The 55,797-nt window shown below is 67.7% G+C and carries 55 protein-coding genes, 3 tRNA genes and 1 pseudogene (1 of these 59 only partly in view); 24 read left to right on the top strand and 35 right to left on the bottom strand.

What is annotated here, in order from left to right; translation table 11 throughout:
• A pseudogene (locus tag QZ814_RS16390) lies at nt 1-416 on the top strand (leucyl aminopeptidase family protein); the annotation flags it as partial.
• Here the strand turns inward: QZ814_RS16390 and QZ814_RS16395 are convergent.
• Both QZ814_RS16395 and tpiA read right to left on the bottom strand, forming a co-directional pair.
• Nucleotides 394-2,361 carry an EAL domain-containing protein gene (locus tag QZ814_RS16395; RefSeq protein WP_294334333.1) on the bottom strand — a complete coding sequence of 656 codons (1,968 nt, stop codon included), beginning with the start codon at nt 2,359-2,361 and terminating at the stop codon, nt 394-396. The pseudogene QZ814_RS16390 and the gene QZ814_RS16395 overlap by 23 nt on opposite strands.
• Before the next feature lie 38 nt (nt 2,362-2,399).
• A complete protein-coding gene (gene tpiA / locus QZ814_RS16400) occupies nt 2,400-3,155 on the bottom strand; it encodes a triose-phosphate isomerase (protein WP_294334334.1) in 756 nt (251 codons plus the stop codon).
• Between the two features lie 114 nt (nt 3,156-3,269).
• On the opposite strand from tpiA, the gene QZ814_RS16405 reads away from it, so the two are divergent.
• A complete protein-coding gene (locus tag QZ814_RS16405; RefSeq protein WP_294334335.1) occupies nt 3,270-5,213 on the top strand; it encodes a peptidylprolyl isomerase in 1,944 nt (647 codons plus the stop codon).
• Nucleotides 5,210-6,697: a chorismate-binding protein gene (locus QZ814_RS16410; protein WP_294334336.1), complete on the top strand. Its 1,488-nt coding sequence runs from the start codon at nt 5,210-5,212 to the stop codon at nt 6,695-6,697. Before QZ814_RS16405 ends, QZ814_RS16410 begins: the two co-directional genes overlap by 4 nt.
• A 19-nt stretch (nt 6,698-6,716) precedes the next feature.
• On the opposite strand, the gene QZ814_RS16415 is transcribed toward QZ814_RS16410, so the two are convergent.
• On the bottom strand, nt 6,717-7,127 hold the full coding sequence (locus QZ814_RS16415; RefSeq protein WP_294334337.1) for a hypothetical protein: 411 nt from the start codon (nt 7,125-7,127) through the stop codon (nt 6,717-6,719).
• A 109-nt stretch (nt 7,128-7,236) separates the two neighbouring features.
• On the opposite strand from QZ814_RS16415, the gene QZ814_RS16420 reads away from it, so the two are divergent.
• The 10 genes from QZ814_RS16420 to QZ814_RS16465 all read left to right on the top strand — a co-directional run bounded on the left by QZ814_RS16420 (nt 7,237) and on the right by QZ814_RS16465 (nt 14,855).
• Nucleotides 7,237-7,821 carry an aminodeoxychorismate/anthranilate synthase component II gene (locus QZ814_RS16420; protein ID WP_294334338.1) on the top strand — a complete coding sequence of 195 codons (585 nt, stop codon included), beginning with the start codon at nt 7,237-7,239 and terminating at the stop codon, nt 7,819-7,821.
• A 45-nt stretch (nt 7,822-7,866) separates the two neighbouring features.
• Nucleotides 7,867-8,274, top strand: a complete 408-nt coding sequence (locus tag QZ814_RS16425) for a hypothetical protein (RefSeq protein WP_294334339.1) — start codon at nt 7,867-7,869, stop codon at nt 8,272-8,274.
• A 56-nt stretch (nt 8,275-8,330) separates the two neighbouring features.
• Complete coding sequence (gene trpD / locus QZ814_RS16430; RefSeq protein ID WP_294334340.1) at nt 8,331-9,326, top strand: anthranilate phosphoribosyltransferase; 996 nt, start codon at nt 8,331-8,333, stop codon at nt 9,324-9,326.
• Entirely contained in the window at nt 9,323-10,093 is a 771-nt protein-coding gene (gene trpC / locus QZ814_RS16435) for an indole-3-glycerol phosphate synthase TrpC (protein ID WP_294334341.1), read from the top strand. The genes trpD and trpC overlap by 4 nt, the downstream gene beginning before the upstream one ends.
• Nucleotides 10,090-10,563, top strand: a complete 474-nt coding sequence (gene moaC / locus QZ814_RS16440) for a cyclic pyranopterin monophosphate synthase MoaC (protein WP_294334343.1) — start codon at nt 10,090-10,092, stop codon at nt 10,561-10,563. Before trpC ends, moaC begins: the two co-directional genes overlap by 4 nt.
• Nucleotides 10,564-10,765: 202 nt before the next feature.
• Nucleotides 10,766-11,563: a uroporphyrinogen-III C-methyltransferase gene (gene cobA / locus QZ814_RS16445; protein WP_294334345.1), complete on the top strand. Its 798-nt coding sequence runs from the start codon at nt 10,766-10,768 to the stop codon at nt 11,561-11,563.
• Nucleotides 11,560-11,856, top strand: a complete 297-nt coding sequence (locus QZ814_RS16450) for a DUF2849 domain-containing protein (protein ID WP_294334347.1) — start codon at nt 11,560-11,562, stop codon at nt 11,854-11,856. Before cobA ends, QZ814_RS16450 begins: the two co-directional genes overlap by 4 nt.
• A 189-nt stretch (nt 11,857-12,045) precedes the next feature.
• Complete coding sequence (locus tag QZ814_RS16455; protein WP_294334349.1) at nt 12,046-13,680, top strand: nitrite/sulfite reductase; 1,635 nt, start codon at nt 12,046-12,048, stop codon at nt 13,678-13,680.
• A complete protein-coding gene (locus QZ814_RS16460) occupies nt 13,673-14,098 on the top strand; it encodes a DUF934 domain-containing protein (RefSeq protein ID WP_294334350.1) in 426 nt (141 codons plus the stop codon). Before QZ814_RS16455 ends, QZ814_RS16460 begins: the two co-directional genes overlap by 8 nt.
• Nucleotides 14,091-14,855 carry a phosphoadenylyl-sulfate reductase gene (locus QZ814_RS16465; RefSeq protein WP_294334351.1) on the top strand — a complete coding sequence of 255 codons (765 nt, stop codon included), beginning with the start codon at nt 14,091-14,093 and terminating at the stop codon, nt 14,853-14,855. Before QZ814_RS16460 ends, QZ814_RS16465 begins: the two co-directional genes overlap by 8 nt.
• Nucleotides 14,856-14,862: 7 nt before the next feature.
• Here the strand turns inward: QZ814_RS16465 and QZ814_RS16470 are convergent, their stop codons facing one another.
• Nucleotides 14,863-16,188, bottom strand: a complete 1,326-nt coding sequence (locus QZ814_RS16470) for a carbohydrate porin (protein ID WP_294334352.1) — start codon at nt 16,186-16,188, stop codon at nt 14,863-14,865.
• Nucleotides 16,189-16,285: 97 nt separating this feature from the next.
• On the opposite strand from QZ814_RS16470, the gene QZ814_RS16475 reads away from it, so the two are divergent.
• Both QZ814_RS16475 and QZ814_RS16480 read left to right on the top strand, forming a co-directional pair.
• Nucleotides 16,286-16,564, top strand: a complete 279-nt coding sequence (locus QZ814_RS16475; protein WP_294334353.1) for a metal/formaldehyde-sensitive transcriptional repressor — start codon at nt 16,286-16,288, stop codon at nt 16,562-16,564.
• A 12-nt stretch (nt 16,565-16,576) separates the two neighbouring features.
• Complete coding sequence (locus QZ814_RS16480; protein WP_294334354.1) at nt 16,577-17,380, top strand: fructosamine kinase family protein; 804 nt, start codon at nt 16,577-16,579, stop codon at nt 17,378-17,380.
• 1 nt (nt 17,381) lies between these two features.
• Here QZ814_RS16480 and QZ814_RS16485 read toward each other — a convergent pair whose 3' ends face one another.
• The 11 genes from QZ814_RS16485 to QZ814_RS16535 form a co-directional block, all read right to left on the bottom strand.
• A complete protein-coding gene (locus QZ814_RS16485) occupies nt 17,382-19,274 on the bottom strand; it encodes an XrtA/PEP-CTERM system amidotransferase (RefSeq protein WP_294334355.1) in 1,893 nt (630 codons plus the stop codon).
• Between the two features lie 112 nt (nt 19,275-19,386).
• On the bottom strand, nt 19,387-20,571 hold the full coding sequence (locus tag QZ814_RS16490) for a TIGR03087 family PEP-CTERM/XrtA system glycosyltransferase (protein WP_294334357.1): 1,185 nt from the start codon (nt 20,569-20,571) through the stop codon (nt 19,387-19,389).
• Complete coding sequence (locus tag QZ814_RS16495; protein ID WP_294334358.1) at nt 20,571-21,623, bottom strand: FemAB family XrtA/PEP-CTERM system-associated protein; 1,053 nt, start codon at nt 21,621-21,623, stop codon at nt 20,571-20,573. The genes QZ814_RS16490 and QZ814_RS16495 overlap by 1 nt, the downstream gene beginning before the upstream one ends.
• Complete coding sequence (locus tag QZ814_RS16500; RefSeq protein WP_294334360.1) at nt 21,620-22,465, bottom strand: XrtA system polysaccharide deacetylase; 846 nt, start codon at nt 22,463-22,465, stop codon at nt 21,620-21,622. The genes QZ814_RS16495 and QZ814_RS16500 overlap by 4 nt, the downstream gene beginning before the upstream one ends.
• Before the next feature lie 3 nt (nt 22,466-22,468).
• Nucleotides 22,469-23,533 carry an AAA family ATPase gene (locus tag QZ814_RS16505; protein WP_294334361.1) on the bottom strand — a complete coding sequence of 355 codons (1,065 nt, stop codon included), beginning with the start codon at nt 23,531-23,533 and terminating at the stop codon, nt 22,469-22,471.
• A 36-nt stretch (nt 23,534-23,569) separates the two neighbouring features.
• On the bottom strand, nt 23,570-25,159 hold the full coding sequence (locus tag QZ814_RS16510; protein ID WP_294334362.1) for a hypothetical protein: 1,590 nt from the start codon (nt 25,157-25,159) through the stop codon (nt 23,570-23,572).
• The gene (locus QZ814_RS16515; protein WP_294334363.1) at nt 25,156-26,028 is read right to left on the bottom strand and encodes an AAA family ATPase; all 873 of its coding nucleotides are present in this window, start codon (nt 26,026-26,028) and stop codon (nt 25,156-25,158) included. Before QZ814_RS16515 ends, QZ814_RS16510 begins: the two co-directional genes overlap by 4 nt.
• 3 nt (nt 26,029-26,031) lie before the next feature.
• Complete coding sequence (locus QZ814_RS16520; RefSeq protein ID WP_294334364.1) at nt 26,032-27,552, bottom strand: XrtA system polysaccharide chain length determinant; 1,521 nt, start codon at nt 27,550-27,552, stop codon at nt 26,032-26,034.
• Nucleotides 27,552-28,193, bottom strand: a complete 642-nt coding sequence (locus QZ814_RS16525; protein ID WP_294334365.1) for an XrtA/PEP-CTERM system exopolysaccharide export protein — start codon at nt 28,191-28,193, stop codon at nt 27,552-27,554. Before QZ814_RS16525 ends, QZ814_RS16520 begins: the two co-directional genes overlap by 1 nt.
• A gap of 94 nt (nt 28,194-28,287) precedes the next feature.
• The gene (locus tag QZ814_RS16530; RefSeq protein WP_294334366.1) at nt 28,288-29,499 is read right to left on the bottom strand and encodes a pyridoxal-dependent decarboxylase, exosortase A system-associated; all 1,212 of its coding nucleotides are present in this window, start codon (nt 29,497-29,499) and stop codon (nt 28,288-28,290) included.
• Entirely contained in the window at nt 29,496-30,983 is a 1,488-nt protein-coding gene (locus QZ814_RS16535) for an acyl-CoA ligase (AMP-forming), exosortase A system-associated (RefSeq protein ID WP_294334367.1), read from the bottom strand. The genes QZ814_RS16530 and QZ814_RS16535 overlap by 4 nt, the downstream gene beginning before the upstream one ends.
• Before the next feature lie 88 nt (nt 30,984-31,071).
• Here QZ814_RS16535 and QZ814_RS16540 point away from each other — a divergent pair, with 88 nt between their 5' ends.
• From QZ814_RS16540 to QZ814_RS16550, 3 genes are all read left to right on the top strand, one after another.
• The gene (locus tag QZ814_RS16540) at nt 31,072-31,329 is read left to right on the top strand and encodes an acyl carrier protein (RefSeq protein WP_294334368.1); all 258 of its coding nucleotides are present in this window, start codon (nt 31,072-31,074) and stop codon (nt 31,327-31,329) included.
• Nucleotides 31,326-31,964, top strand: coding sequence for a hypothetical protein (locus QZ814_RS16545; protein WP_294334369.1), 639 nt, complete (start codon nt 31,326-31,328; stop codon nt 31,962-31,964). The genes QZ814_RS16540 and QZ814_RS16545 overlap by 4 nt, the downstream gene beginning before the upstream one ends.
• Before the next feature lie 68 nt (nt 31,965-32,032).
• Entirely contained in the window at nt 32,033-32,701 is a 669-nt protein-coding gene (locus QZ814_RS16550; RefSeq protein WP_294334370.1) for a thioesterase, read from the top strand.
• Between the two features lie 7 nt (nt 32,702-32,708).
• On the opposite strand, the gene trxB is transcribed toward QZ814_RS16550, so the two are convergent.
• The 3 genes from trxB to QZ814_RS16565 all read right to left on the bottom strand — a co-directional run bounded on the left by trxB (nt 32,709) and on the right by QZ814_RS16565 (nt 35,409).
• Nucleotides 32,709-33,680 carry a thioredoxin-disulfide reductase gene (gene trxB, locus QZ814_RS16555; protein WP_294334371.1) on the bottom strand — a complete coding sequence of 324 codons (972 nt, stop codon included), beginning with the start codon at nt 33,678-33,680 and terminating at the stop codon, nt 32,709-32,711.
• Between the two features lie 139 nt (nt 33,681-33,819).
• Nucleotides 33,820-33,957, bottom strand: coding sequence for a hypothetical protein (locus QZ814_RS16560; RefSeq protein WP_294334372.1), 138 nt, complete (start codon nt 33,955-33,957; stop codon nt 33,820-33,822).
• Between the two features lie 84 nt (nt 33,958-34,041).
• Entirely contained in the window at nt 34,042-35,409 is a 1,368-nt protein-coding gene (locus QZ814_RS16565; protein ID WP_365898870.1) for an HD-GYP domain-containing protein, read from the bottom strand.
• 380 nt (nt 35,410-35,789) lie between these two features.
• Here QZ814_RS16565 and QZ814_RS16570 point away from each other — a divergent pair, with 380 nt between their 5' ends.
• On the top strand, nt 35,790-36,758 hold the full coding sequence (locus QZ814_RS16570; RefSeq protein WP_294334374.1) for a PEPxxWA-CTERM sorting domain-containing protein: 969 nt from the start codon (nt 35,790-35,792) through the stop codon (nt 36,756-36,758).
• Nucleotides 36,759-37,200: 442 nt separating this feature from the next.
• Here QZ814_RS16570 and QZ814_RS16575 read toward each other — a convergent pair.
• Nucleotides 37,201-37,277: transfer RNA gene (locus tag QZ814_RS16575), tRNA-Met, on the bottom strand.
• Between the two features lie 229 nt (nt 37,278-37,506).
• Between QZ814_RS16575 and QZ814_RS16580 the strand changes: the two genes are divergently transcribed.
• The gene (locus tag QZ814_RS16580; protein WP_294334375.1) at nt 37,507-38,112 is read left to right on the top strand and encodes a PEP-CTERM sorting domain-containing protein; all 606 of its coding nucleotides are present in this window, start codon (nt 37,507-37,509) and stop codon (nt 38,110-38,112) included.
• Between the two features lie 249 nt (nt 38,113-38,361).
• Here the strand turns inward: QZ814_RS16580 and QZ814_RS16585 are convergent, their stop codons facing one another.
• Both QZ814_RS16585 and QZ814_RS16590 read right to left on the bottom strand, forming a co-directional pair.
• Entirely contained in the window at nt 38,362-40,293 is a 1,932-nt protein-coding gene (locus QZ814_RS16585; RefSeq protein WP_294334376.1) for a potassium transporter Kup, read from the bottom strand.
• Between the two features lie 165 nt (nt 40,294-40,458).
• Nucleotides 40,459-40,929 (bottom strand): Lrp/AsnC family transcriptional regulator, encoded by a 471-nt coding sequence (locus tag QZ814_RS16590; RefSeq protein ID WP_294334377.1) that lies wholly within the window; start codon nt 40,927-40,929, stop codon nt 40,459-40,461.
• 135 nt (nt 40,930-41,064) lie between these two features.
• On the opposite strand from QZ814_RS16590, the gene ald reads away from it, so the two are divergent.
• Entirely contained in the window at nt 41,065-42,171 is a 1,107-nt protein-coding gene (ald, locus tag QZ814_RS16595) for an alanine dehydrogenase (RefSeq protein WP_294334378.1), read from the top strand.
• Between the two features lie 4 nt (nt 42,172-42,175).
• On the opposite strand, the gene QZ814_RS16600 is transcribed toward ald, so the two are convergent.
• Genes QZ814_RS16600 through ccmC form a run of 7 tightly spaced genes read right to left on the bottom strand, consistent with a single transcriptional unit; the run spans nt 42,176 to nt 46,960 of the window.
• Nucleotides 42,176-42,829: a cytochrome c biogenesis factor-like protein gene (locus tag QZ814_RS16600; RefSeq protein ID WP_294334379.1), complete on the bottom strand. Its 654-nt coding sequence runs from the start codon at nt 42,827-42,829 to the stop codon at nt 42,176-42,178.
• Complete coding sequence (locus QZ814_RS16605) at nt 42,826-43,233, bottom strand: cytochrome c-type biogenesis protein (RefSeq protein WP_294334380.1); 408 nt, start codon at nt 43,231-43,233, stop codon at nt 42,826-42,828. The genes QZ814_RS16600 and QZ814_RS16605 overlap by 4 nt, the downstream gene beginning before the upstream one ends.
• Nucleotides 43,230-43,757: a redoxin family protein gene (locus QZ814_RS16610; protein WP_294334381.1), complete on the bottom strand. Its 528-nt coding sequence runs from the start codon at nt 43,755-43,757 to the stop codon at nt 43,230-43,232. Before QZ814_RS16610 ends, QZ814_RS16605 begins: the two co-directional genes overlap by 4 nt.
• Nucleotides 43,754-45,685 carry a heme lyase CcmF/NrfE family subunit gene (locus QZ814_RS16615; RefSeq protein WP_294334382.1) on the bottom strand — a complete coding sequence of 644 codons (1,932 nt, stop codon included), beginning with the start codon at nt 45,683-45,685 and terminating at the stop codon, nt 43,754-43,756. Before QZ814_RS16615 ends, QZ814_RS16610 begins: the two co-directional genes overlap by 4 nt.
• Nucleotides 45,682-46,116: a cytochrome c maturation protein CcmE gene (ccmE, locus tag QZ814_RS16620; RefSeq protein ID WP_294334383.1), complete on the bottom strand. Its 435-nt coding sequence runs from the start codon at nt 46,114-46,116 to the stop codon at nt 45,682-45,684. The genes QZ814_RS16615 and ccmE overlap by 4 nt, the downstream gene beginning before the upstream one ends.
• The gene (locus tag QZ814_RS16625; protein ID WP_294334384.1) at nt 46,113-46,244 is read right to left on the bottom strand and encodes a hypothetical protein; all 132 of its coding nucleotides are present in this window, start codon (nt 46,242-46,244) and stop codon (nt 46,113-46,115) included. The genes ccmE and QZ814_RS16625 overlap by 4 nt, the downstream gene beginning before the upstream one ends.
• Nucleotides 46,241-46,960, bottom strand: a complete 720-nt coding sequence (ccmC, locus tag QZ814_RS16630; protein WP_294334385.1) for a heme ABC transporter permease CcmC — start codon at nt 46,958-46,960, stop codon at nt 46,241-46,243. Before ccmC ends, QZ814_RS16625 begins: the two co-directional genes overlap by 4 nt.
• A gap of 305 nt (nt 46,961-47,265) precedes the next feature.
• Between ccmC and QZ814_RS16635 the strand changes: the two genes are divergently transcribed.
• On the top strand, nt 47,266-47,838 hold the full coding sequence (locus tag QZ814_RS16635) for a TMEM165/GDT1 family protein (RefSeq protein WP_294334386.1): 573 nt from the start codon (nt 47,266-47,268) through the stop codon (nt 47,836-47,838).
• A 39-nt stretch (nt 47,839-47,877) separates the two neighbouring features.
• Here QZ814_RS16635 and QZ814_RS16640 read toward each other — a convergent pair whose 3' ends face one another.
• From QZ814_RS16640 to QZ814_RS16650, 3 genes are all read right to left on the bottom strand, one after another.
• Nucleotides 47,878-48,927, bottom strand: coding sequence for a Glu/Leu/Phe/Val dehydrogenase dimerization domain-containing protein (locus QZ814_RS16640; protein WP_294334387.1), 1,050 nt, complete (start codon nt 48,925-48,927; stop codon nt 47,878-47,880).
• 32 nt (nt 48,928-48,959) lie between these two features.
• A tRNA-His gene (locus tag QZ814_RS16645) sits at nt 48,960-49,036 on the bottom strand.
• Nucleotides 49,037-49,091: 55 nt separating this feature from the next.
• Complete coding sequence (locus tag QZ814_RS16650) at nt 49,092-50,192, bottom strand: ATPase, T2SS/T4P/T4SS family (RefSeq protein WP_294334388.1); 1,101 nt, start codon at nt 50,190-50,192, stop codon at nt 49,092-49,094.
• A 221-nt stretch (nt 50,193-50,413) separates the two neighbouring features.
• Here QZ814_RS16650 and QZ814_RS16655 point away from each other — a divergent pair, with 221 nt between their 5' ends.
• Nucleotides 50,414-51,079, top strand: a complete 666-nt coding sequence (locus QZ814_RS16655) for a 2OG-Fe(II) oxygenase (protein WP_294334389.1) — start codon at nt 50,414-50,416, stop codon at nt 51,077-51,079.
• A 12-nt stretch (nt 51,080-51,091) separates the two neighbouring features.
• On the opposite strand, the gene QZ814_RS16660 is transcribed toward QZ814_RS16655, so the two are convergent.
• From QZ814_RS16660 to lon, 4 genes are all read right to left on the bottom strand, one after another.
• Entirely contained in the window at nt 51,092-51,982 is an 891-nt protein-coding gene (locus QZ814_RS16660) for a DMT family transporter (protein ID WP_294334390.1), read from the bottom strand.
• 136 nt (nt 51,983-52,118) lie between these two features.
• A tRNA-Val gene (locus QZ814_RS16665) sits at nt 52,119-52,193 on the bottom strand.
• Between the two features lie 111 nt (nt 52,194-52,304).
• The gene (locus tag QZ814_RS16670; RefSeq protein ID WP_294334391.1) at nt 52,305-52,577 is read right to left on the bottom strand and encodes an HU family DNA-binding protein; all 273 of its coding nucleotides are present in this window, start codon (nt 52,575-52,577) and stop codon (nt 52,305-52,307) included.
• Nucleotides 52,578-52,734: 157 nt separating this feature from the next.
• On the bottom strand, nt 52,735-55,191 hold the full coding sequence (gene lon, locus QZ814_RS16675; protein WP_294334392.1) for an endopeptidase La: 2,457 nt from the start codon (nt 55,189-55,191) through the stop codon (nt 52,735-52,737).
• 261 nt (nt 55,192-55,452) lie between these two features.
• Between lon and QZ814_RS16680 the strand changes: the two genes are divergently transcribed.
• A protein-coding gene (locus QZ814_RS16680; protein WP_294334400.1) for a M1 family metallopeptidase crosses the window boundary here: on the top strand, nt 55,453-55,797 show its 5' portion. 1,332 nt of this gene lie beyond the right edge of the window; only the first 345 of its 1,677 coding nucleotides appear in the window; the start codon lies at nt 55,453-55,455; its stop codon lies beyond the right edge, outside the window.

Here is a 55,797-nt window from a genome sequence, read left to right on the forward strand (position 1 = left end):
CGGAAGAGAAGAATCCGGAGCTGGTGTTCGACTTCGCAACGCTGACCGGCGCCGCCCGCGTGGCGCTCGGCGCGGACCTGCAGGCGCTGTTTGCCAATGACGACACGCTGGCAGCCGAGATCCTTGCGGCCGGCGAGGAAGAGGCCGACCCGATCTGGCGGATGCCGCTCTACGATCCCTACAAGGATCTGCTGAAGTCGGATGTGGCGGACATGGTCAACGCGGCCGAGGGTCCGTTCGGCGGCGCCATCACCGCCGCGCTGTTCCTCAAGGAATTCGTGCCGGCCAAGGCCCAGTGGGCCCATTTCGACATCTTCTGCTGGAACGGCAGCGCCAAGCCGGGCCGTCCCAAGGGCGCGGAGGCGGTAAGCCTCCGCGCCACCTGGAAGGTGCTCAAGGACCGCTACGGCGGATAAGCGCTTCGGCCGCCGGCGGCATCGTGCCGTCGGCGAGCCAGCGTTCGACCTCGTCCTTGGCCATCGGGCGGCCGAACAGATAGCCTTGTCCCTCCGCACAGCCGAGCGCGCGCAGCATCTCGGCCGTCTCCAGCGTCTCGATCCCCTCGGCCACCACCGGCATCTCCAGCGTCGCTGCCAGGCCCAGGATCGCGCGCACGATCCTCAGCGCTTCCTGGTCCTCCGCGAGCGTATCGACGAAGGACCGGTCGATCTTGATCTTGTCGAACGGCAGCATTCGCAAATGCTGGATCGAGGCATAGCCGGTGCCGAAATCGTCGAGTGCCAGCTGCACGCCCTGGTTCTTCAGCGATTCGATCGCATGATAGGCCTTGTCGGCATCGACGATCAGGGCATTCTCGGTGATCTCCACCGTCAGCCGCTGCGGCGGGAAGCCGGTGCGGGCGAGCACCGACAGAATCTTGTGGCTCAGCCAGTCGTCGCGGAGCTGGCCCGGCGAGATGTTGATCGCGATGCTCACCGGCACCGGCCAGTCGCGCGTCTCGATGCAGGCGCGGTCGAGCAGATCGAGCATCAGCGTGTTGAGCAGCCCGCATTCCTCGGCGATCGGGATGAACTGGTCCGGGCCGATCTCGATATCGTCGCGCCGCCAGCGAGCGAGCAGCTCAAACCCCGCCACGCGTCCGGTGCGGAGGTCGACGATCGGCTGGTACCGCGGGTAGAAGCGCCCCTCGTCGAGCGACACCCGCATTTCGGCCTCGATCGACGAGCGCCGGCGGATTTCGGCATCCATCCGCGCGGCGAAGGCACAATAGCAGCCGCGGCCTGCCTCCTTGGCCTGATAGAGCGCGACATCGGCGCGGCGCATCAGCGTATCCGCGTCGCCTGCGTCCTCGGGATAGAGGGCGATGCCGACGCTGGCGCCGATATGGTGCATACGATCGTCGATCAGGAAGGGCCGGGCCACCTCACGGACGATCGTATGGGCGATGGCGCGGACCCGATCGACGTCTCCTTCCCCGTAGGACAGCGTGATCGCGAACTCGTCGCCGCCCAGCCGGTAGCTGCGCCCCTCCTCGCCCACCACCCAGCGGAGCCGCCCTGCCACCGCGCGAAGCAGCTGGTCGCCGATCGGATGGCCGTGGACGTCGTTGACGGACTTGAAACGATCGAGATCGACCAGCATCAGCCCGAACTGCGCGGGCTCGGCGCGGTGCAGATATTCCGTGAGGGCACGCCGGTTCGGCAGCCCGGTCAGCGGATCGTGATAGGCAAGCTCATGCGCGCGCCGCTCGGCCAGGCGGGCGCGGCGTTGCCCTGCGGCCATTTCCGCGCGGGACGCCAGCACCTCGACAAAGACGGTATGACTGGCCCCGAACATCCGCAGCACCACCGCGGATACCAGTACGATGTTCACGCCCAGGCCGACGAGGAACAGGTCCCCGGAAGCGAGCAGGCACACCACGACCGGGTAGGCGCCGCACATCATCACCAGCCACGCCGCGATCGGGAACGTCTGGAGACAGTAGCAGCAGGTGATCGCGCCGATGAAGATGTAGAGCGCAATCGAAGTCCGCCGCGCCAGGTCCACTTCGAAGAACAACATCAATGCCCAGCCGCCAAAGGCCAGGCTGAGCACGGCCGCAGCGATGATCGTCCCGTTCAAATAGCGCCGAATCCGACGAAGATTGGGAACCGAATTGCGCTGCCGCCGAACCCACAACAGGCTGCGCACCAGCGCCGCGACCCCAAGCAGCGCCGGCGCTGCCACGCTGAGTCGCGTCGACACGGCACCATAGGAGGCAAAGCCCAGGAACACCGCGTCGAGGAAGACGAGCATGTACATCAGCGGGATCTGCTGACCCAGCACCCGATATTGTTCGGTCAGGATCGCCCGGTCGAGCTGTGTCCTTCCCGATCGGACGAGGTTGATCCGCTGCAACATGGAGGCCTTGTAGCGCGAGACCTCCGCCAAGTGGTTAATTACAGCGCTGCGATTTTTGCCGCGGCTTCGATGATCGGCACGAATTTCTCGGCGGTGAGGCTGGCGCCCCCGACGAGAGCCCCGTCGACATCGTCCACCGCCAGGATCGAGGCGGCGTTGGCACCGCTCACCGACCCGCCATAGAGAATCCGCATCTCGTTCGCCTGGAACCCGATCATGCCGCGCAGCTTGGCGCGGATGATCGCGTGCATCGTCGCGATCTCGTCCAGCGTCGGGGTCTTGCCCGTGCCGATCGCCCAGCGCGGCTCATAGGCGATCGTCAGCCAGTCGGGTGCCGCGCCGTCGGGCAGCGACTTCTCGATCTGGGACTGGACGATGCGCTCGGCGCGGCCGGCGTCATGTTCCGCCTCGGTCTCGCCGCAGCACAGGATGACGTCCAGCCCGTGTCGGCGCGCGGCCGCGGCCTTTGCCCAGGTATGATGGCTCGTCTCGGCGTGATCGGCGCGGCGTTCGGAATGGCCGACGATCACCACCTTGGCACCGGCCTCCACCAGCATCGGCGCGGAGACGTCGCCGGTATGGGCACCATGGTCATTCTCGTGCACGTCCTGCGCGCCGATCGTGAACCCTTGGGCGATTTCCACCGCCGCCGCGATCAGCGTGAACGGCACGCAGAGCAGGGCATCGACTTGCGGATGCGCCTTGGCGGCAGCGGCGATCGCATCGATCTCGTGCAGTTGCGCGCGCATGCCGTGCATCTTCCAGTTTCCGGCCACCAATTTCCGACGCATCACCACTCCCTTTCTGTTTCGGTACAGCCGATACCGATCGCGCCGCACGGCACAAGCTTGAAGGCGCGCGGCACCCGCCCTAAAGCGGGCCCAAATTCCTCGAACGAACGGCTTTCCATGCTCAACGCCTTCCGGAACTTCACCAAGTCGCGCTACGGCCTGATCATCGTCTTCATTTTCCTGGGCCTGCTCGCGATCGCCTTTGCGGCGAGTGACGTCACCGGCATGCGGGCGGGGATCAGCGGCGCCAACAGCACGACGCTGGCGACGGTGGCCGGAAAGGATGTGACCGAGCGCGACGTGCGTGACCGGATCGACCGGATCATCCGCAATGCCCAGGCGCAGCGCCAGAACGTCACCATGGCGCAGCTGCTGGCGGAGGGCGGGTTCGAGGCCGCGCTGAACGACGCCATTTCCTCGGCCGCGCTGGAGTCCTTCGCCAACCAGAACGGCATGGCGGTCGGCAAGAAGCTGATCGATTCCGAAATCGTCAACAATCCGCAGTTCGCCGGCATGGACGGCAAGTTCAGCCAGCAGACCTTCGAGCAGTTGCTCGCGCAGAACCGAATCAACCCTGCGCAGTTCCGCGAGGGCATGACCGTGCAGCGCTATGCGGTGTGGCTGGTCGGCCCCGTCGCGCTGCCGGCACCGGCGCCCACGGGCGTCGTGACGCCCTATGTCTCGACGCTGCTCGAGCGCCGGACGGGCATCGTCGGCTTCGTCCAGTCGCTGGCGATGGATCCCGGCCCCGCCCCCGACGCCAATACGCTGGCCGGCTATTACGCGCAGAACCGCAGCCGTTACCTGGTGCCGGAACGCCGCATCGTCCGCTATGCGCTTGCCCAGCCCGATGCGCTGAAGGCGCAGGCGACCCCGACCGACGCCGAGATCGCCGCCGCCTACAAGAAGGATGCCGCCAAATACGCCGCCAGCGAAAAGCGTGGGCTGCAGCTCGTCCAGGCGATCAGCCAGTCGATTGCCGCCAAGGTCGCCGACGCTGCCAAGGGCGGTGACCTCGCTGCCGCCGCCAAGGCCGCCGGCCTGGAGGCTCGCACGATCGACGCCGCCGACAAGGCCGGCATCGCCAAGCAGGTTTCGGCGCCGTTCTCAGATGCGGCCTTCGCGGCGCCCGCCACCGCCCTGCAGGGCCCGGTGCAGCTCGGCGGCGCCTGGTTCGTCTACAAGGTGAGCAAGGTCGAGAAGATCCCCGCCCGCACGCTGGAGCAGGTCCGCGGCGAGCTGGCCGACGCCGTCGCCAAGCGCAAGCTGGCGTCGCTGCTCGGCGATCTGCGCCAGTCGATCGAGGATTCGGTCGGCGACGGCGCGACGTTCGACGAAGCCGTCGCCAAGGCCAAGCTGACCGCGGTCCGCACCCCTGCGCTGATCGCCAACGGCACCGATCCGGACAAGGCCGATTCCCAGCCCGACGCCACCACCGTCGCGGTGATGAAGGCCGGCTTCGGCTTCGAACAGGCCGGCGACGAGCCGCAGGTCGTGCCGGTAGGCCAGGATGGCGGCTTCGCGGTCGTCTCGCTCGAGAAGACCGTGCCGGCAGCGCCCCGCCCGCTCGCCCAGATCACGGACAAGGTGAAGGCCGACTATCTGCTCGACCAGGCGCTTGCCAAGGCGCGCACCGCCGCCACCGCGATGCTGCCCAAGCTGCAGAAGGGCGTGCCGATGGCGCAGGCGCTGGCGGAAGCGGGCGCTACCAAGGGTGCTCCGCCCAAGCCGTTCGACTTCAAGCGCAGCGAACTGCGCGGCAAGGAGAACTTCATCCAGATGGCGTTCGACATGCCGGCCAAGACTGCGCGCCTCGTCGAGGCGCCGAACCGCGGCGGCTATTACGTCGTCTATGTCGACACGATCCAGCCGGGCAACGTCGCAAGCGATCCCCAGGGTCCGCAGATCCTGCAGTCGATCACCCAGGCGCTGGGCCAGCTGAGCGCCCAGGAATATCAGCGCCAGTTTGCCAACTCGGTGGTCAGCGCGCTGAAGGTTCGCCGCAACGAGGCTGCGATCGCCCGCCTGCGCGCCGATCTGCAGCGCAACGGCGGCCAGTGATCCAGGGTCTCGACACCGCCCGCGCCGCGCTTGCGGCCGGGCGCCCCGCCTTGGTCTGGCGTCGGCAGGTCGCGGATACCGAGACGCCGGTCGCTGCCGCGCTCAAGCTGATCGAGCCCGGCCGCGGCGACTTCCTGCTGGAGTCGGTCGAGGGCGGCTCGGTTCGCGGGCGGCACAGCCTGATCGGCCTCGCGCCCGATCTGGTCTTCCGCGCGACCGGCGCCGCTTGCGAGCTGAACCGCCACTGGCTCACCGATCGCGACGCGTTCGAATCGTTGGCCGCAGATCCGCTGACCGCGCTGCGTGGCCTGGTCGCCGATTGCCGGATGGACGTGCCGGCCGAGCTGCCCCGCGCGCTCGCGTGCTTGGTCGGCTATTTCAGCTACGAGACGGTGGGGCTGGTCGAGAAGCTGCCGCGCCCGCCGCAGAGCCCGGTCGGCGTGCCGGACATGATCTTCGTCCGACCGACCGTATTGCTGGTATTCGACCGGCTGGCGGACACGCTGTTCATCGTCGCGCCGGTATGGCCGGGCGCCGGCCCCGAAGCCGCAGCCGAGCGCATCGACGCGGTGGCCGCGCAACTCGCCAGCGCCGCCCTGCCCGCGCCGGTCCGCGCCGATCCGGTCGCAATCCAGCCGACGCCGGTGCTGCCCCAGGGCCGCTATGGCGAGATGGTCGCCGCGGCGAAGGATTATATCGCGGCGGGCGACATCTTTCAGGTGGTGCTCGCCCAGCGCTTCACCGCGCCCTTCCCGCTGCCGCCGTTCGAGCTTTATCGCGCGCTGCGGCGGATCAACCCCTCGCCCTTCCTCTACCATCTCGACCTGCCGGGCTTCGCGCTCACCGGATCGAGCCCGGAGATCCTGGTGCGCGCGCGCGACGGCGAGATCACCATCCGCCCGATCGCCGGCACGCGCCCGCGCGGCCGCACCGCCGCCGAGGACGAGGCCAACCGCACCTCGCTGCTTGCCGACCCGAAGGAGCGCGCCGAGCATCTGATGCTGCTCGATCTCGGCCGCAACGATGTCGGCCGCGCTGCGGCACCGGGCAGCGTCAAGGTGACCGACAGCTATACGGTCGAGTTCTACAGCCACGTCATGCACATCGTGTCGAACGTGGTCGGCACGCTGCGCAAGGACGCGGATGCGATCGACGCGCTGTTCGCCGGCTTCCCCGCCGGCACGGTCAGCGGCGCCCCCAAGGTGCGCGCGTGCGAAGTCATCGCGGAGTTGGAGGCGGAGACGCGCGGCCCCTATGCGGGCGGCGTCGGCTATTTCTCGCCGGACGGATCGATGGACTCGTGCATCGTGCTGCGGACCGCGCTGGTGAAGGACGGGGTGATGCACGTCCAGGCCGGTGCCGGGATTGTTGCCGATTCGGATCCGGCCTATGAGCAGCGCGAATGCGAGGCCAAGTCCGGCGCGCTGTTCGCCGCCGCGCGTGAGGCAATCGCGCGGGCAAGCGAGGCGGGCTTCGGCCAATAGGCCGGGCCCGCCCGTTGGATCAGGGAACCCGCGAAGCCTTGGCTTCCCTGTCGAGCTTGTCCTGATACCATTGCTGCAGCATTTGCCGGGTGCAGCCGGTCTGGCCGCCGGTACCCACCGGCGAGCAGCTGTTCGGCATGCCGCGGCTGTTCACTTCCTCCACCACTTCCATGCGGCGGGTCCAGCTGGTCGACGGCGCGTCCTGCTTGGGCTGGTCGCGGAAGCGCTTGGGGATGCGATAGGGCGATTCGCCCGCGTTCGAGCAGACCACGATCTCGTCCGCGTTCGCCGGCTTGGGACAGCTTTCCTCGCCGTAGAGCAAAATGCTGCGCACCCGCTTGGGCGGCCCCTCGGCGGCGCTCTGGTCCTGAGTCTGGGCGAACGCCGGTGCGGCGAGCAGGGCGGCGGCAATCATCAAGCGGGCAAGCATCGCATACTCCTTGGGGCAATAACGTCCCTGCATCACCAGCGTTGCCGCTGCACTGTGGCGTCCGCAAGGCCGGATTGTGCAAGGCCGCGCGAGCGCCTAGGTGGGCGGCATGATCCTCGTGCTCGACAATTACGACAGCTTCACCTGGAACCTCGTCCATTATCTGATGGAGTTGGGCGTCGAGGTGCAGGTGGTGCGCAATGACGCGCTGACCGCGAACGAAGCGATCGCCAGCAATGCGCAGGGCTTCCTGATCTCGCCCGGCCCCTGCACGCCGAACGAGGCCGGTATCAGCCTGGATCTGGTCGCGGCCTGCGCGGATCTCGGCAAGCCACTGCTTGGCGTGTGCCTCGGGCACCAGTCGATCGGCCAGCATTTCGGGGGCAAAGTCGTGCGCGGCGGGCTGATGCACGGCAAGACCTCGCCGGTTTCGCACGACGGCACCGGATTGTTCACCGATCTGCCCTCGCCCTTCACCGCGACTCGCTACCACTCGCTGATCGTCACCGACATTCCCGACAGCCTGGTGGTGAACGCCACCGCCGAGGACGGATCGGTGATGGGTTTCCGCCACCAGTCGCTGCCGATTCACAGCGTCCAGTTCCACCCGGAGAGCATTGCCACCGAGCACGGCCATGCCATGCTCGCCAACTTCCTGCGCCTGGCCGGCATCAAAGCAACGGCAACCGCCTGACCTGCTTCAGCGTCGGTTCATCGCAGCCGTGATAGGAGAGGTACCATGAAGACGATCCTCGCCACCCTGCTCGCCGGTGCCGCGCTGCTCGCCGCACCCGTTGCCAACGCCCAGCGCCATCGCCCGACCCCGGACGAGCGACTCGCCAAGCTGCTGGAAGGCCGCGTGGCCGGAAAGCCGGTCGACTGCATAAGCCTGACGATGACGGGCTCCAGCCAGGTCATCGACGGCAAGGCGATCGTCTACACCGTGGGCAATACCCTGTACGTGAACGAGCCGCGGAACGGCGCCGACCAGCTCGACGACAACTCGATCCTGGTGACCAACACCTTCGGCTCGCAGCTGTGCAGCATCGATACGGTGCGGCTGATCGACCGGACCTCTTATTTCCCGCGCGGCTTCGTCTCGCTCAACCAGTTCGTGCCCTACACCCGGCCGAAAAAGAGCAACTGAGGCGCCCCAAGCAGGATTTGCTCGACAGGCTGGCCGCACCCCGGAATAGAGGCGGCGTGACCAGTCTGCGCCTGCTACCCGATCCGTCCTCCCCGCTTGCCCGCGAAACCGCCGCGCAGGCCTTCGCCGACATTCTCGACGGCACTGCGCCCGAAGCGGAGATCGAGGCGTTCCTGATCGCGCTATCGGTGCGCGGGGAGACCAGCATCGAGATAGCCGAGGCCGCGCGGGCGCTGCGTGCCCGCCTGATCCCCGTTACCGCCCCTGAGGGCGCGATCGATGTATGCGGCACCGGCGGCGACGGGCATCATACGCTCAACGTCTCCACCGCCGTCAGCCTCGTCGTGGCGGCGGCTGGCGTGCCCGTGGCCAAGCACGGCAACCGCGCTGCCTCCTCCAAGGCTGGCGCGGCGGATACGCTGGAAGCGCTGGGGCTCAACCTCGACCGCGCCGCCGCGCGCGCCGAGGAAAGCCTGAACGAGATCGGCATCGCCTTCCTGTTCGCCCAGCACCACCACCCGTCCCTGGGCCGCATTGCGCCGATCCGTCGACGCATCGGACGGCGGACGATCTTCAACCTGATGGGCCCGCTCGCCAACCCGGCGCATGTCCGCCACCAGCTGATCGGCATCGCCCGGCCGGACTATGCGCCGGTCTATGCGGAGGCATTGGAACAGCTGGGCGTCGAGTCGGCTGCCATTGTCTCGGGCGAGGACTCGCTGGACGAGCTGTCGACCGAAGCGGCGAGCGTGGTCGTCAATGTCGGTCGCGCCAAGCTGCCGACCCGTATCACCCCCGAGGATGCGGGGCTGCCCCGCCACCCGCTCTCCGCCATCCGCGGCGGCGACCCCGCGTACAACGCCCTCGCGCTTCGCCGCCTGCTGCAAGGCGAGGAAGGCGCGTATCGCGACGCGGTGCTGCTCAACGCGGCCGCCGCGCTGATGGTCGCGGGCCGCGCCGATGACCTTCGGGACGGGGTGGAGGAAGCCATCGAGATGCTCGACAACGGGCTTGCCAACACCCTTCTCGATTGCTGGATCGCCTTCGCATGAGCACTATTCTTGACAAGATTCTCGACACCAAGCGCCGCGAAGTCGCCGCCCGCAAGGCAGCGCCCCGCACCTGGCCGGCGCCCAGCGCGCCGCGCGGGTTCAAGGCGGCACTCGATGCCCGCGCCGCGGCAGGCGGCTATGGCGTGATCGCCGAGATCAAGAAGGCCAGCCCTTCGAAGGGCCTGATCCGCGCGGATTTCGATCCGCCCGCCCATGCCAGCGCCTATGCCGCCGGCGGGGCAGCCTGCCTGTCGGTGCTGACCGATCGTGACTATTTCCAAGGCGACGAAGACTATCTGATCGCTGCCCGCGCCGCCTGCGACCTGCCGGTGATCCGCAAGGACTTCCTGATCGATCCCTGGCAGGTCGAGGAATCGCGCGCGATGGGCGCGGACGCGATCCTGATCATCGTCTCGGCGCTCGACGACGGCCAGATGGCCGAGATCGAGGCGGCGGCGTTCGAGCACGGCATGGACGCGCTGGTCGAGGTCCACGATGCCGACGAGCTGGAGCGCGCGCTCAAGCTCCGGTCCCGGCTGATCGGGGTGAACAACCGCAATCTCAAGACCTTCGAAGTCGATGTGCAGAAGACGTACGACCTTGTTGCCCATGCACCCAAGGACTGCACCTTCGTCGCGGAGTCCGGCTTGAACAGCCGCGCCGATCTCGATGCCATGGCCGCGCACGATATCCGCTGCTTCCTGATCGGGGAGTCGCTGATGCGGCAGGCCGATGTCGAGGCGGCGACCCGCGCGCTGGTCGGATGAGCGGCCTCACCCATCTCGACGCAACCGGCGCCGCGCACATGGTCGATGTCGGCGGCAAGGCGGTCACCGCGCGCGAGGCGGTGGCGCGGGGCCGCATCACCATGTCCCCGGAAGCCGCCACCGCGATCCGCGACGGCAGCGTGAAGAAGGGCGACGTGCTCGCGACCGCGCGCATCGCCGGGATCATGGCGGCGAAGAAGACGTCCGACCTGATCCCGCTCTGCCACCCCCTGCCCCTCACCCGCGTCGCAATCAGCCTGGATCTCGACGATACCGGCGTGACGGCCACCGCCACCGCCGCGACCGAAGGCAAGACCGGCGTCGAGATGGAAGCGCTCACCGCCGTGTCGGTAACGCTGCTGACGCTCTACGACATGGCCAAGGCGCTGGATAAGGGCATGGTGCTGAGCGACATCCGCCTGCTCACCAAAACCGGCGGAAAATCGGGCGACTGGCGCGCCAACGGCTAAGTCCTCCCCTCTACCGTCATGCCAGCGAACGTTGGCGTCTCCACTAGTCGCGTGCCAGCGTTGCCAGGCCACCGGAGACCCCAGCTTGCGCTGGGGTGACGGCCCTCGATATGCGCGAACCGGAACCCCGAAAAGAATCCCTTAGCCGCCCCAAACCGATCCTCCATTGCTCCGCCTGCGCCATCGGCCCATGTGCGGCACCATGGCAACGCTTCTCGATCCCCATTCGCGCGGCCGCGTGATCCTTGTCGGCGCGGGTCCCGGTGACCCTGGCCTGCTGACCGTTCGTGCCGTCGAGGCGCTCAAGGCGTGCGACGTGCTCGTCCATGACGGGCTGGTCGACGACCGCGTCCTCGATCTCGCCCCCCAGGCGCACCGCATCTCGGTTGCCAAGCGCCGCTCGAAGCACACGCTGCCGCAGGAATCTATCAACGCGCTGATCGTCGCGCATGTGAAGACCGGCGCGGTCGTCGTCCGCCTCAAGGGCGGCGACCCGTTCATCTTCGGCCGCGGCGGCGAGGAAGTGGAGGCCGTGCGCGAAGCCGGGCTGCCGGTGCAAGTGATCCCCGGCGTATCCGCCGCACTCGGCGCCGCGGCCGAGGCGATGCTGCCGCTCACCCATCGCGACTGGTCGAGCGCGGTCAGCTTTGTCGCCGGCCAGTGCAAGGGGCTGACCGATCAGAACTGGTCGGGCCTCGCCGGCAAGGGCCGCACACTGGTGATCTACATGGGCGTCGCCACCGCCTCGGCGATCGCGGACAAGCTGATGGCCGACGGCGTCGCGCCCGACATGCCGGTCGCGGTGCTCGAGCGCGCCACGCTGGAGGGGCACCGCGCGATCCGCACGCTGCTCGCCGACCTCGGCCCGATGGTCGAGCGTGAGAATGTGCAGAGCCCGGCGATCATCGTGGTCGGCGAGGTGACGCTGCTCGCCGATGCCGAAGACAAGCTCGCCCGCTGGGCGCGCACGGCCGAGACTTTGGGAGAAGATCAGGCATGAAGCTGTTGACGGGCAACGACCTTCCCACCGGCGACGTGGTGTGGTGGACCGGCGAGAGCTGGTCGCGCCACCTCGCCGAGGCGGTCGACGTCGGCGACAAGGGCGACCTGATTGCCGCCACCGAGGTCGCCGCGCGCCGGGTCATCGTGCCCTATGTGATCGATGCCGAGGCGACGCCCGAAGGCCCCCGCCCCGCGCACATCAAGGACCGCATCCGCGCACTCGGCCCGACCGTGCGCCCGGACCTGACGCTGAAGCCCGCCGACCCGGTAGCGGGAAGCTGGGTGATATGAGGGCGGCGCTACTATCGATCCTCCCCGGCGCGGGGAGGGGGACCGCCGCCGAAGGCGGTGGTGGAGGGGATCTCCACAAGGGGCTCGCCCGCTGCGCTCCCCCTCCACCATTCGCTACCGCGAATGGTCCCCCTCCCCGTTCCGGGGAGGATCTTGGTTATCCCCCGCGCGCATCGACTGAGACCGACCATGTACAAATATGACGAATATGACGCCTCGATCGTCGCCGCGCGCGTCGAGGAATTCCGCGACCAGGTGCAACGCCGCCTCGCGGGTCATCTTACCGAGGACCAGTTTAAGCCGTTGCGGCTGATGAACGGGCTCTACCTCCAGCTGCACGCCTATATGCTCCGCGTCGCGGTGCCCTATGGCACGCTCGACGGCCGGCAGATGCACCTGCTCGCCCACATCGCCCGCAAGTACGATCGCGGCTACGGCCATTTCACCACCCGCCAGAACCTCCAGTACAACTGGATCAAGCTGGAGGACGCACCGGACATCCTCGCCGAGCTGGCGACGGTGGAAATGCATGCCATCCAGACCAGCGGCAACTGCATCCGCAACATCAGCTCGGACCAGTTCGCCGGTGCCGCCGCCGACGAGATCACCGACCCGCGCCCCTGGGCCGAGCTGCTCCGCCAGTGGAGCACCTTCCACCCGGAATTCAGCTATCTGCCGCGCAAGTTCAAGATCGCGGTGATTGCCAGCGATACCGATCGCGCGGCGATGCGGCTGCACGACATCGGCATCCAGCTCGTCCGCAACGACGCGGGCGAACTCGGCGCGCGCATCTATGCCGGCGGCGGCATGGGGCGCACGCCGATGATCGCGCATCTGATCAAGGACTTCGTGCCCTTCGCCGATTTCGTGAGCTATCTGGAGGCGTGCCTGCGCGTCTACAATCGCCATGGCCGGCGTGACAATATTTACAAGGCGCGGATCAAGATCCTGATCCATGCCCTGGGCGCCGAGGAATATGCGCGCCAGGTGGAGGAGGAATTCCAGGCGGTGAAGGCGCTGGGCATCGATCCGCCCCAGGCCGAGTTCGACCGGATCGCCGCCCATTTCGCGCCCCCGGCTTTCGAGGCCGACGCGATCGACACGGTCGACCGCAGCGACCCCGATTTCGCGGTGTGGCTCGACCAGAACGTCCACGCCCACAAGGCACCGGGCTATGCCGTGGTCACGATCAGCCTCAAGCCGATCGGCGGCATCCCCGGCGACGCCTCGGCCGACCAGATCGACGTGATGGCCGACCTCGCCGAGCGCTACAGCTTCGACGAGCTGCGCGTGACCCATGCGCAGAACATCGTGCTGCCGCACGTCCGCAAGGCCGACCTGTACACCGTGTGGACTGCCCTGCGTGAGGCCGGCCTGGCCGAGGCCAATCTAGACTTGATCAGCGACATCATCGCCTGCCCCGGGCTCGACTATTGCAGCCTCGCCAATGCCCGCTCGATCCCGCTCGCCCAGAAGATCAGCGAGCGTTTCGCCGATCCGGCGCGCCAGCGCGACCTCGGCGAATTAAAGCTCAAGATCTCGGGCTGCATCAATGCCTGCGGCCACCATCATGCCGGCCATATCGGCATCCTCGGCGTCGACCGGAAAGGCACCGAGAACTACCAGCTGCTGCTCGGCGGCTCGGGCGCGGAGGACGTGAGCCTCGCCGACATCACCGGCCCCGGCTTCAGCGAGGACGGCGTGGTCGACGCGATCGAGCGCGCGACCGACGTCTATGTCCGCGAGCGCACGCCCGGCGAGCGCTTCGTCGATACCTATCGCCGCATCGGCATGGCGCCGTTCAAGGAGGCCATTTATGGTTGAGTTCCTGCGCTACCGCGACGACGAGGCGCATGACGAGCCGGCGGTCACGCTCGACAGCTTCTTCGGCCAGTCGAATGCCACCGCGGTGCGGATCGAGGCCGGCGAGGATGCCCGCGCGCTGCTGCCGTATCTCGATCGCATCGCGCTGGTCGAGGTGAGCTTCCCGAGCTTCCGCGATGGCCGCGGCTATTCCAGCGCGCGGATCCTGCGCGAGGCGGGGTACAAAGGCGAGCTTCGCGCGCAGGGCGACGTACTGGTCGACCAGATCCCGCTGATGCGCCGCTGCGGCTTCGACAGCTTCGCGCCTGACGCACCGATCGACGAAGCGACGCTGGAGGCCGCACTCGCCCGCTACGATTTCCGCTATCAGGCGGCGGCGGACAGCGTCGCGCCGGTGTGGAAGCTGCGGCATGGCTGAACCTGCGCGCCAGATCGACCGGATCGACGTGACGCCCCGCTTCACTGAGGCGGACGCGGTGCGGCTGAACACGCGGTTCCTCGGGGTGCCGACGCTGGAGATGCTGCGCACGGTGCTGTCCGAGAAGCTGACCGGCGATACCGCGATCGTCTCCTCGTTCGGCGCGGAGTCGGCGGCGCTGCTGCATCTCGTGGCCAGCGTCGATCGCTCGGTGCCGGTGCTGTTCCTCGATACAGCCAAGCACTTCCCCGAGACCCTCGCCTATCGCGACCTGCTGGTCGAGCGGCTGGGCCTGACCGACTTCCGCAACCTCCAGCCCGATCCCGCGCTGCTCGCCAAGCGCGATGCCACCGAACTCCGCTGGTCCTATGATCCGGACGGCTGCTGCGAGATCCGCAAAGTCCTCCCGCTGGAGGCTGGCCTTGCCGGCATCGACGCGACGATCACCGGGCGCAAAGCGTTCCAGGCGAGCACCCGCGCCGCCCTGCCCCGCTTCGAGCTGGACGGCGCGCGGCTCAAGATCAATCCGCTGGCGGACTGGACCAAGGCCGATCTCGATACCTATTTCGCGGCGCACGACCTGCCCGTGCATCCGCTGGTCGCGCAGGGTTATCTGTCGATCGGCTGCGCCCCGTGCACCAGCGTGGTGAAGCCGGGCGAGGATCCCCGCGCGGGCCGCTGGCGCGGCTGGGACAAGACCGAATGCGGCCTCCACACCCCCACGGACGACGACGACGCGAACCAGCCGGTATTCTGAACCCGCCTCAGAACCCGCCGTGCAGCCGTAGCGCCAGCACATTGGCAGGCCCGCGGTCCCGGTTGTAGCCGGGATTAACGATGAACTGATAATCGAGCGTCACATCGAAGCCCTTGCGCGGCTGCCAGTCATAATAGGCCTCGGCGATCGCCTCGCTGCCCGGGTGCGGCAACTTTCCGTCGCCGACCAGCACGCCCACGCCCCCGGCGTCGAGATAGCGCTGGTGCTCGCGCGAAATGCCGTTGATGATGCCGACTAGCCCGATTCGGTCATTGGCACGGCCCCAGCCGGCGCCGTTGAGCGATGCGCCGATCTGGGCGGTGCGATCGATGTCGGTGAAGTCATACGGCTCGATCGATCCATCCGCAAAACCGGCGCGCGCAAACAGCCCGAGGGTGGCGGTCACCGCCTGCTCGACGTTCACGTCCGCCCCCATGCGCGTGGTGCGTTGACGGACGAGCGCGGTATCTGCCGGCTGGCCTGACGCAGCGCCGAGCGCCAGCGCATCGTCGAACCGTCCGAAGCGCCCGCGGTTGCGAAAGGCAGTGACCCGGATCGCCCCCGGCTGCCCGTCGATCAGGTGGCGATGCTCCACCTCGACATCGATCTGATACTGTCGGAAATCCCGCTCCAGCGTCTCGCCGTTCGGCACCTTGGAGAGGTTGAACAGGCCGCCACGCAGCGTCCAGGCTCCCTGATACCATTCGGCGGCAATGCCGGTGGAATAGCCCCAGGCATCGGCGGCATAATCGAAACTGCCGGTATCCACCGCCGACCAGTTGAGGAAGTCGCCCCGCGGATCATGGGCATAGCGGTTGGTATCGAACACGTCGCCGACGCCGAACTTGCCGGCGGTCAGCACCAGCCGGTTGGCGGTCTGGGTGCCACCCAGCACGTTGATCCCCGGCGCGACGGCGCTCTCCTCGCCGCCCAGCGCGATCGTCTGGCGGAACAACAACCGCTGCAGCCGCAGATAGGGCTCGTCCTTGCCGACCTTGTATGCCTCCGCACTCGGGAAGCCCGCCACGCCCAGCGTGTTGGAGAGGCCGAAGCCCTGATCGATCTCCGGACTCACCCACAGCTCGCCGCCCGCCCAGGGGCGCACGCCGACATATAGCGTCACGTCGACCGTCTCGCGGACCTGCTTGGGCGCCAGGCTGTTGGGCCCGCGATAAGGATCGGTGAAGCCGCCCACGCCCTGCACCACCATCGTCGCCTGCCCGTGGACCCCAAGGGTCTGCGGGTCGCCGGTGTCCTGCGCCTGCGCTGCGATCGGCAGCAGGAAGGACAGCGCCGCCGCGCATGCGGCAGCCTTGGGGAAGGCATGGACCATGAATGTGCACCCCGAAACCCGGCGGACATCGCCGACTCGACGGGGGCGCCCCTATACTCTAGGGGGGTATCAGGCAAGCAAAACGGAAGGACCGAGTATGAGCCATGTCGCGCGCGAGAAGCAGAAACTGCTCAACCGCTTGAAAAGACTGCGCGGTCAGATCGAGGCTATCGAGCGCGCCGTCGATGCGGACGCCGAATGTGCCCGCGTGCTGCAACAGGCGACCGCCTGCCGGGGCGCGCTGGACGGCTTCATCGCCGAGGTGATCGAGGATCATATCCGCGAGCACATGCTGGAACCCGATGCCGCGCCGGACGATCCCAAGGTGCAGGCGGCCGAGGAACTCGTCGCGATCGTCCGCAGCTATCTGATCTGAACAGGGCCACCCATGCAAACCAGCCTCACCGAACGTGCCGCCGCCCTGCTGGGCACTCCCGTGCTGGGCGCGGCGGCGCTGTCGGGCGGCGATCTGTCCGCGGTGCATCGGCTGCGGCTGGAAGGCGGCGGCAGCGCGATCGCCAAGCAAGGACCGCTGGTTTCGGTAGAGGCCGAGATGCTGGCCGCACTGGCCGCGAGCGGCGCCCCGGCGCCTGCCGTGCTCGCACTGGGCGAGGATCTGCTGCTCATTGCGGAAATGCCGAGTGACGGCCGTCTCGCCACCAGTTGGGACAACCTGGCGGCGACGCTGCACCTTCTCCATTCTGCCACCGGGCACGGCTATGGCTGGCATGCCGATTACGCCTTCGGCCGCGTCGCCATTCCCAACGGCGCGACCGGCGACTGGCCGAGCTTCTGGGCCGAGCGCCGCTTGCGCTGCCACCTGCCCCATCTGCCGGCGACGCTCGCGCGGCGGATCGGGCGGCTTGCGGACCGCCTGCCCGATCTGCTCCCTGCCCAGCCGGCGCCGGCGTTGCTCCATGGCGATCTATGGGGCGGCAACATCCTGGTCGCGGGTGGCCGCGTGACGGCGCTGATCGACCCCGCCTGTTATCATGGCGACCGCGAAGTAGATGCCGCGATGCTCACCTTGTTCGACGCGCCCCCGGCCCGCTTCTTCGACGCACTCGCGCTCGAGGCCGGATGGCAGGGGCGCCAGCCGATCTACAGCCTGTGGCCGCTGCTCGTGCATCTGCGGCTGTTCGGCAGCAGCTATGCCGGCGCAGTGGAGGCAGCGCTGGCAGCGGTGGAGTAGATCAGCCGAACAGCCGCGCTAGGCTGCGCTCCAGCATCACCAGTTGCCACAACGTGCGGCCATGCTCGGCGCGGCCGGCACGGTGGTCCTCGGCAAGCCGGGCGATCGTGCGCGGTTCGAACCAGCCGCTCTGGAGCAGCAGCGGCGACTTCGCCAAAGCCGCCGCCTCCTCGGCCAGCGCATGGCGGAACCAGCCGCTGATCGGGGTGACGAACCCCATTTTCGGCCGGTAGAGGATCTCGCGCGGTAGCCACGGCTCCAACGCCTTTTTCATCAGCCACTTGCCCTGGCCGCCGCGCAGGCGGAGCGACGGCGGCAGGCTGGCCTCGAACGCCACCAGACGGTGATCGAGCAGCGGTTCGCGCGCCTCGAGGCTCACCGCCATGCTGGTGCGATCGACCTTGGTGAGGATGTCGCCCGGCAGCCAGTGGCGGATATCGGCATATTGCGCGCGGTCGAGCGCGTCCCGGGCAGGCGCGGCGCGCATCGTCTCGACATAGCGGGTCTCGGCCCGGTGCCCGTCCAGCGCCGCCCGCGCGCTGGCGCTGTAGAGCTGGTCGCGCAAGCCGGGGGTGGTGACGCCCACCGCCTTGGCATAGGCCCCCGCCCCGTCCTCGGCGAGCGCGAGCAGCGTCGTCTTGGCCCGGAACGGGCGCGGCGCCCAATCCGCTTTCGGGTACAGCGCGCCCAAGCGCCCGAATATCCGCGTTCTGGAATCCGGCGAGAACAGCCCGCGGACCCGCTCCTCGGCGGCAAAGAAGCGGTGGCGACGGTATCCGGCCAACGCCTCGTCCGCTCCATCACCGGAGAGCGCGACCGTCACGCTCTCCCGCGCCAGCTGGCATACGCGGTAGGTCGGCAGCGCCGAGGCATCGGCGAAGGGCTCGTCGAAGGCCGCGACCAGCGTATCGATCAGCCCGTAATCCTCGGGGCCCACCGTGCGGGTACGGTGGCTGGTGGCGAAGCGTTCGGCGACCTTGGCGGCATGGGCGGTCTCGTCCAGCCCCGCCTCGTCGAAGCCGATCGTGCAGGTCTTCACTGCCGCCTTGCTGCGCTCGGCCATCAGCGCGACCACCGCCGAGCTGTCGACCCCGCCAGAGAGGAAGGCGCCGAGCGGCACATCGGCGACCATCCGCGAGCGGACCGCGGTACGCATCCGCTCGATCAGCTCGGCCTGGAGGTCGCGGGTGCTGCCGGTGGCGCGGACGGTAAAGTCGATGTCCCACCAGAGCACCGGCTGCGGCACCGGCCGCCCGCGCTGGAGCAGCAGGAAATGGCCGGCCGGCAGTTTCCGCACGCCGGCGACGATACAGGCGTCGTCAGGCACATAGCCGAGCCCCAGATAGTCCTCGACGGCCCGGAAATCGGCAGCGCGGCGGAGCAGCGGATGGGCGAGCAGGCCCTTCAGTTCCGACGCGAAGGCGACCGCGCCGTCGGCCAGTTCGGCATAATGGAGCGGCTTCACCCCGAAGCGGTCGCGGGCGAGAAACAGGCTCTGGGCGGTCGCGTCGTAGAGCGCGAAGGCGAACATGCCGTTCAGCCGGGCGAGCAGGTCCGGGCCCCAGGCACGCCAGCCGTGGAGCAGCACTTCGGTATCGCTGTCGGTGAGGAAATGCGCGCCCAGCGCCTCCAGTTCGGCACGGACCTCGCGGAAATTGTAGATCTCGCCGTTGAAGGTCACGGCAAGCGTCTGGTCGGGCAGCGCCATCGGCTGCACCCCGCCTTCGAGGTCGATGATCGCCAGTCGCCGGTGGCCGAGCCCGACGCCCGCCACGCACCACACGCCCGAACCATCGGGCCCGCGGTGTGCCTGGGCGTCGCTCATCGCGACGATGCGGGCGGGATCGATCGGCTTGGGAAGTCCCGGGTAGAACAGGCCGGCAATGCCGCACATCAGCGCCGGCCCTCGGAAACGTCCATCCCCACCCTGTTCCTGTCCTTCGTACGCATCGTCGCGAGCCGGTACCAAGCATGGGGGCCGCGCGCTACCCCGCCCCGGCCGAAGCTCACGCCGAACCCGCCAGCAGCGCGTCGAGCGGCGCCAGTCGCGCATCCCAGCTGTAGCGGTCGAGTACGCGGTCACGGGCGGCCGCGCCCAGCGCCGCCGCAATTTCCGGCTCTGCGAGCAGGCTCAGCACGGCGTCTCCGAACAGGTCCGCCCCATCGGCGACGCGGAGCGTGCCGGCATGGTCGATTCCCTCTGCTGCGGCGGGCGAGGCGACGACGGCGCGCGCCATCGCCATGCCCTCAAGCACCTTGTTCTGGATGCCGCGCGCCAGCTGGAGCGGCGCCACCACCAGCGCGGCGGCGGCGAGCCAGTCGCGCACATCCGGCACGGCGCCGGTGACGAGAATGCCGGGCCGCTGCGCCAGCGCATGAACCGCCGGGGTGGGCGCGCGGCCGACAATGGCGAAACGCGCTGTCGGATGCGACTGGCGGATCCGGGGGAACACGGCGCTGGCGAACCACGTCACCGCATCGATATTGGGGCGGTAGTCCATCTGGCCGGTGAAGACGAGCAGCGGCCCCTCCCCTGCCACTGCAGCGAAGCGCCGGGCAGGATCGTAGAATGTGGTGTCGATGCCATTCTCGATCGCATGGACGCGCGGCGCCGCCGTCTGCGCGCGGAACAGCGCCGCCTCGGCCTCGCTGACGAACAGGCTGGCATCGGCTCCGCAGGCAACGCGGCGCTCATGCGCCTGCAGCAGTGCCGCCTCGCGCCGATGGACCCAGGCCATCGGTCCGCGCCCACCCTTGGCATAGGCGGCGAACTTGGCCGAATCCACGTCGACGAAATCCATGATCACGCGCTGGCTGGGCCTGGGCGGCAGATATTGCGCCATCTGGCTGGAGAAGAGGAAGATCGTGTCGATCGGCCGCTCTGCCAGCACGCTGTTCACGGCCTGTCGCACCTCGCGATTGGCGAAGGCAACCAGCGATACCGGCCGGCGCTGCAGCACCGCACGCAGGCCGGTGAAGGCGCTGGGCGGCGACCGCCAGACGATCTCGCGGCTGGCCGTATAGGGGGCAAGGCCGCCCTTGCGCTGCATGTCGTCGGCATCGTCGGCAAAGGCGACGAGGTGGACGCGGTGATGCTTCGCCAGATGGCGCAGCAGGTGATAGGCACGGATCTTGTCCCCCCGATCCGGCGGATAGGGGATGCGGTGCGCGAGGAACAAGATCTCGCCCATCAGCCGAGCCCCCGCGAAATCCACGGGCCCACCCGGTTCGCCGCCCAGAGCGGCAGGCGTTTCCATGCGGCAATCTGAAGTCGATATTTGGGATTGAGCGGATTGATACTGCGCGGTGCGGCGCCCTCGGCGTGCCGGGAGAAATACACGAGGGGTTCGGGGGTGAACCCCCAGTTCTTCTTGAACGCCGCCGCGCCGGTGCCGACCTTGGAGCGGCCGAAATCGAAGCGCGTGCAGCCGCGCCCCCGGGCATGGCCCATCAGCGCGAAATACATCCGGTCGTTGGCGCGCAGGCCGCGCGCCGCCTCGGCGCCGCCACCCCAATAGGGATAGACCGTGCCCCGCCAGTAGAGGCTGAGCACGCTGGCCACCGGCGTCCCCTGATGCCGGACGGTGAGGATATCGGCCTCGGGTCCGAAGGCTTCCAGCACCGCCGCGAACAGGCTTGCGGGAAAGACGGGCGTGCCGAGATTGCGGACACTGGCGCCATAGACCGCCCGGTGCGCGGCCCGCGCGGCACGGTCGCTGCCGGTTTCCACCGTCAGGTCGGCCGCCAGCGCCTTGCGAAGCTCCGCCCGCTGCTTGCGGGGCACGGCAAGCAGTTCGGCCTCGTCGTCGCCCGCGAGCGGCCGGACGAAGCCGACATAGGTGCTGTCGTCGCAGTGCCAGTCCGCGCCAGGATTGGGGCCGCCGCGCAGGTCCAGGCTGGGGCAGCGCAAGCGCTGGGCGAGATCCCAGCCAGCCTCGGCGAGCGGCGCGACCGCAGCGCTGTCGCTGGCGAGAATACCGCCACCCACGCCGAAGCCCGCCGACACCAGGGCTCGGCCGAACAAGGGGGACGCGATCTCGGTCAGCGGCAGCACGCCGCCGATGCTGCCATCGCCGGCCTCGGCGACCAGATAGTGCCCCTTCTGCCGACAGCCCCGCGCCACCGCGATGCTCCATTCGGGCAGGTGAAAGGGCGTTGCCTCGGGCTGCGCGTCTACCCAGGCGCGCAGCCGGGCCTGTTCGCGCAGATCGGACAGGTCTGTGGTGCGAAGGGTGAGCGTCACGCCAGCCGCTCCGCTGCCGCCTGCGCGATCGCATCTACCCGGCCCCAAGCATGTGCCGCAGTCAGCACGCGCAGCTTGTCCGCCATCGCGCCGAGCCGTGCATAATGCCGCAGCCGTGACTTGAGCGGCGCGTTGCGCACGCGCGGCTGGCCGGGATCGATCTCCCAGGGGTGGAAGTAGAAGATCGCCGCCTCGCCGGCCGCATTGGCCTCGTGGATCGCGCGTTGCGTCACCCCCTGGGGCAACAGCCGGAAGAACCCGCCACCGGCGGTCACCTCACGCCCTAGCACGCGCGCGATGGTGATCGGCAGCTCGATCAGCCCAGCATCGGCCAGCGGCCGGAACGGCGCGCGCGGTGCGTCGGGCCAGCCATAATGATCGTGCGCGATCGGCGCGATGCTCGAGGAATAGGCATAGCCCGCCTCGGCCAGCACCGCATGCGCCCAGGGTGTTCGGCGGTCGATCGAAAAGCTCGGTGCGCGATAGCCGTTCACCGCGACGCCACCGGCATCCTCCAGCGCGGCGCGGGCGCGGGCCAGGTCCTCGCGGAACTGGTCGGGCGTGAGGGTGAAGACGCGGGCATGGTCCCAGCCATGGCTGGCGACTTCATGCCCCGCCGCGGCGATGCGGCGAATCAGTGCCGGGTGGCGCGCCGCCACCCAGCCGAGCGTGAAGAAGGTCGCCTGCACGCCTGCCTCGGCAAACAGGTCGAGCACGCGATCGGTATTGGCCTCGACACGGCGTTCCAGCCCGTCCCAGTCGGCACGCGCGATGGTGGTCTCGAAGGCACCGACCTGGAACCAGTCCTCGACATCTACCGAAAGGCCGTTCTGTACCGCCATGGCTCAGGCCATGCCCCCGCGCAGCGCGGCGAGATCGATCCCGCTGCGCCCGTCGTCCTTCTCGACCCAGTCGACCAGCAGCGCCAGCACCCGGCGCAGCGCATCCGACTGGGAGGCGACCTGTGCCTCCAGCTCCGCCACCCGGCGTTCCAGCGCCCGCGTCTCCGCGGAGCCGGCAGGCACCGCGCGCAGCTCGGCGACCCGGCTGGGGCGTGCGGGTTCCGGCACCGGTGCCGCCACGGGCACGTCCTCGACGACGCTCTCCTGCTCGATATCGTCGATCACCGCGGCGACGTCCGGCGCGCCGAAATTCTCGATCTGCTCGACCGCGCCGTAGAGCAGTACCCGGCTCGCCAGCTGGTTGAGACGGCGCGGGATGCCGCCCGACCAGCGATGCATCGCCGCCAGCGCCTCGGCGGTGAAGCGCGGCCGGCCGTTCCAGCCGACGCATTGCAGCCGGTGCATCAGATAGGATTCGACTTCCTCCACCTCCATCGGCGCGAGATGGTGCATCGCGATCACTCGCTGGCGGAGCTGCTCGAATTCGGGCTGCTGCAGCACCAGCCGGAACTCGGGCTGGCCGAGCAGGAAAATCTGCAGCAGCGGATAGCCGCCGGCCTGGAAATTGGAGAGCATGCGCAGCTCGTCCAGGCTCTCGCCCGGCAGCGCCTGTGCTTCGTCGACCACCAGCAGCGTACGGCGGCCGGCGCGCGCGGTGGCGTTCAGCCCCTGCTCGATGGCGGAGAGCAGCGCCGCCTTGGAGAGGCCGTCCCCCGGCAGCCCCAGCCCCTGTGCCACCAGCCGCAGCAGATCGTCGGCGCGGAGATGGGTGGAGACGATCTTGACGACGTTCAGCCGCTCGGCGTCGAGTTCGCCGAGCAGATGCCCCATCAGCGTCGTCTTGCCCGCGCCGGGATCGCCGGTGATCACGACAAAGCCCTCGCCCTGGCTGAGGCCATAGCCGAGATAGGCCATCGCCTTCCCATGCGTGGCGGTATCGAACCAGAAGCGCGGATCGGGGGTCAGCTGGAACGGCCGGCCGCTCAGTCCATAATGGTCGTCCATCATCGTTCCCGTCCCCGGAGCGCCGCCGCTCCCCTCCTTTTAGAAGCCATAGCGCGCGCCGAGCAGCGCCTGCGCCGAGAGCTGGTCCGGTCCGGACCGTTGCGAGCCGTACAGGCCTGCCGTAGCGGTGAGACTCAGCGATCCCAGGCGGCGGGTATAGGCGGTGTTCGCGCCCCAGCCGAACACCGCGCTACTGCCGGGGATGTCGCCGTTATAATAGCTGGCGAGCAGGTTCAGCCCGATCGTGCCATCGCGTCCGGCAGCGAGCTGGGCAAAGGCTTGGGCGTAGAGGCTCTCGTCCCAGCTGCCGCCGATGACCGCACCGCTGACGGGGGTCAGGAAATCGCGGCGGGCGAAGCCGGTGCCGACGCCCAGCCGGGTGGTGCCGCGGCTCCAAACCGCATTGGCGGTGAGCCCCCGCCCGCGATAGGCCGCGGTCGCTGCCGAGGAAAAGGCGCCGGCCACGCACCCGCCCGCGGCTGCACCGCTGGTGCCGTAGATGCAGGCGCCGGCCTCGTTGCCGAAGCGGTCGGCCGTGGTGACGAAGCCGACCGGCAGCGCGGCGAGGCTGCTGCCCACCTGCTGGCCATAGGTCTCCACCGTGTCGTACACCGCCACCTGGACGCCGCTGCCGCCGTTCCGCTGGAAGGTCAGGCTGCCGGTATAGCGCATCGCGCCGTAACGCCGGCCGATCCGCACCTCCAGCGCCATGCGCCGGCTCGGACGCCAGACGACGCCGCCGTCCCAGAACAATCCGTCGAAATCATAGGCGAGCCGCAGCGGCGAGACCCGATCGGTGACATAGCGCCCCGCGCCGTCGAGCACCGGCAAGCCGGTTTGCAGGTCGAGGACCGGATCGCGCTGGCGCACGGTGATCCGCTCATACCCCGCCCCGGCGACCAGTGCGACGGTGCGGCCGATCGGCGCGATCGTGTCGCCCCGCGCCGAGCTGCTGGCGAAGTGCTGGTCGAGCTGGCTCGCCGCTTCGCGCACCAGCCCACCGGTCATGCTCAGGCCGATCGGCAGCACCGCGCCAGGCTTGACCCCGACGCTGGTGTTCACGGCATGCGAGGTCGATTGCGAGAAGCGATCGACGCTCGGCAGGGTGGCGGCAACGTCCGTCGCCGTCCCGTCGTCCAGGCTGGTGAAGCCGAAGCGATAGGCGCCCTGCACGAACAGCGACCCCATATGGCTGTCGAGCTTCGGCCCGGCATAGGCCGAATAGAGCTGGCTCAGGTTGCGCGCCGTGCCAGTGTTGGCGGTCAGCGCGTCGCTGCGGGCATCGGTGCGGGTGCGGGTGGCGATCGCGCCGGCCTCGAGCGTCAGGCCGCGCGCCGCCTTCACCTGCGCGCGGGCGAGGCCGTTATGGCTGTCGCTGGCTTGCAGGCTCCCCTTCTCGGTGAAGCGACGCTGATACTGGTAGCTGACCTGCACCTGCACGCGCCGCGTGCGGATCTGCCCGTCAAGCCCCGCTCCCAACTGGGAGTAGGTAAGCGACTCGCCGCCGTTCAGCTCGGCGAGCGCGACCTGGCTCACCTCGATATAGGGGGTGATCGAGGCATGGCGCTGAGCCGCTGCGGGCACGATCGCAGCGGCGCAGACGGCCAGCACGATCGCGCCACGGATCACCGGCCGCCCTGCGCGTAATAGCTGCCGAAGCGACGGCCCGAAGGCTGGAACGACACCGCATTGAGGACGAGCTGGATATGCTCGCAGCCATCGAGCGCAGCGACGGCAGCGCGCAGATCCTCTTCGCTGGTACGATCGGCGCGCACCACCATCATCGTTTGGCCGACATGCAGCGCGAGCACCGAGGCGGGCGACGCCGCCAGCGCCGGGGGCGAATCGAAGATCACGATGCGGCGCGGATTGGCGGCGGCCAGCCGATCGAGCATCGCCCGCGCGCCATCGCTCGCCAGCAATTCGGTATCGCTGACGCTGCGCGTACCCGCCGGCAAAATGGCGAGCTGCGGGACATCGGTGTCGACGATGCAGGCCTCGACGTCGATCGTGCCGGCCAGCGCATCGAGCAGCCCCGGCCCTTCGTTCATGCCCAGCCGCTTGGACACGTCCGGCTTGGCGAAATCGGCGTCGACCAGCAGGATCTCGACGTCCGTCTCGGCAGCCATGGAAAGCGCGAGGTTGATCGCGCAGAAGGTCTTGCCTTCGTCCGGCTGTGCCGAGCAGACCAGGATCATCCGCGCGCGATCGGCGTCGACGCCGGCAACCCCGCGCGCGGTGAGCAGCAGCTGCCGCTTCACCATCCGGAACTCCTCGGCGAGCGGGGTGATCGGGCCGCCGGGCACCAGCATGCCGGCGTCGGCGAGGCGCCTGCGGTCGATCGGCACCACGGGGCGGTCCACGACAGGCGTCGGAACTCGCGCGGCTGTCGCGGCGGTCTCCTGCCGCCCGGACGGCTCGCTCGGCAGGTCCGGCATCATCGCGAGGGCGCGCTGGATCAGCGACCCGTAGAAGCGCTTGGGGCTATGTTCGTTCATCGCTCAGGCCCCCGCGCCGTGGTGAAGCATCGCGACCAGCAGGATCGCGGCATAGGCAGCCCCAAGCCCGGCCGCGGCGCCGAGAAACTGCTTCAACTGCCGGCGGCGTAGGGCTGCCTGAGGGCTCGTGATCACCTCCCCGATCGAGCCGATCACCGGCATGCCACTTGCTTTCTCCAGCCGGCCCGCAGTGTCGAAGGTCGTCCGCAGCTTGGAGAGCAGGAAGGCGGCGGCGACGCCTGCGCCGATCCCGGCGACCAGCACTGCCGTCAGCAGCATCGGCCGGTTCGGAGAGGTCGGCGCGCGCGGTTGGGTCGGCGGATCGATCACGCTGAACTTCACCGCATCGGTCTGGCTCTGCGCCTGGCTGCTGATTCGCAGCTGCTCGCGGTCCGCAAGCAGCTTTCCATACTGGTCCTTGAGCACCTGATAGTCGCGGTCGATCTGCCCCTGTTCGGCCGCTACCTGCGGCGCCTGGCCGAGCTTGGCACCGAGTGCGGTGAGATCGCCCTGGATCTGCGCGCGGCGCTGGGTGAGCGCAGCGACGGTCGCCGCCTTGTCCGCCTGCATCGAGCGCAGACTCAGATACAGCGGATTGGCGAAGCTGCCGCCGCCCCCGCCGCCGGTCGGTTCGCGCGTCACCGCTGCCTGGGCGCCGGCGATCTGCTGGCGGAGCGCGATCACGTCCGGATGCGCTTCGGTGAAGCCGCGCGCGCGGGCGTCGGAGAGTTGCGCCTGCAGGTCCGCCAGCCGCGCGCGCGCCGGGCTGACGCCGGTCGCGACGCCGCCCTGCCCCGCAACGCTCGCCGGGGTACCCGCCATCTGCGCGTTGACCGCGTTGAGGCTGCTCTGCGCGGCGGCAAGATCGCTTTCGATCTGCGCCAGCTGCTGCTGCGCCGCGCCGATGCGGTCGTCGAGCGAGCCGGTGCCCGGCAGGCTCCCGAGGAACTTTGACTGGAAATCCGCGCGCTTGGCCTCGGCCGCCTGCAGCGCCTGCTGGCGCTCGGCAAGCTGCTGGTCCAGAAAGGCGAGCGACTGGCTGCTCTCGTCGCGGCTGTCTGCGAGCTTGTTGTCGCGGAACAGCGCGATCAGCTTTTCGACGACCTGCTTGGCGATCGCCGGGTCCGCGCCGACCACGGAGATCTCGAACAGATTGTCCTGCTGCGCGGTGAGCTTGATCGCCTTCTGCAGCCCCGCGACGCGCGCGCCGAGATCGGCCGGCTTGGTGATCGTCTTAGCGAGATCGGTGCCGCGGACGACCTTCTCGAGGTTCACCGCGCTGGTCAGCGTCTGGCGGATCCTGTCGATGTCCTGCTGCTGGCCGGCGGTGCCCGCACCGCCGTCGCTCGGCAGCACCTGGCGCAGTTCCACCAGCACGCGCGCCTTGGATTCGTAGCTGTCCGGGATGCGCGACACCGCCGCCCAGCCCACGAGGCACACGCCCCATGCGATCGCCAGCGCCAGCATGCGGCGCATCCACACGGCGTGGATGGCGCTGCGGACCTCGTCGAACAGGCCCCCCATCAGAACATGCTCTGCGGGATGATGATCACGTCGCCCGGTTCCAGCCGGACATTGGCGGAGGTGTCGCCGCCCTTCAGCAGGTCCGACAGGCGCAGTTTATATTCCTGCTGCTTGCCCGTCTGCGGATCGTAGCGCACCAGCCGGGCGCGGTTGCCAGCGGCGAATTCGTTGAGGCCGCCGACCGCGATCATCGCGTCGAGGATCGACATGTTGGCACGATAGGGCAGCGAGGCGGGCTTCTCGGTCGCGCCGACGACGCGGACTTGCTGGGCGAAGGTGCCCGAGAAATTCTCGACGATCACCGAGACGATCGGATCCTTGATGAATTCGCTGAACGCGAGCTTCAGGTCGTCTGCCAGCATCGCGGGGGTCTTGCCCACCGCCGGCATGTCGTTGATCAACGGCGTGGTGATCCGGCCGTCGGGGCGGACCTGCACTTTGGTGGTCAGCTCCGGGTTGCGCCAGACGAAGATGCTCAGCTGGTCGAGCGGGCCGATGACGTACTCGTCGCTCGGCGCCTGCTTGGCGCCGACAAAGCCGGCCGCGGGCAGCTGGGGGCGCGCGCCCTGGCCGCCGCATGCCGAAAGCACTGCCGCCAGCGCCAGCGTCGCCGCCGCCTTGAACCCGAACGAAACCGCCATTCCCGTGCCTCCAAGCGGCAGGCTGGCGAACTCGTCGCACGCCGCTGCCGGTCGGCTCGCTATGGCGCAGGACGCGTAAATTTAGCGTTAGGCGTCAGAGCCCTGCCAAAAGCTCGCGTACCGCCGGGTGCCCAAGAAAGGCCTGCGGGCTGGCGCTTGCACCATACGCACCCGAGGCGAAGATCGCGATCAGATCGCCAATCTCGGCTCGGGGCAGCGCGACGCGGTCGGCCAGCCGGTCGAGCGGGGTGCACAGGGGGCCGACGACGGTCACCACCTCCTCGGCCGGATCCTGCATCCGATGCGCAACCGCCACCGGATAGTTGCGGCGGACGACGGTACCGAAATTGCCGGTGGCGGCGAGATGATGGTTGAGACCGCCATCGACCACCAGGAAGGTCTCGCCCTGGCTCTCCTTGCGGTCGATTACCCGGGTAAGGTAGATCCCGGCCTCCCCCACCAGCCAGCGGCCCAGCTCGATCGCGTACTGGGTATCGAGCCGGTCGAGCTCGCCCGCCAGCGCTGCACCCACGGCCTCGACCTCCAGCGGCACGTCGCCAGGGAAATAGGGTATGCCGAAGCCGCCGCCGAGATTGACCAGCGGCGGCAGGGCGCCCGCCTCGTCAGCCAGCCGCGCGGCAAGCCCGATGGTCGCCGCCTGCGTTTCGATCACCGCCTCCGCCGAAAGCGCCTGCGAGCCCGCATAGATGTGGAAGCCGCGCCAGTCCGCGCCCGCCGCGATCAGCCGGCGGACCAGCGCGGGCACCCGTGCCGCGTCGATCCCGAACGGCGAGGCGCGGCCACCCATCTTCATGCCCGAGCCGCGCAGCTCGAAGTCCGGGTTCACCCGCACGGCGAGGCGCGGCGCGATGCCCAGCCGGTCGCCGATCGCCAGCGCGCGTTCGGCTTCGCCCTCGGATTCGAGGTTGAGCGTCACGCCCGCGCGGATCGCTGCCGCCAGCTCGGCATCGCGCTTGCCCGGCCCCGCGAAGCTGATCGTGTCTGCGGACATCACCGCCAGCGCCTTGTCCATCTCCCCCGCCGAGGCGACGTCGATCCCGTCCACCTGAGGCGCGATGGCGGTGATCAGCGGCGGAAAGGGATTTGCCTTGATCGCATAATGCAGCGCCACCCGCGCCGGCATTGCCGCACGAAAGCGGGCGATCCGCGCCTGGACCGCTGCAACATCGTAGAGATACAGCGGCGTTCCGGCCGCTGCCCAGTCGGCAGCGGATCGGCCTGCAACCTCCAGCGCCGGCTGCCCGACATAGTCGGCCGGAATGGGGCCGATCGGCTTCGCGTTCATAGAATCTCCGTCTTCAGCCCGGACCGGTCGAGCTTGCCGTTGGCGTTGCGGGGCAAGCGCTCCCGCCAGACATAGCGTGCCGGCTGCTGGAAGCTCGGAAGCTCCCGCCGCAGCCGCGCGCGCAACGCCGCTTCCTGGCTGCCGTCGCCGCGCGCAATCACGAGGATCGACTGCCCCAGCCGCGGATCGGGAACCCCGAACGCCACCGCCTCGCTGGTCTCGCCACCGGCCACCACCGCTTCCTCGATCTCGGTGGGGCTGATGCGGTTGCCCGAGGACTTGATCATCTCGTCATCGCGCCCGACGAAGCGCAGCAGCCCATCGGCGTCCGCCGCCACGGTGTCGCCGGACCATACCGCCATGCCCTGATGCGCGGCAAAGGCCGGCGCGGGGCGGAAGCGCTGCGCCGTCCGCTCGGGATCGCGCCAATAGCCCTTGGCGACCAGCGGCCCGGCATGGACCAGTTCGCCCTGTGCCGCGCGGTTGCCTTCGGCATCGACGATCAGGATCTCGGCGAAGGGAATGGCGCGCCCGATGGAGTCGGGGTGCGCATCGACCAGCGCGGGCTCGAGATAAGTCGAGCGGAATGCCTCGGTGAGGCCGTACATCGGGTAGAGGTCCGCGTCCGGGAAGCGACTGCGCAGCCCCTGCACCAGCGGCCGGGTGAGCGCGCCGCCGGAATTGGTCAGCCGCCGGAGCCTGGCTGCGGTTTCTGCGGGCCATTCCGCCTCGAGCAACTGCACCCAGAGCGGCGGCACCCCCGCCAGCGTGGTGATGCCGAAGCGCTCCACCGCTTTCACCACGTCCCGCGCGGTCAGGTAATCGAGCGGCACCACCCGTGCACCCGCCGCCCAGGTCGAGAAGAGCTGGTTCTGGCCATAGTCGAAGCTGAGCGGCAGCACACCGAGCACCCGATCGTCGGGCAAGATCTTCAAATAGTGCGCGACGCTGATCGCCCCGAGCCAGAGATTGGCGTGGCTGAGCATCACCCCCTTGGGTCGCCCGGTAGAACCCGAGGTGTAGAGGATCGCCGCCAGCCCCTCGGGATCGCCGCTGGCGGGCGGCAGCATTTCGGCACCGGCCAGCTCCTCCTCGGTGACCACGCGGCAATCGGCGGGCACGTCGCCGGGTTCGAGCGCCGCCAACCGCGCCTTCTGCGTCACCAGCAGCCGTGCGCCGCTATCGGCCAGGATATGCGCGACCTGCGCGCGCTTGAATGCAGGGTTGATCGGCACATGCACCAGCCCGACGCGGGGGCCCGCGAGCGGCAGCAGACAAGCGGTGCGCGTCTTGGGCAGCCAGCTCGCCACCCGCTCGCCGGCGGGCAGGCCGTGCGCGGCGAGCGCGTGCGCCATGCCGCCGACCGCCACTTCCAGCGCGGCATAGGTCAGCGTGCCGGCCTTGTCTTCCAAAGCAACGGCGTCCGGCGCACCGCGCAGCGGCAAGCCGTCTATAAGATGGGGCGTGGGATCCAGCGCGATCATGCCACCACCCATAGTCTTGGCAGCGCCGCCGCCAAGCCTTACGGAAGCGCAAAGTTTATGCAGGGGATCCTCATTGCGGCCTGAAGCCATGCTCGACATCGAAACCACCGTGCGCGCCGTGCTGCGCGACGTGCTGGGATTGAGCGACGAACGGGTCGCGGCCTTCGATGCGGATACGCCGCTGTTCGGCGCCCTGCCCGAGCTGGATTCGCTGGCGGTGGCCGGCGTGCTCACCGAGATCGAGGATCGCCTCGGCATCCTCATCGAGGATGACGAGGTCGATGGCGAGATGCTGGAAAGCTTCGGCACGCTTACCCGGTTCGCGGCGCAGAAGTCGCTGGGGTGATCGAACCTTATGACTGGGCTGGCGGCCGGGAAGCGATGCTCCGCTTCGGGCCCGGCAGTGGCCCGGTCGTCGTGGTCGCGCTCCCGCTGTTCGAGGAGGCGAATCGGATGCGCGCGTTCGCCGTCGCCATCCTGCGCGGGCTTGCCGATCGCGGCATCGCCGGCGTGCTGCCCGAACTTCCGGGTACCGGCGAAAGCCTGATCCCCAGCGAGCGCATCGCGCTTTCCGATCTCCGCGCAGGGCTCGGGGCCGCCGCCCGCACCGCCGGCGGCCGGGCCTATTCGATGGCGCTGCGCAGCGGCGCACTGCTCGACGGCAGCGTGGCGCTGCGCCGCCGCTGGCATTTCGCGCCCCAGACCGGCGAGGAACTGCTCCGCGCGCTTCGACGGCTCCATCGCCACGGCGACGCGCCGGGCTATGGCGGCCACCGTCTGCCCGACACCTTCCTCGACGAACTGCCGGACTGCCATGTCGAACCCGCACGCACGCTGCGGCTGGAAGACGACACCCGCCCGGCGGACCACCGCGTGCCCGGCCGGGCGCTGTGGCGCGACGCGGCGCCCGACAACGACCTCGCGCTCGCTGCGCTGCTCGCGGCCGATCTCGCCGCATGGGTGCGTGCGTGCGAAGCCTGATCAGCTTCCCCTGCCTGGGCGATCTGCTGATCGGCACGCTCGACAGCGCTTCCGGCAACACCGGGCTGATGATCGTTTCCGAAGGCAACGAGATCCGCAGCGGCCCGCACCGCAGCATGGCGCAGCTGGCGCATCGCATCGCCGCGGCCGGCTACCCGGTATTGCGGTTCGACCGACGCGGCGTGGGCGATTCGGGCGGGAGCAATGGCGGCTTCCTGGAAAGCAGTCCAGACATCGCCGCTGCGGCCGTGACCTTCCGCCGCGAAGCGCAATTGCGACGGCTCGTCGCGTTCGGCAACGGCGATGCTGCGTCGGCGCTCATGCTGTTTCATGCCGATGCCCGTATCGATGCACTCCTGCTTGCGAACCCGGTGACGTTCGGCCCGGTGGCACCGCAGGAAGAGGGCGACGGCGCAGAGCAGACCCCGCGTGGCTGGATACGGCAGGTCATCGGTCTTCGCGGGGCCCGCCGGGCGGACGCGCCCCCCAGCATCGCGGGCGATCTCGCCGACGCGCTGGTCAAGGCGGAAGTGCCGATCACCCTGCTGCTGGCAACCCGTGACGCAACCGCCGCCGCCTTTGCCGATGCGCTGCACAAGCCGGCCTTCGCCGCCGCCGGTACCCGCATTCGGCGCAAGCAGTTTGACACTGCCAGCCACGTGTTCGCCCGCACGGCGGACAAGGCCTGGCTGTACGAACGCGTGATCGAGGCGCTCGCGGAACAGCGAGCGCCCTGACCTTTGCTTATTCGGCCGCCTGAGCGACCGTCTCGAAGTCCGCCGCCGCAAGGAAACGCTCGGCGTCGAGCGCCGCCATGCAGCCGGTGCCGGCGGCGGTGATCGCCTGGCGATAGTGCTTGTCCATCACGTCGCCGCAGGCGAACACGCCCGGCACGCTGGTGTTGGTCGTACCCTTCTCGACCTGGATATAGCCATCGTCGTCGAGTGCGATATGGCCGCGGAACAGCTCGGTCGCCGGATGGTGACCGATCGCGACGAAACCGCCGTCCACTTCCAGCGTCGAAAGCGCGCCGGTCACCGTGTCCTTGAGCTCGATCGCCACCAGACCCTCGGGCTGGCCGCCGCCGATGAAGCGCGCGACTTCCTTGTTCCAGAGGACATTGATCCGCTCGTTGGCGAACAGGCGCTGCTGGAGGATCTTCTCGGCACGCAGCGAATCGCGGCGGTGGATCAGCGTCACGTCATGGCTATGGTTGGTGAGGTAGAGCGCTTCCTCGACCGCGGTGTTGCCGCCGCCGATCACGGCCACCTTCTTGCCGCGGAAGAAGAAGCCGTCGCAGGTAGCACAAGCGCTGACGCCCTTGCCCTTGAGCAGCTCTTCCGAGTCGAGGCCCAGCCAGCGCGCCTGCGCGCCGGTGGCGATCACCAGCGTGTCGCCCAGATAGACGGTGCCGCTGTCGCCGACCATGCGGAACGGGCGCTGGGTCACGTCGACCTCGACGATCGTGTCCCACAGCATCTGCGCGCCGACATGCTCGGCCTGGGCCTGCATCTCCTGCATCAGCCACGGACCCTGAATTACTTCGCGGAAGCCGGGATAATTTTCGACATCGGTGGTGGTCATCAGCTGGCCACCGGGCTGGATGCCCTGGACGACGATCGGGGCAAGCCCGGCGCGGGCGCCATAGATAGCAGCCGAAAGGCCGGCGGGGCCCGAGCCCAGGATCAACATACGGGTAGAATGGGTGGCGGTCATGCTCTGCTTTCCGACGAATCTTCGATGCCGCTTCTAGGGACAGGGCATCATCGGAAGCAACATGGCGTCGCGGGCCATATCTGCAATGTCGTGCCGGAACGGAAATGCTGTACCGGCAACAAGAGCAACTAGGGCCGGATCAGCGCAGGATCCACACCGCCACGCTGGCCCAGAACAATACGCTGCCCATCGCCATCAGCAACAGGCTGCGCGATGCGGCCGGATCGACCCCGCGGCCTTCGACCAGTTCCGGCGGCAATTCCCGCAAGGTACGCATTACGCAACTCCGTTCAGACAGACCCTCTTCCTGCCTTCGTTATAGCGGATCGCACCGGGTGTGCCGTTCAGGGAATATGCCTAGCTAGAGCTCTGAGTTTGCGAGCAGTTCGTGCGGACCGAGATCCAGGGCCGGGATCGGCACGGGCACGGCCTCTTCCCGCTCATAGCCGATGATCGCATCCTCCGGCTCCGGCCCGTCGAGCACCAGAACATGGGGCGGAAGGGCGCGTGCTTCAGCGAGCGAGTAGAACACGTGCAGGCGTGTGCGGGACGCACGCCGGCCATTGTCCAGCACGATCGCCAGCCGATCGGAGGCGAGCCGCACCAGCATGCCCGGGGGATAGAGCTGGAGACTGCGCATGAACTCGAACAGCAGGGGCTGATCGAAATGCCCGTCCCAGCTCCACATTTCGGACAGCGCGCGCGTGGGGGTCCAGGCGCGCTTGTAGGCGCGGTGCGAGGTCAGCGCGTCGTAGACGTCGCAGATCGCCCCCATCCGTGCGGGGAGGCTGATTTCCTCACCCGCCATCCGGTGCGGGTAGCCGGTGCCGTCCCATCGCTCGTGATGGTGCAGGCACACCTCGATCGCGAGCTCGGGAATCGCAGGATCCTCCCGCAGCAGTGTCGCCCCGTCCTCCGGATGGGTGCGCACCAGCGCCATCTCCTCCGGCAACAGTCGACCCGGCTTGTCGAGCACGGCATCGGGGATCGCTACCTTACCGACATCGTGCAGCAGGCCGGCCAGGCCCAGCGCGCGGACCCGCTCGTCCTCCAGCTCCAGGTGTCGGGCCAGATTGACCATCAGCGTGCAGACGGCGACCGAATGGAGGTAGGTATATTGGTGCTTGCTCTTGAGCTGGAGCACGCGGAGCAGCGCCGGCGCGTTGGAATCGAGCTGTGCCGCAATGTCGTTCACCAGGGTGGTGATTTTCTCTTGCGAGATCGCACGGCCGAGACGGACATCGTCAAACGTGCCACGCACGGTATCGAGCGCCTCGCCCACGACTCTGGCCGCTTCGGCCTGTTGCGCCTGCAGGTCGGCCGGATCCGGCCGAGAGGTGGTCCGCGACCTGGCCGGGGGCAGGGTCGTGGTCGCATTGCTTTCACGGTGCCCTGCTTCGCCTGCGCCCAGCGTGCCGGCCACCGAATCGGCGGGCTGTGACCTTGCGAGATCGACGATCACCCCGCCGCGAAACCGGCGGAGCTTCTGGAGATCCTGCGGCTCGGTGAGGAGGAATCGCGTTCGCCAGAAGGGGTGCTCCCACCAAGAGCCTTCAAAGCCGTGGATGAACATTCCGAGGCGGACGTCCCCCGACGGCACGGTCTTCAACGACCGCATCACACCCTGCCCTCCCGACTGACCGGGGAAGCGTCGTAACAACGCAAACCCAACGGCTTGGATACCCTCTTCGCGCCGCACGCCTGGCAGAACGGCGGCGGAAGCATCCATCGGTCATGCGGGGAAAACGTTAGTTTGGTCCTAACGGGCACCACGTGCACCGGGCTTGCCGTGCTGGGGGCCGACGGCTTCGACGCGTGCCGAAACGTGGACGGTTTTCGCCCGCGCGCATGCGGTGCAAGCATGCGGCGTCAGTCGCTCGGCAACGCCTGTCCCTAACCCAAACGCGCACAAAGCGCGCCGTGCGGCTTGATCTCATGTTCGCACTCGGTTGCATCGAGATATCGTCCGAACTGCGAACCACGGCGAAAGGGTACGGGCGCGATATCGATCCGCAGCCCTGACGTATCGTGGAAGCCGACATCACCTCGATGACCGTCGGAGCTTCACCATGGTGCTAGCTGGGGGCAGACGCTTGAATAACAGCCGCTTTGAAACGAGACACCCACGAGCGCGTGATTTTCGACGTCTCACCGGACGTTGACGAAAGAGCGGCACACCATGTTGTTTTTGGCACCAGATCGACAAGCACTTCGATGAAAGACGATTATTTCGCGAATAATCCGCACCATAATGAGAATCCCGCACCTTGCGCCGAAATTTGCTTTCACCCCGGTATTTTTCCAATAATAATTATCAAAATTCGACAGTTCAGCAGTCCGATTACCAAATTCCCCGGTCGTGTTATCCTGATGCCGATCGAAGTAGTGGGTGCAGCCTTAGCGCTGCATGCGCACTTCGTGATGCATGAGCAAACAGGGGGTTTAAACCATGAAGAGGATGATCAAGGTCGCGCTTGCAGGCGCGATGTTCCTGACCGCCTCTTTACCCGCGGCCGCGTGGTAACAATCGACTTTACTACCCACGCGCCTGGCACGAGCATCACCACGCAAATTCCAGGCGTCACCTTCTCGTTGCAGGGCGGCGCCGATAATGGCGCACCCCAGATCGCCTGGTATACGGGCCCGTTCTACGGCGGCGGCGGGCTCAGCAATTCGGCGAATTTCGGCTATTATCCGACGGCTTACCGGCTTGTCGCGACCTTCACTTCCACTGTGAAGAACGTCAAATTCAACTTCGACAACGAAGGCTATAACGGCGGAAACTACTTCTCCGCTCTGGACGGCCTCGGCAACGTGCTCGTCACTGGCGCGCTCGACACGTTTGCCCCGGTGACGGGACAAGCGTTCGATCTGACTGGGATCACGGGGATCAAGACGATCTTCTGGGATAACGGACAATCGAGCACCGGCGGTGACTGGACCCAGTCCCTGGTCTCGATCAGCTTCGATGCCTCCGGGGTGCCGGAGCCTGCTGCGTGGGCGACGATGGTGCTAGGCATGGGCGCGATCGGCGGCATGATGCGCCGGCGCGCGAAGACCGCCGTCCGTTTCGCCTGAACACAAATGCCTGAAGGGGCCGTCGGCACACATGTCGACGCCCTTTTTTTTCGCGTCCGCACAAGGGGCGTGGGCCGAAGCCACAACGCGCTGCCAATTTGCTCGCCCTCAAGCCTAACGAGGTGCCCCCCCCCCCGCAAGCAACCCCTGGCAGCGGCAAAACCGAGCTGGCCGAACCCCAGGGGTTGCGCCCGGTCGTGCTGCATCCGCAGATCGTCGAGTCGTACCGCCGACGAAACGTCTTGCTGGACGGCGTTTGCCGCAGGCGATCGCCCACGGAAGTTCCTACCGATGGTGCGGTCGCTGAGCGGCTATATCATCGTGCACAACGCACGGACGACGCCGGATCAGGCGCGGATCGACGGTACGGGGAGCTTGGCCAATGTACTGGCACTCGCTACCGGGAAGGCACCGGCGAAGCAATCCACCCGGACTGCAACGCTGGTAGCGGAGGAGGGACTTGAACCCCCGACACGCGGATTATGATTCCGCTGCTCTAACCAACTGAGCTACTCCGCCCCGAAGCGAGAGCGGGCCATCTATGTCGGTGCGCGCGATCCGTCAAGCGACCATATGCAGGAATTTTCCGCCGCCGTGCGATGGCGCGAAGCTTCGCCGCGCTACGGAATAGGTGCAAAACGGAGCATTTATATTCACATCTTTGTATCTGCACGTTGACGAAGATATCGTCGTCGCCGTACCAGACGTGTGCCGGGCTCATCCGGCTTATCAACCAGATGGGGGTAATATGCGCACGCCTGTTCTTGCCCTACTCACCGCTGCCGCGATCGTGGCACCCGCCACTGCATCCGCCGCGACGATGATCGACGGAACGCTGGGGGCCGCGATCGTCGGCGTTCTGACCAATGACAATACGAAGCCGATCGGTGCAGGGACGACGTTCACGAACATCTTCACCTTCGTCTCGGGCACCGGCAAGCAATTCTCGGTGATCCCAGTGGGCATCGCGTCGCCGATCACGCTGAGCGCGGTGACCGCGACGAAGAACACCGCCGTCAACTTCTCCAGCAGCTTTGGATCGTTTCTGGGAACGATCAATTCTGTGGATGTTCAGAGCGCAACCGGCAGCGCCGCCGTAAAGCTGACATCGTTGGGCACGTTCACCCCGTTCGGTGCACTCTCGGGATATGTTGGCGGCCCCGCCTCCCTCACCTTCACCTTCAATCAGACCGGCGCCGCCGGTGCGACCGTTTCGGGCAGCTTCACGCTCGCCTCGCCGCCAGTAGCGAGCGCGGTGCCGGAGCCTGGCGTTTGGGTCATGATGATTTCCGGCGCGGGTCTGGTCGGTGCCGTGGCCCGGCGACGCAGGAAGAAGCCGAGTGCCGACGCCTGATCTGTCGCGCGAGCATAGGCGATGCGGGCGACGCCGACTACGGTGTCGCCCTCGGTGCTCCTGAACGCTCCCCAGTTTGCCACGAAAGGCCTAGTGCAAGCGAAGCCGAGCACCCAGCGCATGCAGATGATCGGGTCGCCTGCGCAACAGACCTTCAGGCAGGAACAGCGCCATTTTGGCCGCGTCGGCCTTCCCGATCCACACATCCTGTCCTTGGGGCGATCTTTCCCCGAGCGGGTAGTCTTCCGCTCAGATTTCGACTTGGCTACCCAGCTCGACCACCCTGTTGGTGGGGAGGCGGAAGAATTCCATCGCGCTCTCGGCGTTCCGCAGCATCCAGGCGAACAGCTTCTCGCGCCAGATCATCATCCCGGGTCGCGACGACGGTAGTAGCGTCTGCCGGGCGAGGAAGAAGCTGGTCTCCATCATCTTGAACTCCGCGCCGCAGGCATCGACCGACTTGAGCGCGGCCGGCACATCCGCCTCCTGCATGAAGCCGTAATAGAGGATCATGCGGTGGAACCCCTTGCCCAGGTCCTCCACCATCATCCGCTTCTCTTCGGCCACGTAGGGCACGTCGCTGATCTTCACGGTCAGCAGAATGACCCGGTCGTGCAGCACCTTGTTGTGCTTGAGGTTGTGGAGCAGCGCATGCGGCACGCCGTCCGGCGACGAGGTCATGAAGACTGCCGTGCCGCGCACCCGCGTTGCCGCGTTGACCGCTGACTCGATGAAGATCTGCACCGGCATCGCGCTTTCGCGCAGCCTTGCGATCATCAGCTTGCGGCCCTTCGCCCAGGTGGTGAGCAGCGTGAAGACAAGGAAGCCGACCATCAGCGGGAACCAGCCGCCATCGGGCACCTTGGTGAGGTTCGCCGCGAAATAGGCGAAGTCCACGGTGAAGAAGATCGCGAGCAGCGGGATCGCGTAGCGTTTCTTCCAGTGCCACAGGTTGAACAGCACCACGGCGAGCAGGCAGTTGTCGATCAGCATCGCGCCGGTGACCGCGATGCCGTAGGCGGCGGTGAGGTTCGACGAGGTCTGGAAGCTCAGCACCAGCAGGATCACCATGATCATCAGCGCCCAGTTGATGATCGGGATGTAGATCTGCCCCGCAGTCGAGGCACTGGTGTGATCGATCCGCAGCCGCGGCACGAAGCCGAGCTGGATCGCTTGCTGCGTCACCGAAAAGGCGCCCGAGATCACCGCCTGGCTGGCGATGATCGCCGCTGCCGTGGCGACGAACACCAGCGGCAGCCGCAATGCTTCGGGCGCGAGCAGGTAGAAGGGGCTGCGCAGTGCCTCCGCGTCGCGGATCAGCAGCGCGCCCTGCCCCATATAGTTCATCATCAGCGCCGGCAAAACGAACCACAGCCAGGAGACGCGGATCGGCTTGCGGCCGAAATGGCCCATGTCTGCGTAGAGCGCCTCGGCGCCGGTGACGGCGAGCACGATCGAACCGAGCGCGAGAAAGGCGCGCAGCGGATCAAGCGTGAAGAAGTGCACGGCGTGGTGCGGCGACAGCGCCTGCAGCACGGTGGGCGTCTGGACCATGCTGACCACGCCGAGCGTGGAGATGACCAGAAAATAGAGCATCATCACCGGCCCGAAGAACGCACCGACGCGCGAGGTGCCGGTCCGCTGGATCGAGAACAGCATGACGAGGATGACCACGGCGATCGGCACCACCAGGCGGTGGAAGCCGGGCGCGGCCACGGCCAGGCCCTCCACGGCCGACAGCACGGAAACCGCCGGGGTGATCATCGAATCGCCGTAGAAGAGCGCGGTAGCGAACACGCCCAGCAGCACGATGCCCTGCGTCCAGCGGCGCTGGCCGCCCCGACCCGAAATCAGCGCGAGCAGCGCCAGGCTGCCCCCCTCGCCCTTGTTGTCCGCGCGCATGATGATCGTGACATATTTCAGGGTCACCACCACCATCATCGACCAGAACATCAGGCTGATCGCACCCAGCACATGCGGCGTGTCGAGCGGCAGCTCATGATGCGCGTTCGCGAAGGTTTCGCGAAACGCATAGAGCGGGCTGGTGCCGATATCGCCGAACACGATGCCGATGGCACCGATGGCAAGCTTCCAGGTCGGGTCCTGGCCATGGCCATGCCCGTTCTCGGTTTGCGTATCGGGAAGGAGCGCTTCAGCGTCTCCGGTCGCGGCGGTGCTCACCGATGCGACTGACGCTGAAGGAAGCGAACCGACCTGGCCATAGTGACCTGTGTTCTCGTCATCATCAGGATGCGGGCCGTTAGCATGCGCAACATGCCCTATCAACAAGCGTATCAGGGGCGAAAGACGCACCAGCGGCCGCCCCGTTCCACATCCGCTAAATAGTTAGCGCGCCGCCCCAAACAAGGCATCGCCCTCGCCCCGCGTCGGCACCTCGCGCAGCACGAAGCTGCTGTTGATCGTCACCACGCCGGGCAGCCGGCCGAGATGTTCACGGTGGAGGCGCTCATAATCGTCGAGGTCGCGGCACAGGATCTTGAGGCGATAGTCCTGCCCGCCCGAAACCAGTGCGCATTCCACCACGCCGTCAATCTGCCCCACTGCGGCTTCGAACAGCGCAAGGTCCTCCTCCACCTGCGTGCCGAGCGTGATGTCAACCAGTGCGGTTACGCGAAAGCCCAGACGGCGATGATCGAGTCGCGCGCCATAGCCGCGAATCAGGCCCTGCGCCTCCAGCGCCTGAATCCGGCGCGTGCAGGCGGACTGGGAAAGCCCGACGACGCCGGCGACCTGGCTGACCGGGGCCCGCGCGTCCGCCGCGAGCAGCTTGAGAATTGCTGTGTCGATTCGATCCATTACGCATGGAATGCCGGTCACCTCGATCAAAATGCAAGATACATGCACCGCATCGGCTCCAGCACATTCGTTTTTGCAGGGATTCGCGCCCCGCCTTTGCGGTACCGTCCGCGCACAAGAATCAGGAGAGTTCGCATGCGCATCGGCGTTCCCAAGGAAATCAAGAATCACGAATATCGCGTCGGCCTGACCCCGGCTTCGGTGGCCGAGCTGGTCCATGCCGGCCACAGCGTGCTGGTCGAGACCAAGGCCGGCATGGGCATCGATTTCGACGATGCCGCCTACACCGCCGTCGGCGCGCAGATCGCCCCCGATGCGGCGGCCGTCTTCGCCAATTCGGACATGATCGTGAAGGTGAAGGAGCCGCAGCCGCAGGAAATCGCGCTGCTGGAGCCGCGCCACCTGCTGTTCACCTATCTCCACCTCGCCGCCGACAAGCCCCAGGCCGAGGGCCTGATGGCGTCGGGTGCCACCTGCATCGCCTATGAAACGGTGACCTCGAACTCGGGCGCGCTCCCCCTGCTCAAGCCGATGAGCGAAGTCGCCGGCCGCATGTCGGTCCAGGTCGCCTCACACTATCTCGAGAAGGAACAGGGCGGCCGCGGCGAGCTGCTCGGCGGCGTGCCCGGCGTGGCACCGTGCAAGGTCGCGATCCTCGGCGGCGGCGTCTCCGGCATCAATGCCGCGCAGATGGCGACCGGCCAGCGCGCCGACGTGACCATCTACGACATCAACAACGAGCGCCTGGCCGAACTCGACATGCATTTCGGCAGCCAGATCAAGACCGCCTATGCCAGCAAGGCCGCGATCGCCGAGGCGGTGCGCACCTCGCAGGTCGTGATCGGCGCGGTGCTGGTGCCGGGCGCGGCGGCGCCGAAGCTCGTTACCCGCGACATGCTCAAGACAATGATGCGCGGCTCGGTGCTGGTCGACATCGCGATCGACCAGGGCGGCTGCTTCGAGACCAGCCGTGCGACCACCCACGACGATCCCGTGTTCGAGATCGACGGCGTGATCCACTATTGCGTCGCCAACATGCCCGGCGCGGTCGCCCGCACCTCGGCCTTCGCGCTCAACAACGCGACGCTGCCGTTCGTCCTCAAGCTCGCCAACCACGGCGCCGAAGCCGCGATGAAGGCCGACCGGCATCTCGCCAACGGCCTCAACGTCTCGGGTGGCAAGATCCGCCACCAGGCGGTGGCCGACGCGCTCGACCTGCCGTTCGAAGCCTGGGCCGGCTGACCGGCTACTGGGCCGGAGCGGCCGGCGCCTGCCGCGCCGCTTCGGCCAAGCCCGGATCGAGCTTTAACATCACCGTGACCATGTCGTCGCGGTAGCTCGCATCCTTGGGCACCTTCTGCAGCGCCTTGCCCCATTCGCGGCGCGCGGCAGGCAGGTCGCCCGACCGCGCCAGCGCGATGCCGTAATAGAAGGCGGGCCCAGGATGGTCCGGCCCGAGTTCCTCCGCCTTGGCGAACGCGAAGCGCGATGCCGGCGAGAGCTGGTCGCCGTCATGGTCGGCCAGCGCCAGTCCCAGGCCTGCCCATAGTCCCGGATCGATCGGCGCCTTGCGCACCGCGCCCAGCATCACCGTCGCGGCGAGCTGCGGGGCGCCCGCGCGGGTCATCGCGTCGGCGGCCATGAAATAGCTATAGTCGAAATTGAACCGGCCGAAGAGGCTTTCGCGCACCGCGATCAGGTCCGGGTCGAGCGGGCGGACGTTCGCCACGCCTTCCACCGGGCGATCCGCCAGGCTCGGCTGCCCTTGCCAGGCATAGCCGGCGCCGGCCAGCATCACCGCCATTGCCGGCACGGTCCAGAGCCGGATCGGAAAGCGAATGAGTAGCAATAGCGCCACTGCCAGCACCGCGAACCCGCCGAACACCAGCCATCCCATCATCCCGCCCTCCGCTTGAACAGCCGCCGCGCGATCAAGAGGCCGAGGCCCAGCAACAGCAACGGGGCAATCCACAGCGGCGCGGTCACCCAGCGGAGCGGCGGATCATAGGTCACATAGTCGCCATACCGCTCGATCAGCCATGTGCGCACCTGCGCCGGCTTTTCTCCGGCGGCGATCCGCTGACGCACCAGCGCGCGCATCTCGCCGGCCATGTCGGCATCGCTGTCGGCGATGCTCTGGCCCTGGCATACGAGACAACGCACCGTCTCCATCAGCGCCTGGGCCTGCGCCTCCTGCTCGGCATCGGGCAGCTGGGTATAGGCAAGCGTCGAGGGCGGCACGCTCGAATCCGCCTGCGCGATACCCGCGACCAGCAGGGCCAGTGGCAGCAGCGCCTGTTTCACTTCGCCTTCTCCAGCGCCGCGAGCAGCTTGGGCACGTCCTCAGCGCGGATGTCGCCGATATGCTGGTCGACGATCACGCCGCGGGCGTCGATCACGAAGGTCTCGGGCACGCCCGAGGAACCAAGCGAGAGCTGGGCCCGCATCGCATGATCATCGCCGATGCGGGCATAGGGATCGCCGTTGCGGGCGAGGAACGCCTGCACGTCGGGTGTGGTGTCGCGCACCGCGATCGCGTCGATCTGCGCGCCCGCCGCCTTCAGCCGCATCAGCTGCGGTGCCTCGGCCACGCAGGGAATGCACCAGCTGGCGAAGATGTTGAGCAGCCGCGGCTTGCCCTTCGGCCAGGCGCTGGTGTCGATGCCCGGCCTGTCGGCGAGGATCGGGGACAAGCGCAGCTCGGGGAGCGGCTTGCCGACCATTGCCGACCGGACGATGCGGTCGCCCGGTTTGATCAGGCCGTTCACCACCAGCGCAAATACCAGCACGAACAGGCCGAGCGGCAGCCAGATCAGCAGCTTCTTCATGCCCATTCCTCCGCGAGTGCGCGCGCATCGCGGCGCGCGCGCAGCACGCGGCCGAGCAGAGAGAGCACGCCGCCCAGCGCGATCAGCCCGCCGCCTGCCCAGATCAGCGTGACGAACGGCTTCCACCACAGGCGCAGTTGCCAGCGCCCGGAAGCATCCGACGCGCCGAGCACGGTATAGACCTGCCCGTCCCAGAGCGTGGCGATCGCGGTTTCGCTGGTGTTGGTCGGCGGATTGGCGAAGAAGCGCTGCTGGGGGAAGAGCTCGAAGGGCTCGGCCGCACCGCGCTGCACCTGCAGCCGCCCCTCCATCGCCGACCAGTTGGGCCCGACGGTCGGCCGCACCTCGGCGAGCGTGACCTTGAAGGGCCCTACCATGAGATTGTCGCCCACCGCAATCGCGGCGAGCCGTTCCTGCTTGAACAGCGTATCGGCTGCCATGCCGCCGAGGCTTACCGCGACACCGAGATGGGCAACGACCATCCCGTAGATCGGCAGCGGCGTGCGAAGCAGCTTGCGCTTCCACAGCGGCGCGATGCTGGCAGCGGCGAGCCCGAAGGCGAGCGCCAGCACCAGCACCGCGACCGGCGAGGTGAAGCCGGTCATCGCGAAGAACAGCGCGAAGGCGACGCCGGTGATCGCCACCGGGATCGTGAGCCGCGCGAGCAGCGCCTGCGCCGAATCCTTGCGCCAGCGCAGCGATGGGCCCGCCGCCGTGCCCGCGACCAGGAACAGCGCGATCGGCACCGCAGTCTTCTCGAAGAACGGTGCGCCGATCGAGAGCTGGACGCCCATTGCCTGCGCAACCAGCGGATAGAGCGTGCCGATCAGCACGATTCCCAGGATCACGCTGAGCAGCAGGTTGTTGAGCACGAGCGCCGCCTCGCGGCTGACCAGCTGGAAGGTCGCCCCTTGCGTCACCGTGCCGACGCGGGCGCCGAACAGCACCAGCGCCCCGCCGATATAGAGGCCGAGCAGTGCGAGCAGGAAGGTGCCGCGCGTCGGGTCCACCGCAAAGGCGTGGACGCTCACCAGGATTCCCGATCGCACCAGGAAGGTGCCGACCATCGACATGGAGAAGGCGACGACCGCCAGCATCAGCGTCCAGGCGCGCAGCCCGTCGCGGGTCGCCAGCACGTTGACCGAGTGGAGCAGCGCGGTCGCCGCCAGCCACGGCATCAGCGAGGCATTCTCGACCGGATCCCAGAACCACCAGCCGCCCCAGCCGAGCTCGTAATAGGCCCAGTAGCTGCCGGCGGTGATGCCGATTGTCAGGAAAATCCAGGCGGCGAGCACCCAGGGCCGCATCGCCTTGGCGAAGGCCGGGCCGACGTCGCGCATCAGGAGCGCGGCGACCGCGAAGCTGAAGGCGACCGAAAGGCCTACATAGCCGAGATAGAGCGTCGGCGGGTGGAAGGCGAGCCCAGGGTCCTGCAGCAGCGGGTTGAGCCCCTGCCCGTCCGCCGGCGCGGGGTTCAGCCGCGCGAACGGGTTCGAGGCAAAGGCGAGGAACGCATAGAAGCCGATCGCAATCGCGGCCTGCGCGGCCAGCGTGGCGGAGAGCGTCTCCGCCACCAGTCGCCGCTCGAACAGCGCGACGCCCGCGCCCGCCACCGCCAGAACGGTGACCCAGAGCAGCATCGAGCCCTCATGGTTCCCCCAGGCGCCCGCGATCTTGTAGAGCAAAGGCTTCTGCGAATGGCTGTTCTCCGCCACCAGCAGGACGGACATGTCCGAGGTAACGAACAGCCAGATCAGGATCAGGAAGGCCGCCAGCGCGAACAGTGTCTGGACGAGCGCGATCTTGCGCACCCCCGGCAGCATCGCCTCGGGATCGGCCGCGCGCGCGGCGGCGGCGCCCAGCAGCAGCTGCGCGATGGCGAAGGCGGTGGCGAGCCACAGCGCCGCGAGCCCGGCTTCGGCGATCATTGCTCCAGCGACTCGCTCTTGTGCATCTTCCCCGCCACCTGGGGCGGCATGTAGCGCTCGTCATGCTTGGCGAGCAGATTGTCGGCGGCGAAGCTGCCATCGGGCTGGAACTGCCCTTCGGCGACCACGCCCGATCCTTCGCGGAACAGGTCCGGCGTCACGCCGCGGAAGCGCACCGGCACCACCGCCTGGCCATCGGTGACCTTGAAGGCGATCGAAACCCCGTCCTTGGCGTGGACCAGGGAGCCCTTCTCCACCATGCCGCCCAGCCGCACCGCCTTGCCCAGCGGCAGCGGCTTCCCTGCCACGTCGCCGGGGGAATAGAAGAACGCCGCCTGGTCCTTGAGCGCGGAGAGCGCCAGCAAGCCTGCGCCGACGATCGCCGCCAACGCCAGCAAGGCGAGCGTCAGCCGTTGATGCTTGGCCTTCATGCGCGGCGCCCCAGCGCGTCGGCCGCTGCCTCGGCGCGGCGCATCGCCCGCCAGCTCGCCGCGGCCAGCCCGAAGGTACCCATGCCCGCCACGACATAGGCGGCAGTCACGAACCACCAGTGGTTCATTGTGCCGCCCTCCGCCGCAGCCGTGCCTCGACCTTTTGCTGGGCGAGCAGCGTGCGCATCCGCATCAGCACGATCGCGCCGAACAGCAGCGTGAAGCCGGACAGGGTGAACCAGAGCGGCCACAGCATCGACGCGTCGATGGTGCTGCGGGTCAGCCCGATGCTCTCGCCTTGGTGCAGCGTGTTCCACCACACCACCGAATAGCGGACGATCGGCAGGAGCACCGTGCCCGCGACGCCGAACAGCGCCGGGATGCGTCCGTCGCCGCTCCGCTCCGCATCGGCACGGGCCAGCGCGATCCAGGCGATGTAGACAAAGAAGAGGAGCAGCATGCTGGTCAGCCGCCCGTCCCATTCCCACCAGGTCCCCCAGGTGGGGCGCCCCCAGATCGATCCGGTGATCAGGCACAATGCCGCGAACACCGCGCCCGTCGGCGCGATCGCACGTGCCGCGATGATCGCCAGCGGATGCCGCCAGACCAGATAGCCGAGGCACGCCGCAGCCAGCCCGCTCCAGCCGCCCATGCCTAGCCAGGCGGTCGGCACGTGAATGTAGAGGATGCGGACGCTGTCCTTCTGCAGATAGTCGGCCGGCGTCTGGGTCAACCCGGACCAGGCACCGAACAGCGTCAACGCAAGGCCTGTCCAGAACAGCGCCGGGGTCAGCGGGCGGGCGATCTTGAGGAAACGCGCCGGATTGGCGAGGGCGTGGAGCATCGGCACGTACGAAGGACTAACCTGCCTTGTCGGCAAACTCAAAGCACCGAATCGTTCAACACGCGCTTCGGCCGAACAGACTTGCAATATTTCGCACCTGCACCTAAGGGCGGCGCGTCATCTGGGGAGTAGCCAGTCGGTGCCATGCGCACCGGGCGCCCGCGTCAACATACTTGGTCGAGAGGCCATGGCGCAGGCGGAGCCGCAAGGTTCGGGCGAGACCAATGCCGTCGCATCTCCGCTCGTGCCGGGCGGGGAGATGCGATGTCGTTGGATTCGCGTTCCGCCCGGCCCCGGAGATTTTCTTGGAAGCCCTGCTCACCTCCACTGCCGTGGTCGCGCTTGCCGAAATCGGCGACAAGACCCAGCTGCTGGCCATCCTGCTCGCCACTCGGTTCAAGAAGCCGGTGCCGATCATTTGCGGCATCTTCGCCGCCACGATCGCCAATCATTTCCTTGCCGCACTGGTGGGTGCCGAAGTCGCCGGGCTGCTGGACAGCGTGTGGTTCCGCTATGCGATTGCCGCCTCGTTCGTCGCGATGGGCCTGTGGACGCTGATCCCCGACAAGCTCGATGAAGACGAAGAAACCAGGCCGGCGCGGTTCGGCGCGTTCCTCACCACGGCGATTGCCTTCTTCCTGGTCGAGATGGGCGACAAGACCCAGGTCGCCACGGTTGCGCTGGGTGCGCGCTTTCATGCCGTGCTGCCGGTGACTGCCGGAACCACGCTGGGGATGATGCTCGCCAATGTCCCGGCGGTGTTCCTCGGCAAGGCGGTGATCGACCGCGTACCGCTCACCACCGTGCACCGCATCGCCGCCGCGCTGTTCATCGCGATCGGCCTGTGGCTCGCGGCACAGACGGCAGGCTGGCTGTAATGGCAAAAGACCCTCCCCGTGCCGGGGAGGGTCTTTGGATCAGCGGCCGATCAGGCGCTGGGCAATTCGGTCGGCGACTTCGCTCGAGGGATCGCCGGTCGCTTCGCTCTCGTCCCAGACCTGGTTGAGACGCACCGGGATCTTTTCGACCCGCGCATCCACTTCGGAGCGGTCTCCCTGCCCCAGATATTCCAGCGCCACGTTGATGATGCCGCCCGCGTTGATCACATAATCCGGCGCATAGACGATGCCGCGCGCGTGCAGACGGTGACCGTCCTCGCGGGTCGCAAGCTGGTTGTTCGCACCGCCCGCGACGACGCCGACCTTGAGCGCCTCGATCGACTGTTCGGTGAGGATCGCACCCAGCGCACACGGGCTGAGGATGTCCGCCTCATGGGTCAGGATCGCGTCGGCGTCGATCGCATCGGCGCCCAGCTCTGCAGCCAGCGCCTTGGCGCGATCGCCATGGACATCGGCCAGGGTCAGCTTGGCGCCGTCCGCCGCGAGCAGCCGCGCCAGCCCGCCGCCGACCGAGCCGACGCCCTGGATCGCGACGCGAACGCCCGCCATCGAGTCGACGCCGAGGCCGCGCTTCGCCGCTGCCTTCACGCCGAGATAAACGCCGCGCGCCGTCACCGGCCCCGGATCGCCGCCCGCGCTGCCGGCCGCCACCGGCAGGCCGGAGACGTGCTTGGTCTGGGTGGCGACGACCTTCATGCGGGCCTCGGACATGCCGACATCTTCGGCCGTCACATAGCGGCCGTTCAGCGATTCGACCGCGCGGCCAAAGGCTTCGAGCTGTGCCTGGGTGACTTCCGCGCCCGGCTTGTCGGCCAGGATCACGCCCTTGCCGCCGCCCATGGGCAGGTCGGCCATGGCGTTCTTGTAGCTCATCCCGCGCGAGAGGCGGAGCGCATCGGTGATCGCGGCGCGGTGATCGGCATAGTGCCAGAAGCGTACCCCGCCAGCGGCAGCGCCAAGCGCCGTCGAGTGGACCGCAATGATCGCGCTAAGGCCGGAAGCCCGATCCGAGAAGAGGTGAACGCCCTCGTGGTCGTCGAAATCGGGAAAGCCCCAGTCGGTGATCATGGATGGATCCGCGCTGTTATGAAGGGGGAAAGTGGGGCGACCAACGGGAATTGAACCCGCAACCTCTGGTACCACAAACCAGCGCTCTAACCAATTGAGCTATGGTCGCCGTGAAGGAGTGCGCGCTTAGCGGGCTCCGAAGCGGAGCGCAAGATCCTTACGCGTCATCCGCGGGAAATTCTAACAGCCTCCTCGGGCGTCGTCACCCCGGTGCGTGCGAGCGCCCGCGCGGCAGAGCCCAGATTGGGGGTGCTGATAAAGGCGTGGCGGGCGAGAATCGCCGCGTCGCCGCCGTCGTTGACCAGCCGGCGAATCGTACCGTCGCCGCGAATCGATTCGAATACGCCGATCTGCCCCGCGAATCCGCTGCCGCCGCAGGCGGAACATCCGGCTGGCGCATAGACGATTGCCCCCGGATCGAAGCCGAGCAGCGCGGAGACCGACCCGGTCGCCTGCACCGGCTCACGGCATTCCGGGCACAGGCGCCGCACCAATCGCTGGCCGAGCACGAGCGCCAGCGTGGAGGCGAGCTGGAACGCTTCCACCCGCCAGCTCCGCATCTGCTGAATGGCGGCGATCGCATCGCCGGTATCGATGCCAGCGAGGACGAGGCGACCGGCTTGCGCCGCCTGCACGGCCGCGGCGGCGGCAGCGCGATCCGCAAGCGAATCGATCATCAGCACGTCCAGGTCCTGTTCCGCACCGGCACGCAGCAATTCGGCGGGCGCGATCAACGATCCGTCCGCCCAGGCCACGCCGGGCAGGGCGCGCGTGTCGCCGCCCGCCACCGCCAGCGCGGGCCGGCTGTCGTTCGCGGCAAGCGCCAGCAAGGTTCGCAGCGTCGTGCTGCGTCCGTGCCCCGCCGGTGCCGCTACCAGCACCAGCCCGGCGCCGGCCAGGACTTCCCGCACGCCTTGTGCAAGCGCGCCGCGCATCCCGAGAGCTTCCAGTTCGCGATATTCCGCCTGCAACGGCGTACGCGCCAGCACCACGCGGTGCCCTTGGACGAGCGGCAGCATGAAGACACCCAGTGCCTCGCGCCCCCAGCGCAGTTCACCGCGCTGGGGCAACAGCGGTGTAGGCGACAGCCCCGCCCCCAGCGCGATTTCGCGCAGGAGCAGCTCGCCCTCTGCCCATTGCAACGCGCGCGTTTGCTGCACGCGCCCGCCTGCGCGAAACGCGACTCGTACGCCGCCGTCACGCGGTTCAAGATGAAGATGCGATGCCTGCACTGCCGCCGCCTCCAGCAACAACGCCTCGAGCAACCGCGGCGCGTAACTGGCGTCGATCGACGCCTCCGGTGCAGGTGCGGGCGGGCGCGCTGCGCTGCGCGCCGCCTCGCCTTGCCGTTCGGCCTTACTAAGCACGTTTTGTCCCCCTGCTGGACGGCGCCGCGGTACGCAGGCTTCATGACAACAACAATGCAAATGGATGACGATTGCGTGTCATGCTGGCGAGAGGCCTCGGCTTTTGGCAAAAGCCCGCCATGCAGGCGTCTCCCCTCCCCCCTCTCGGCAGCGGCCATCCGTCCGAGCCCGTCGTCGAACGCATCCTCGCCTATCCAGGCGTCCAGAAGGTGCCGAGCCCCAAGGTGACGCTGTTCATGGCGCGGAATTTTCTCGATGCCGCCCAGTGCCAGGCGCTGATCGCGCGGATCGATGAGCATCGGCGGCCCTCTACGCTTGCCAATGCCGGCGACGACTATGCCTTCCGCACCAGCGAGACCTGCGATCTCGCCGCCGAGGATCCCCTGGCAATCGACCTGAAGGCGCGGATCCTCGAGTTCATCGGGCTCCACCCCGATCATGCCGAGCCGATGCAGGGCCAGCGCTATGCCGTGGGCCAGGAGTTCAAGGCGCACACCGATTATTTCGATCCCGGCAGCGCCGACTTCGACAGATATTGCAGCGTCGCCGGCCAGCGCACCTGGACGGTGATGCTCTACCTCAACGACGTGGAGGCAGGCGGCGCCACCCGATTCAAGGCGATCGACAAGATCGTCCAGCCCGAGGCGGGCAAACTGCTCGCCTGGAACAATCTGCGGCCCGACGGCAGCGTGAACCCCGCGACGATCCACCATGCGATGAAGGTGCGTGCGGGGTTCAAATACGTCATCACCCAATGGTTTCGCGAACGCCCCTGGGGCTGGTGAACGCTCGCCCGCTCAGAGACCGGCGGTCAGCACCACGCCTGCGCATACCGCGAGGCCGGCAATCGCCTGGCGCAGGCTGAGCGCCTCGCGGAACAGCCGGTGTCCGGCAATGGCGGCGATCGGCATCTCGACAACGCCGAGCGACCGTACGGCCGCCGCAGGCGAAAGGTTGAGCGCGAAGAACCAGCCCGTCGAAGCGAGCGCGCCGAACAGCCCGGCGCCGAGCGATCCCCGCCACCCTGCGATCACCGCCCGCAGCGCGCCGGGATCCCGCCACAACAGGAAAGCGCCCAGCCCCAGCGTCTGCACCGCCTGCACCAGCGTGACCGTGGTGACCGCCGCGAAGAAAGGATGCTCCGGCTCCAGCGCCAGCCCCGCATGGCGGAAGCCGTTAAGCGCCAGACCGAACAGCAATCCCGAAAGCGTACCGAACACCACACCGGGGAGCAGTCGCCCCTCCCCGCCCACGTCCCGCGGCCAGACGAGCACGGCAAGACCCGCGGTGGTCACCGCGACGCCGAGCCAGCCGAGCGGACTGAGCGTGTCGCCAAAGACAAGCAGGCCAGCGAGCGCGGAGAGCGGGACGGAGCTCTGTTGCAGCGCCGTGCCGACGGCGAAGCCTGCATGGTGCATCGCCTGGAGCAGCGCCGCCGTCGCCAGCACCTGCGCCAGCGCACCCAGCAGCGCCGGCCACCAGAAGGCGAGACCGAGATGCGGATGAAGTTGAGCCGCGCCTGCCAGCGGTATCGCCACGAGCATCAGCGCGGTCGAGAAAGGCAGGCCGAACAGGAAGCGCACTAGCGTCGCGCCCCAGGGGCCGCTGGACGCCATCATGCCGCGCTGAAACGCATTACGCGCCACCTGAAATGCCGCCGCCGCGATCGTCGCCCCTGCCCACAACATCGAACCGTCTCCTCCGCCTTCCCGGCGCGAAGATCGATGAAACCGGCGGTCGGGCGTACAGAAGCGACTAGCCATGCGCGCTGCACTGCACAACGAAAAAGCCCGTCGAACCGGAGGTCCGACGGGCTTATCTACATGGTGGGCGCGGCTGGGATTGAACCAGCGACCCCTGCGGTGTGAACACAGTGCTCTACCACTGAGCTACGCGCCCATTGGCCTGGCGGTCGAAACCGTGTCGGCCGAAACGGGAAGCGGGCCTTTACGGTGCCGATGCGGGCCTGTCCAGCCCCGTTTCGCACCCCGCCCGCAATTTTTTCGGTAATTAGTTCACCGAATCCTTCAGCACCTTGCCCGGCTTGAACTTGGGCTGGTTCGAGGCCTTGATCGTCATTTCCTCGCCGGTGCGCGGATTGCGGCCGGTCGAGGCCTTGCGCTTGCTGACCGAGAAGGTGCCGAAACCGACGAGACGAACTTCATCGCCCTTCTTGAGCGCCGCCGTGATCACGTCGAACACCGATTCGACCGCCTTGACCGCGTCGCCCTTGGCGAGGCCGGAAATATCGGCGACCTGAGCGATCAGCTCTTGCTTGTTCATGCTGGTGCAAACCCCCTAAAATCGTGCGGGATACCGCGTTGGATATGATGGATAGCCGAATGAGTCGCGGCGGCTGCGCTGGCGTGCGAGTCAGCACGGGCGAGCCGCCGGAGTCAAAGCCTTTCGGCGCGAATTGCGTCAGAAAAGTTACGCGTTGTCAATGATGCAAAGCATCTCCAATCGCCGGAACGCCGGCCGGCGGCTGCGTAGCGAGTTCGTCGGCATCCGACCAGTCGATCGCGGTCAGCGGCTCGGTCAGCGCCAGCCGCAAAACCTCATCGACGTGCGAAACCGGGACAATCTCGAGCCCTTCCCGAATGTTCGCAGGGATTTCGGCGAGATCCTTCTCATTTTCCTCCGGGATCAGCACCATCTTGATGCCGCCCCGCAGCGCCGCGAGAAGCTTCTCCTTCAGCCCACCGATCGGCAGCACGCGACCACGAAGGGTCACTTCGCCCGTCATCGCCACGTCCTTGCGCACCGCCACGCCGGTCAGCGTCGAGACGATCGACGTGACCAGGCCGATGCCCGCCGACGGGCCATCCTTCGGCACCGCGCCTTCGGGCAGGTGGACGTGGATGTCCTTCCGCGCGAACAGGCTCGGCTTGATGCCGTAGCTCGGGCTGCGCGCGCGGACGAAGCTGAACGCGGCTTCCACCGATTCCTTCATCACGTCGCCCAGCTTGCCGGTCGTCTTGATCGCGCCCTTGCCGGGCACGGTGACGCTCTCGATGGTCAGCAACTCGCCGCCCACTTCGGTCCAGGCGAGGCCGGTGACCGCACCGATCTGGTGCTCCTCCTCGCCCACGCCGAAACGATATTTCCGTACGCCAGCATAGTCCGCCAGGTTCTCGGGCGTGATGGTGACCTGGGTCTCCTTGCCCTCGAGGATCTTGCGCAGGCTCTTGCGGGCGAGCTTGGCGATCTCGCGCTCCAGCGTACGCACGCCGGCCTCACGGGTGTAATAGCGAATCAGGTCGCGCAGGCCCGCATTGGTGAGGGTGAACTCGCCGTCCTTCAGGCCATGCGCATCGACCTGCTTGGCGACCAGATGGCGCTCGGCGATCTCGACCTTCTCGTCCTCGGTATAGCCCTCCAGCCGTATGATCTCCATGCGGTCGAGCAGCGGCTGCGGCAGGTTGAGCGAGTTGGCCGTGCACACGAACATCACGTCCGAAAGATCAATGTCGATCTCCAGATAATGGTCGTTGAACTTGCTGTTCTGCTCCGGATCCAGCACCTCGAGCAGCGCCGAGGCCGGATCGCCGCGGAAATCCTGGCCGAGCTTGTCGATCTCGTCGAGCAGGAACAGCGGGTTCGAGGTGCCGGCCTTCTTGAGGTTCGACACGATCTTGCCCGGCAGCGAGCCGATATAGGTGCGGCGATGGCCGCGGATCTCGGCCTCGTCGCGCACGCCGCCCAGCGACTGGCGGATGAATTCGCGGCCGGTCGCCTTGGCGATTGACTTGCCCAGCGAGGTCTTGCCCACGCCCGGCGGGCCGACGAGGCACAGGATCGGCCCCTTCAGCTTGTTGGTGCGCGCCTGGACCGCGAGATATTCGACGATCCGGTCCTTCACCTTCTCCAGGGCATAGTGATCCTGGTCGAGCACGCCCTGCGCCTCGGCGATGTCCTTCTTGAGCTTGGACTTTTTGCCCCAGGGCAGCCCCAGCAGCACGTCGAGATAGTTGCGCACGACGGTGGCCTCGGCCGACATCGGCGCCATCGTCTTGAGCTTCTTCAGCTCGCCCTGCGCCTTGGCGCGGGCTTCCTTGGAGAGCTTGAGCGTGGCGATCTTCTGAGTGAGTTCGGCGACCTCGTCGCCCTCGCCCTCTTCGCCCTCATTGCCCAGCTCGCGCTGGATCGCCTTGAGCTGCTCGTTGAGATAGTACTCGCGCTGCGTCTTCTCCATCTGGCGCTTGACGCGGCTGCGGATCTTCTTCTCGACCTGCAGCACGCCCAGCTCGCCCTCCATGAAGGCAAACACCATTTCGAGACGCTTCTGCGGATCGTTCTCGACCAGCAGCGCCTGCTTGTCGGCGACCTTCACCGAGATATTGGCGGCGACCGCGTCGGCCAGGCGCGACGGGTCCTCCAGCTCACCCAGCTGGACGGCGGTTTCGGCTGGCAGCTTGCGGTTGAGCTTGGCGTAATTCTCGAACTGCTCGACAACGGAGCGCATCAGCGCCTTCAGCTCGGGGCTGAGATCCTCAGGGGTCAGCTTGGAGACGGCCTCGTCGACGCCTTCCTGCGCGGCTTCAAGCGAGGTGTCGCCCTCCTCCACCGGCTCGACATGGGCGGTGAGATACCCGCCAGTCTCCTCGATGGAGAGAAGGTTGCCGCGCTCCTTGCCGGCGACCAGCACGCGCACTGTGCCGTCGGGCAGCTTGAGCAGCTGCAGCACTTCGGCGGAAACGCCGGTATCGTAGAGATCCTCGCGGCCGGGATCGTCCTCGGCCGGATCGAGCTGCGCGACGAGGAAAATCTCCTTGTCGGCAGCCATCGCCGCTTCCAGCGCCGCAACCGACTTATCACGGCCGACGAACAGCGGCACGATCATGTGCGGGAAGACGACGATGTCGCGAAGCGGCAGGACGGGATAGGACTGCTTCATGAAAACTCCGGGTCGGCCCCAGCTGGGGCACCATAGGCCTTATATATGGGGCCCGGAACGGGCGCATCAATCTGGTGGCAGCATTAACCCAGATTGCGGTGGAAAACGCCAGCCCCCTGCGCCCGCACGCGCCCCCTCGCTTCGCGGTGCGGCATCGCTATCATGGCCTGGTCTTCGGGATCGATTCGCGGAAGCAATGGAGACGCCAGGAATTTGGGGGGTGGTTTGAACATTTCGAAACTCGCGGTCGCCGTGGCGGCGATGGCGGCGATGGCCGGCACCGCCGAGGCGCAGAAGCGCGGCGAGCCGCCGATCACGCCCACCACGCAGGCATCCGGTGGCCCGATTGATCCAGCCCGGGCGGCGCTCCACCTCGACCATGCCGATCTCGCCATCGAAGTGATGCCGGCCAACTACACCCTTCGCGGCACCGCCACGCTCAGCCTGCGCACCAGCGCGCCGCAATCGATACTGCAGATCGATCTCGACAAGAATCTGCCCGTTAGCGCGATCCGCATCGACGGCAAGCCGCTCAAGCCCGACCAGTGGCGCAACCCGGAGGGCCGGCTGTTCATCACCCTGCCCCGCCCGCTCAAGGCCGGCGAC

The sequence above is a fragment of the uncultured Sphingomonas sp. genome, assembly GCF_913777625.1.
Lineage (GTDB): Bacteria > Pseudomonadota > Alphaproteobacteria > Sphingomonadales > Sphingomonadaceae > Sphingomonas.

Coding starts and splice junctions, on each gene's coding strand:
- QZ814_RS16505 (WP_294334361.1), bottom strand. CDS start 23,533: ATGATGGACGACCATTATGGACTGAGCGGCCGGCCGTTCCAGCTGACC.
- QZ814_RS16560 (WP_294334372.1), bottom strand. CDS start 33,957: ATGCGTACCTTGCGGGAATTGCCGCCGGAACTGGTCGAAGGCCGCGGG.
- QZ814_RS16465 (WP_294334351.1), top strand. CDS start 14,091: ATGGCTGAACCTGCGCGCCAGATCGACCGGATCGACGTGACGCCCCGC.
- QZ814_RS16530 (WP_294334366.1), bottom strand. CDS start 29,499: ATGAACGCGAAGCCGATCGGCCCCATTCCGGCCGACTATGTCGGGCAG.
- QZ814_RS16540 (WP_294334368.1), top strand. CDS start 31,072: ATGCTCGACATCGAAACCACCGTGCGCGCCGTGCTGCGCGACGTGCTG.
- QZ814_RS16405 (WP_294334335.1), top strand. CDS start 3,270: ATGCTCAACGCCTTCCGGAACTTCACCAAGTCGCGCTACGGCCTGATC.
- ccmE (WP_294334383.1), bottom strand. CDS start 46,116: ATGAAGGCCAAGCATCAACGGCTGACGCTCGCCTTGCTGGCGTTGGCG.
- QZ814_RS16475 (WP_294334353.1), top strand. CDS start 16,286: ATGAGCCATGTCGCGCGCGAGAAGCAGAAACTGCTCAACCGCTTGAAA.
- QZ814_RS16580 (WP_294334375.1), top strand. CDS start 37,507: ATGCGCACGCCTGTTCTTGCCCTACTCACCGCTGCCGCGATCGTGGCA.
- QZ814_RS16600 (WP_294334379.1), bottom strand. CDS start 42,829: ATGATGGGATGGCTGGTGTTCGGCGGGTTCGCGGTGCTGGCAGTGGCG.
- moaC (WP_294334343.1), top strand. CDS start 10,090: ATGAGCGGCCTCACCCATCTCGACGCAACCGGCGCCGCGCACATGGTC.
- trxB (WP_294334371.1), bottom strand. CDS start 33,680: ATGACCGCCACCCATTCTACCCGTATGTTGATCCTGGGCTCGGGCCCC.
- QZ814_RS16610 (WP_294334381.1), bottom strand. CDS start 43,757: ATGAAGAAGCTGCTGATCTGGCTGCCGCTCGGCCTGTTCGTGCTGGTA.
- QZ814_RS16655 (WP_294334389.1), top strand. CDS start 50,414: ATGCAGGCGTCTCCCCTCCCCCCTCTCGGCAGCGGCCATCCGTCCGAG.
- QZ814_RS16450 (WP_294334347.1), top strand. CDS start 11,560: ATGAAGCTGTTGACGGGCAACGACCTTCCCACCGGCGACGTGGTGTGG.
- QZ814_RS16420 (WP_294334338.1), top strand. CDS start 7,237: ATGATCCTCGTGCTCGACAATTACGACAGCTTCACCTGGAACCTCGTC.
- QZ814_RS16415 (WP_294334337.1), bottom strand. CDS start 7,127: ATGCTTGCCCGCTTGATGATTGCCGCCGCCCTGCTCGCCGCACCGGCG.
- QZ814_RS16590 (WP_294334377.1), bottom strand. CDS start 40,929: ATGGATCGAATCGACACAGCAATTCTCAAGCTGCTCGCGGCGGACGCG.
- QZ814_RS16425 (WP_294334339.1), top strand. CDS start 7,867: ATGAAGACGATCCTCGCCACCCTGCTCGCCGGTGCCGCGCTGCTCGCC.
- QZ814_RS16455 (WP_294334349.1), top strand. CDS start 12,046: ATGTACAAATATGACGAATATGACGCCTCGATCGTCGCCGCGCGCGTC.
- QZ814_RS16670 (WP_294334391.1), bottom strand. CDS start 52,577: ATGAACAAGCAAGAGCTGATCGCTCAGGTCGCCGATATTTCCGGCCTC.
- QZ814_RS16525 (WP_294334365.1), bottom strand. CDS start 28,193: ATGGCGGTTTCGTTCGGGTTCAAGGCGGCGGCGACGCTGGCGCTGGCG.
- QZ814_RS16490 (WP_294334357.1), bottom strand. CDS start 20,571: ATGGGCGAGATCTTGTTCCTCGCGCACCGCATCCCCTATCCGCCGGAT.
- QZ814_RS16460 (WP_294334350.1), top strand. CDS start 13,673: ATGGTTGAGTTCCTGCGCTACCGCGACGACGAGGCGCATGACGAGCCG.
- trpC (WP_294334341.1), top strand. CDS start 9,323: ATGAGCACTATTCTTGACAAGATTCTCGACACCAAGCGCCGCGAAGTC.
- lon (WP_294334392.1), bottom strand. CDS start 55,191: ATGAAGCAGTCCTATCCCGTCCTGCCGCTTCGCGACATCGTCGTCTTC.
- QZ814_RS16625 (WP_294334384.1), bottom strand. CDS start 46,244: ATGAACCACTGGTGGTTCGTGACTGCCGCCTATGTCGTGGCGGGCATG.
- QZ814_RS16660 (WP_294334390.1), bottom strand. CDS start 51,982: ATGTTGTGGGCAGGGGCGACGATCGCGGCGGCGGCATTTCAGGTGGCG.
- QZ814_RS16470 (WP_294334352.1), bottom strand. CDS start 16,188: ATGGTCCATGCCTTCCCCAAGGCTGCCGCATGCGCGGCGGCGCTGTCC.
- cobA (WP_294334345.1), top strand. CDS start 10,766: ATGGCAACGCTTCTCGATCCCCATTCGCGCGGCCGCGTGATCCTTGTC.
- ccmC (WP_294334385.1), bottom strand. CDS start 46,960: ATGCTCCACGCCCTCGCCAATCCGGCGCGTTTCCTCAAGATCGCCCGC.
- QZ814_RS16615 (WP_294334382.1), bottom strand. CDS start 45,685: ATGATCGCCGAAGCCGGGCTCGCGGCGCTGTGGCTCGCCACCGCCTTC.
- QZ814_RS16515 (WP_294334363.1), bottom strand. CDS start 26,028: ATGAACGAACATAGCCCCAAGCGCTTCTACGGGTCGCTGATCCAGCGC.
- ald (WP_294334378.1), top strand. CDS start 41,065: ATGCGCATCGGCGTTCCCAAGGAAATCAAGAATCACGAATATCGCGTC.
- QZ814_RS16480 (WP_294334354.1), top strand. CDS start 16,577: ATGCAAACCAGCCTCACCGAACGTGCCGCCGCCCTGCTGGGCACTCCC.
- QZ814_RS16550 (WP_294334370.1), top strand. CDS start 32,033: ATGATCGTTTCCGAAGGCAACGAGATCCGCAGCGGCCCGCACCGCAGC.
- QZ814_RS16395 (WP_294334333.1), bottom strand. CDS start 2,361: ATGTTGCAGCGGATCAACCTCGTCCGATCGGGAAGGACACAGCTCGAC.
- QZ814_RS16500 (WP_294334360.1), bottom strand. CDS start 22,465: ATGGCGGTACAGAACGGCCTTTCGGTAGATGTCGAGGACTGGTTCCAG.
- QZ814_RS16520 (WP_294334364.1), bottom strand. CDS start 27,552: ATGGGGGGCCTGTTCGACGAGGTCCGCAGCGCCATCCACGCCGTGTGG.
- QZ814_RS16485 (WP_294334355.1), bottom strand. CDS start 19,274: ATGTGCGGCATTGCCGGCCTGTTCTACCCGGGACTTCCCAAGCCGATC.
- QZ814_RS16640 (WP_294334387.1), bottom strand. CDS start 48,927: ATGATCACCGACTGGGGCTTTCCCGATTTCGACGACCACGAGGGCGTT.
- QZ814_RS16535 (WP_294334367.1), bottom strand. CDS start 30,983: ATGATCGCGCTGGATCCCACGCCCCATCTTATAGACGGCTTGCCGCTG.
- QZ814_RS16565 (WP_365898870.1), bottom strand. CDS start 35,409: ATGGATGCTTCCGCCGCCGTTCTGCCAGGCGTGCGGCGCGAAGAGGGT.